Origin of the sequence: Glutamicibacter sp. 2E12 (genome assembly GCF_050030965.1) — a bacterium.
Classification (GTDB): domain Bacteria; phylum Actinomycetota; class Actinomycetes; order Actinomycetales; family Micrococcaceae; genus Glutamicibacter.
Genome location: NZ_CP188297.1, coordinates 2,839,605 through 2,897,275, shown reverse-complemented (window position 1 = coordinate 2,897,275; position 57,671 = coordinate 2,839,605). Strand labels below are relative to the sequence as shown.

Annotated in this window: 48 protein-coding genes (1 of these 48 only partly in view); 13 read left to right on the top strand and 35 right to left on the bottom strand. The window is 60.8% G+C overall.

Features of this window, described 5'->3' with window-relative positions:
• Positions 1-46 precede the first annotated feature (46 nt).
• Both ACP3TE_RS13590 and ACP3TE_RS13585 read right to left on the bottom strand, forming a co-directional pair.
• Positions 47-1,138 carry a 4-hydroxy-3-methylbut-2-enyl diphosphate reductase gene (locus tag ACP3TE_RS13590; RefSeq protein ID WP_105657584.1) on the bottom strand — a complete coding sequence of 364 codons (1,092 nt, stop codon included), beginning with the start codon at positions 1,136-1,138 and terminating at the stop codon, positions 47-49.
• Between the two features lie 100 nt (positions 1,139-1,238).
• Positions 1,239-2,432 (bottom strand): SH3 domain-containing protein, encoded by a 1,194-nt coding sequence (locus tag ACP3TE_RS13585; protein WP_166650720.1) that lies wholly within the window; start codon positions 2,430-2,432, stop codon positions 1,239-1,241.
• A 276-nt stretch (positions 2,433-2,708) separates the two neighbouring features.
• Between ACP3TE_RS13585 and xseA the strand changes: the two genes are divergently transcribed.
• Both xseA and ACP3TE_RS13575 read left to right on the top strand, forming a co-directional pair.
• Entirely contained in the window at positions 2,709-3,971 is a 1,263-nt protein-coding gene (xseA, locus tag ACP3TE_RS13580) for an exodeoxyribonuclease VII large subunit (RefSeq protein ID WP_105657586.1), read from the top strand.
• A gap of 28 nt (positions 3,972-3,999) precedes the next feature.
• On the top strand, positions 4,000-4,230 hold the full coding sequence (locus ACP3TE_RS13575; RefSeq protein WP_402695926.1) for an exodeoxyribonuclease VII small subunit: 231 nt from the start codon (positions 4,000-4,002) through the stop codon (positions 4,228-4,230).
• A 17-nt stretch (positions 4,231-4,247) separates the two neighbouring features.
• On the opposite strand, the gene ACP3TE_RS13570 is transcribed toward ACP3TE_RS13575, so the two are convergent.
• The 4 genes from ACP3TE_RS13570 to ACP3TE_RS13555 form a co-directional block, all read right to left on the bottom strand.
• Complete coding sequence (locus ACP3TE_RS13570) at positions 4,248-5,111, bottom strand: PPK2 family polyphosphate kinase (RefSeq protein WP_105657588.1); 864 nt, start codon at positions 5,109-5,111, stop codon at positions 4,248-4,250.
• Between the two features lie 317 nt (positions 5,112-5,428).
• Positions 5,429-6,649: a pyridoxal phosphate-dependent aminotransferase gene (locus ACP3TE_RS13565; protein WP_105657589.1), complete on the bottom strand. Its 1,221-nt coding sequence runs from the start codon at positions 6,647-6,649 to the stop codon at positions 5,429-5,431.
• A 92-nt stretch (positions 6,650-6,741) separates the two neighbouring features.
• A complete protein-coding gene (locus ACP3TE_RS13560; RefSeq protein ID WP_426733897.1) occupies positions 6,742-7,647 on the bottom strand; it encodes a glycine betaine ABC transporter substrate-binding protein in 906 nt (301 codons plus the stop codon).
• Between the two features lie 40 nt (positions 7,648-7,687).
• Positions 7,688-8,158: an NUDIX hydrolase gene (locus ACP3TE_RS13555; RefSeq protein WP_402470595.1), complete on the bottom strand. Its 471-nt coding sequence runs from the start codon at positions 8,156-8,158 to the stop codon at positions 7,688-7,690.
• Positions 8,159-8,270: 112 nt separating this feature from the next.
• Here ACP3TE_RS13555 and ACP3TE_RS13550 point away from each other — a divergent pair, with 112 nt between their 5' ends.
• Positions 8,271-8,777 (top strand): Lrp/AsnC family transcriptional regulator, encoded by a 507-nt coding sequence (locus ACP3TE_RS13550; RefSeq protein WP_105657592.1) that lies wholly within the window; start codon positions 8,271-8,273, stop codon positions 8,775-8,777.
• 68 nt (positions 8,778-8,845) lie between these two features.
• On the opposite strand, the gene ACP3TE_RS13545 is transcribed toward ACP3TE_RS13550, so the two are convergent.
• Together ACP3TE_RS13545 and ACP3TE_RS13540 are read right to left on the bottom strand one after the other, a co-directional pair.
• Positions 8,846-9,679 carry a hypothetical protein gene (locus tag ACP3TE_RS13545; RefSeq protein ID WP_426733893.1) on the bottom strand — a complete coding sequence of 278 codons (834 nt, stop codon included), beginning with the start codon at positions 9,677-9,679 and terminating at the stop codon, positions 8,846-8,848.
• Between the two features lie 180 nt (positions 9,680-9,859).
• Positions 9,860-10,480 (bottom strand): GNAT family N-acetyltransferase, encoded by a 621-nt coding sequence (locus tag ACP3TE_RS13540; protein WP_105657594.1) that lies wholly within the window; start codon positions 10,478-10,480, stop codon positions 9,860-9,862.
• A gap of 85 nt (positions 10,481-10,565) precedes the next feature.
• Between ACP3TE_RS13540 and ACP3TE_RS13535 the strand changes: the two genes are divergently transcribed.
• Both ACP3TE_RS13535 and ACP3TE_RS13530 read left to right on the top strand, forming a co-directional pair.
• Positions 10,566-11,180 (top strand): 5-formyltetrahydrofolate cyclo-ligase, encoded by a 615-nt coding sequence (locus ACP3TE_RS13535; protein ID WP_105657595.1) that lies wholly within the window; start codon positions 10,566-10,568, stop codon positions 11,178-11,180.
• Positions 11,181-11,241: 61 nt separating this feature from the next.
• Positions 11,242-11,952, top strand: a complete 711-nt coding sequence (locus ACP3TE_RS13530) for an RcpC/CpaB family pilus assembly protein (protein ID WP_105657596.1) — start codon at positions 11,242-11,244, stop codon at positions 11,950-11,952.
• A 4-nt stretch (positions 11,953-11,956) separates the two neighbouring features.
• Here the strand turns inward: ACP3TE_RS13530 and ACP3TE_RS13525 are convergent, their stop codons facing one another.
• From ACP3TE_RS13525 to ACP3TE_RS13475, 11 genes are all read right to left on the bottom strand, one after another.
• Positions 11,957-12,274: a hypothetical protein gene (locus ACP3TE_RS13525; RefSeq protein WP_332728456.1), complete on the bottom strand. Its 318-nt coding sequence runs from the start codon at positions 12,272-12,274 to the stop codon at positions 11,957-11,959.
• Positions 12,274-16,497, bottom strand: coding sequence for a DUF4011 domain-containing protein (locus ACP3TE_RS13520; RefSeq protein WP_332489168.1), 4,224 nt, complete (start codon positions 16,495-16,497; stop codon positions 12,274-12,276). Before ACP3TE_RS13520 ends, ACP3TE_RS13525 begins: the two co-directional genes overlap by 1 nt.
• A 185-nt stretch (positions 16,498-16,682) precedes the next feature.
• Positions 16,683-18,269 carry a glutamine-hydrolyzing GMP synthase gene (gene guaA, locus ACP3TE_RS13515; RefSeq protein WP_105657599.1) on the bottom strand — a complete coding sequence of 529 codons (1,587 nt, stop codon included), beginning with the start codon at positions 18,267-18,269 and terminating at the stop codon, positions 16,683-16,685.
• A gap of 146 nt (positions 18,270-18,415) precedes the next feature.
• Positions 18,416-18,880 carry a DUF3817 domain-containing protein gene (locus ACP3TE_RS13510; protein ID WP_105657600.1) on the bottom strand — a complete coding sequence of 155 codons (465 nt, stop codon included), beginning with the start codon at positions 18,878-18,880 and terminating at the stop codon, positions 18,416-18,418.
• Between the two features lie 50 nt (positions 18,881-18,930).
• Positions 18,931-19,740 (bottom strand): SURF1 family cytochrome oxidase biogenesis protein, encoded by an 810-nt coding sequence (locus ACP3TE_RS13505; RefSeq protein WP_426733886.1) that lies wholly within the window; start codon positions 19,738-19,740, stop codon positions 18,931-18,933.
• A gap of 174 nt (positions 19,741-19,914) precedes the next feature.
• A complete protein-coding gene (locus ACP3TE_RS13500) occupies positions 19,915-21,066 on the bottom strand; it encodes a GuaB3 family IMP dehydrogenase-related protein (protein ID WP_133833652.1) in 1,152 nt (383 codons plus the stop codon).
• A gap of 174 nt (positions 21,067-21,240) precedes the next feature.
• The gene (locus ACP3TE_RS13495) at positions 21,241-22,557 is read right to left on the bottom strand and encodes a BtrH N-terminal domain-containing protein (RefSeq protein ID WP_332731596.1); all 1,317 of its coding nucleotides are present in this window, start codon (positions 22,555-22,557) and stop codon (positions 21,241-21,243) included.
• Between the two features lie 271 nt (positions 22,558-22,828).
• Positions 22,829-23,761 (bottom strand): 3-keto-5-aminohexanoate cleavage protein, encoded by a 933-nt coding sequence (locus ACP3TE_RS13490; RefSeq protein ID WP_402695920.1) that lies wholly within the window; start codon positions 23,759-23,761, stop codon positions 22,829-22,831.
• 11 nt (positions 23,762-23,772) lie between these two features.
• Positions 23,773-24,558: an SDR family oxidoreductase gene (locus ACP3TE_RS13485; RefSeq protein WP_286134194.1), complete on the bottom strand. Its 786-nt coding sequence runs from the start codon at positions 24,556-24,558 to the stop codon at positions 23,773-23,775.
• Between the two features lie 28 nt (positions 24,559-24,586).
• Positions 24,587-25,909 carry an MFS transporter gene (locus tag ACP3TE_RS13480; protein WP_426733881.1) on the bottom strand — a complete coding sequence of 441 codons (1,323 nt, stop codon included), beginning with the start codon at positions 25,907-25,909 and terminating at the stop codon, positions 24,587-24,589.
• A gap of 76 nt (positions 25,910-25,985) precedes the next feature.
• Positions 25,986-27,047 (bottom strand): LacI family DNA-binding transcriptional regulator, encoded by a 1,062-nt coding sequence (locus ACP3TE_RS13475; RefSeq protein WP_402695916.1) that lies wholly within the window; start codon positions 27,045-27,047, stop codon positions 25,986-25,988.
• 277 nt (positions 27,048-27,324) lie between these two features.
• On the opposite strand from ACP3TE_RS13475, the gene ACP3TE_RS13470 reads away from it, so the two are divergent.
• On the top strand, positions 27,325-28,674 hold the full coding sequence (locus ACP3TE_RS13470) for a short-chain fatty acid transporter (protein ID WP_332727098.1): 1,350 nt from the start codon (positions 27,325-27,327) through the stop codon (positions 28,672-28,674).
• A 24-nt stretch (positions 28,675-28,698) separates the two neighbouring features.
• Positions 28,699-29,466 (top strand): SDR family NAD(P)-dependent oxidoreductase, encoded by a 768-nt coding sequence (locus ACP3TE_RS13465; RefSeq protein ID WP_402695914.1) that lies wholly within the window; start codon positions 28,699-28,701, stop codon positions 29,464-29,466.
• A gap of 81 nt (positions 29,467-29,547) precedes the next feature.
• Here the strand turns inward: ACP3TE_RS13465 and guaB are convergent, their stop codons facing one another.
• The gene (gene guaB, locus ACP3TE_RS13460) at positions 29,548-31,053 is read right to left on the bottom strand and encodes an IMP dehydrogenase (protein ID WP_105657608.1); all 1,506 of its coding nucleotides are present in this window, start codon (positions 31,051-31,053) and stop codon (positions 29,548-29,550) included.
• Between the two features lie 121 nt (positions 31,054-31,174).
• Entirely contained in the window at positions 31,175-33,328 is a 2,154-nt protein-coding gene (locus ACP3TE_RS13455; protein WP_402695912.1) for an acyltransferase family protein, read from the bottom strand.
• Positions 33,329-33,626: 298 nt separating this feature from the next.
• Between ACP3TE_RS13455 and ACP3TE_RS13450 the strand changes: the two genes are divergently transcribed.
• On the top strand, positions 33,627-34,229 hold the full coding sequence (locus ACP3TE_RS13450; protein ID WP_286134197.1) for a TetR/AcrR family transcriptional regulator: 603 nt from the start codon (positions 33,627-33,629) through the stop codon (positions 34,227-34,229).
• 40 nt (positions 34,230-34,269) lie between these two features.
• Here ACP3TE_RS13450 and ACP3TE_RS13445 read toward each other — a convergent pair whose 3' ends face one another.
• From ACP3TE_RS13445 to ACP3TE_RS13430, 4 genes are all read right to left on the bottom strand, one after another.
• Positions 34,270-35,271 (bottom strand): NADP-dependent oxidoreductase, encoded by a 1,002-nt coding sequence (locus ACP3TE_RS13445; RefSeq protein WP_133833648.1) that lies wholly within the window; start codon positions 35,269-35,271, stop codon positions 34,270-34,272.
• A gap of 207 nt (positions 35,272-35,478) precedes the next feature.
• Positions 35,479-37,080, bottom strand: coding sequence for a chaperonin GroEL (groL, locus tag ACP3TE_RS13440; protein ID WP_105657612.1), 1,602 nt, complete (start codon positions 37,078-37,080; stop codon positions 35,479-35,481).
• 33 nt (positions 37,081-37,113) lie between these two features.
• Positions 37,114-37,410, bottom strand: a complete 297-nt coding sequence (gene groES / locus ACP3TE_RS13435) for a co-chaperone GroES (protein WP_133833647.1) — start codon at positions 37,408-37,410, stop codon at positions 37,114-37,116.
• A gap of 204 nt (positions 37,411-37,614) precedes the next feature.
• Positions 37,615-39,156 carry an amino acid permease gene (locus tag ACP3TE_RS13430; RefSeq protein ID WP_388022673.1) on the bottom strand — a complete coding sequence of 514 codons (1,542 nt, stop codon included), beginning with the start codon at positions 39,154-39,156 and terminating at the stop codon, positions 37,615-37,617.
• A 455-nt stretch (positions 39,157-39,611) separates the two neighbouring features.
• Between ACP3TE_RS13430 and ACP3TE_RS13425 the strand changes: the two genes are divergently transcribed.
• Both ACP3TE_RS13425 and ACP3TE_RS13420 read left to right on the top strand, forming a co-directional pair.
• Positions 39,612-40,853, top strand: a complete 1,242-nt coding sequence (locus ACP3TE_RS13425; RefSeq protein ID WP_133833646.1) for a class I SAM-dependent methyltransferase — start codon at positions 39,612-39,614, stop codon at positions 40,851-40,853.
• A gap of 155 nt (positions 40,854-41,008) precedes the next feature.
• The gene (locus tag ACP3TE_RS13420) at positions 41,009-42,151 is read left to right on the top strand and encodes a glutamate--cysteine ligase (protein ID WP_105657616.1); all 1,143 of its coding nucleotides are present in this window, start codon (positions 41,009-41,011) and stop codon (positions 42,149-42,151) included.
• A 27-nt stretch (positions 42,152-42,178) separates the two neighbouring features.
• Here the strand turns inward: ACP3TE_RS13420 and ACP3TE_RS13415 are convergent, their stop codons facing one another.
• The 10 genes from ACP3TE_RS13415 to ACP3TE_RS13370 all read right to left on the bottom strand — a co-directional run bounded on the left by ACP3TE_RS13415 (position 42,179) and on the right by ACP3TE_RS13370 (position 53,960).
• Complete coding sequence (locus tag ACP3TE_RS13415) at positions 42,179-42,853, bottom strand: FadR/GntR family transcriptional regulator (RefSeq protein WP_133833645.1); 675 nt, start codon at positions 42,851-42,853, stop codon at positions 42,179-42,181.
• Positions 42,850-44,121 carry a CynX/NimT family MFS transporter gene (locus ACP3TE_RS13410; protein ID WP_105657618.1) on the bottom strand — a complete coding sequence of 424 codons (1,272 nt, stop codon included), beginning with the start codon at positions 44,119-44,121 and terminating at the stop codon, positions 42,850-42,852. Before ACP3TE_RS13410 ends, ACP3TE_RS13415 begins: the two co-directional genes overlap by 4 nt.
• Positions 44,122-44,335: 214 nt before the next feature.
• Positions 44,336-45,916, bottom strand: coding sequence for a glycoside hydrolase family 32 protein (locus ACP3TE_RS13405; protein ID WP_332487211.1), 1,581 nt, complete (start codon positions 45,914-45,916; stop codon positions 44,336-44,338).
• An 8-nt stretch (positions 45,917-45,924) separates the two neighbouring features.
• Positions 45,925-46,872 carry an ABC transporter ATP-binding protein gene (locus ACP3TE_RS13400; protein ID WP_332487209.1) on the bottom strand — a complete coding sequence of 316 codons (948 nt, stop codon included), beginning with the start codon at positions 46,870-46,872 and terminating at the stop codon, positions 45,925-45,927.
• Positions 46,869-47,786, bottom strand: a complete 918-nt coding sequence (locus tag ACP3TE_RS13395) for an ABC transporter ATP-binding protein (protein ID WP_105657620.1) — start codon at positions 47,784-47,786, stop codon at positions 46,869-46,871. Before ACP3TE_RS13395 ends, ACP3TE_RS13400 begins: the two co-directional genes overlap by 4 nt.
• On the bottom strand, positions 47,783-48,757 hold the full coding sequence (locus ACP3TE_RS13390) for an ABC transporter permease (RefSeq protein WP_105657621.1): 975 nt from the start codon (positions 48,755-48,757) through the stop codon (positions 47,783-47,785). Before ACP3TE_RS13390 ends, ACP3TE_RS13395 begins: the two co-directional genes overlap by 4 nt.
• Before the next feature lie 5 nt (positions 48,758-48,762).
• Positions 48,763-49,740, bottom strand: a complete 978-nt coding sequence (locus ACP3TE_RS13385; protein ID WP_134779750.1) for an ABC transporter permease — start codon at positions 49,738-49,740, stop codon at positions 48,763-48,765.
• A gap of 73 nt (positions 49,741-49,813) precedes the next feature.
• Positions 49,814-51,490, bottom strand: coding sequence for an ABC transporter substrate-binding protein (locus ACP3TE_RS13380; RefSeq protein WP_332487202.1), 1,677 nt, complete (start codon positions 51,488-51,490; stop codon positions 49,814-49,816).
• 44 nt (positions 51,491-51,534) lie between these two features.
• Positions 51,535-52,560 carry a LacI family DNA-binding transcriptional regulator gene (locus tag ACP3TE_RS13375; RefSeq protein ID WP_105657624.1) on the bottom strand — a complete coding sequence of 342 codons (1,026 nt, stop codon included), beginning with the start codon at positions 52,558-52,560 and terminating at the stop codon, positions 51,535-51,537.
• Between the two features lie 371 nt (positions 52,561-52,931).
• Positions 52,932-53,960: a LacI family DNA-binding transcriptional regulator gene (locus ACP3TE_RS13370; RefSeq protein WP_286134199.1), complete on the bottom strand. Its 1,029-nt coding sequence runs from the start codon at positions 53,958-53,960 to the stop codon at positions 52,932-52,934.
• 122 nt (positions 53,961-54,082) lie between these two features.
• Between ACP3TE_RS13370 and ACP3TE_RS13365 the strand changes: the two genes are divergently transcribed.
• The 3 genes in view from ACP3TE_RS13365 to ACP3TE_RS13355 are tightly spaced (at most 39 nt apart) and all read left to right on the top strand, a layout consistent with a single transcriptional unit that may run on beyond the window.
• Complete coding sequence (locus tag ACP3TE_RS13365; RefSeq protein WP_388022687.1) at positions 54,083-55,555, top strand: GH32 C-terminal domain-containing protein; 1,473 nt, start codon at positions 54,083-54,085, stop codon at positions 55,553-55,555.
• Entirely contained in the window at positions 55,552-56,457 is a 906-nt protein-coding gene (locus tag ACP3TE_RS13360; protein ID WP_426733864.1) for a carbohydrate kinase family protein, read from the top strand. Before ACP3TE_RS13365 ends, ACP3TE_RS13360 begins: the two co-directional genes overlap by 4 nt.
• A 39-nt stretch (positions 56,458-56,496) precedes the next feature.
• Positions 56,497-57,671 carry the 5' portion of an MFS transporter gene (locus tag ACP3TE_RS13355; protein WP_332487194.1) on the top strand. 124 nt of this gene lie beyond the right edge of the window, so the window shows 1,175 of its 1,299 coding nt (coding positions 1-1,175); it begins with the start codon at positions 56,497-56,499; its stop codon lies beyond the right edge, outside the window.

The window sequence follows — 57,671 nt, the reverse complement described above, 5'->3', positions numbered from 1 at the left end:
GATGAGCGCGCAATGGTGTACTGGCGCTTGAATTCTTATGGAGAAATCAGGCCTGCGGGCGGGCGTGTCCGCCCAGGGCACGCTCCTCGTCCCCGGCTTCCTTGAGCTTTCCGCGGATTTCCTTGGGCAGCGAGAAGATGATGTCTTCCTGCGCGGTGGTGACCTCGGAAACGTCGGTGAAGCCGTACTCTGCCAGCAGCGCCACGACTTCGCGGACCAGCACCTCTGGCACCGAGGCACCGGAGGTCACGCCGACGGTGGAGACGCCCTCGAACCAGGCCTCGTCCACTTCGTTGGCGAAGTCCACGCGGTAGGAAGCCTTTGCCCCGTGGTCCAGTGCGACCTCGACCAGGCGGACCGAGTTCGAGGAGTTCGCCGAACCGACCACGATCACCAGATCCGACTGCGGCGCAATGTTCTTGATCGCGGCCTGGCGGTTGGTGGTTGCGTAGCAGATGTCGTCGCTGGGCGGATCCTGCAGGTTCGGGAAGCGCTCGCGCAGCCGGCGCACGGTTTCCATGGTCTCGTCCACGCTCAGGGTGGTCTGCGAGAGCCAGATCAGCTTGTCCGGGTTCTTCACCTGGACGGTGTCGGCTTCCTCGGGGTTGTTCACGATGGTGGTGACTTCCGGAGCCTCGCCGTAGGTGCCCTCGACCTCTTCATGGCCTTCGTGGCCGATCAGCAGGATCTCGTAGTCGTTCTTGGCGAAGCGCACGGCTTCGCGGTGCACCTTGGTGACCAGCGGGCAGGTGGCATCGATGGTCTGCAGGTTGCGGTCCGCCGCGGACTGCACCACGGCCGGGGAGACGCCGTGGGCGGAGAAGACCACCAGGGCGCCCTCGGGCACTTCCTCGTTCTCCTCGACGAAAATCGCGCCGCGGGATTCCAGCTCGGAGACCACGTGCAGGTTGTGCACGATCTGCTTGCGCACGTACACCGGCGGGCCGTAGTGCTCCAGCGCCTTTTCAACGGCAACCACTGCCCGGTCCACGCCTGCGCAGTAGCCGCGAGGAGCGGCCAGCAGGACCTTGCGCTCGGTGACCGTTGGGGAGGCAGCTGCAATCTCGGCCGGGGTGCGGCGCACCCGCGGGATCCGAGGCATTGACAGCGAGACCGTAGTGGAAGTGGAAGTAGCCATACCTCTAGTCTACGAAGTGCATGCAAGTTAGCCCATGCTCATATGATGCGCGCCACCCTCCGGGGACTGTGAGATCTGCCTCCGAAGGGTGCATGCCGGTTCAGCAGGGCAGCGAACTGGGCAGCAGCACCGGGGTGCGCACCACCGCGCCGGTGCCATCGGACCCGCGGTAGGCCCGGCACACGCCCACCGAGCGGGCGCCGAGGTTCGCCTTGATCTGGCGCAGCGCATCGGGCGAGAAGCCATACCACTGCATGTGCATCAGCACGGTGTCCCCGGGCACCGCGGCCGAGGCCCGCGAGATGGTGATCGACTTGGATTTCACGTCCCAGTCGCGGGTGTCGCGGGACCAGGTCCAGATGGCCATCCCGCGGCTGTCGTAGCCGCAACGCACCGAAGCGTCGATGGCTCCGAAAGGCGGGCGCCCGAAATTCGTGTGCACTCCGGAGCCGCCCAGTTGCGCACCGGCCTGCTGGCAGGACAGCGGGCGCAGATCCGGGTGGCTGATCGAATGGTTGATCACCCATTGGCCCTTGGCCCGGGCCAGCGCGGCCAGGTCCACGCCGTAGCGCGACTTGAACGAGCCGAGGCAATCGCCGGTGGGAGCGATCACCAGGCCGATGTTGCTGCTGGCGGCGTAATCCATCACCGAGGTGAAGGCGCTCAGCGTGCGCGGGCAGTCATCGAAGGTGAGCACCACCCTCGATGTCCGGTTGGGACCGGTGGACTGCGGTGCGGAGGGCGGCTTCGGATAGGTGGTCACGTAGCTGCCGCTGACCCAGCCGGTGTACCCTCCGTAACTGGCCTTGTACCATCCGTTGGAGGCGCGGGCGTAGGCGGGCACCGTCTTCCCTTTCGGGATGCTCAGCAGGACCCGGTAGCTGGTGGATGTGCCGGTGCGCAGATTCAGGTCATCGAGCGTGCGCACCGAAGCGGCGACCACGTAGTAGCCGCTGACGTACCCGGTGTACCCGTTGTAGCTGACCTTGTACCAGCCGTTGGAGGCACGCCCGGATACCGGAACCGAGGTCCCCGTGGGTATCTGCACCAGGATCCGGTAACTGGTCGAGGCGCCGGTGCGCATATTCAGATCCGCCGTGGTGCGCACCCGGACCGGCAAGTCGATGGATATGGCACTGGCAACGTGCACCGTTGCGGCCGGCACTGCCGCAGCCGCCAGCGCGGGCATCGAGGCCGCGGCGGAGAGCGGAATGGAACCGGCCAGCAAGCTGAGCGCTGCCACCCAAGTCCACCCCGAACGCGCAATATTCTTATTCCCCAATGCCCCACGCATGGCCCTGCATCCTTCTCGAGTGCTTCCCCAATGCTCAATAGTGTCCACCCGCACATTGCCCCTCGCAATGCCCGCAGGCAGGCTTGTCCCAATCGTTGGAAAACCCCGTTTCCCCGGGTCTTGCGGGGCCAATCGGGTATGAAAATCGCCCATTGCGATACCTGCGCTCCACCTGCCGCGGCCTAGCCCCAGCCCCCGGGGATCCGGCCAGCCGTCGGTGCCATGCGGTAGTCTCACAGATGCACCAGAGATTCGACTTTCCAAGGAGCGGCACCGATGGATCCCCAAGCCCCCGCCAGTTTGCCGGCGACCGCCGGGCAGACCACCGCGGACAATCCTTGGCCGCTGCGGCTGCTCTCGGAGAAGCTGAAAATCCATATCGAGAACTCTCCGGTGGTTTGGGTTGAAGGCCAGTTGCTGGAAGCCAATGTGCGCAACGGCCACGCCTACCTCACCCTGCGCGATGTCGATGCGGACTTCTCTTTCTCGGTGACCATTTGGGCCTCGACGATGCGCAAGCTGGATGCCACCCCGCAGGTGGGCTCCCGCGTGGTGGCCCAGGTGAAACCGAGCTTCTACGCCAAGACCGGCCGGCTTTCCTTGAATGCCACGGACCTGCGCCCAGTTGGCTTGGGCGAGCTGCTGGTGCGCCTGGAACGATTGCGCCAGGCGCTGGGAGCAGAAGGCCTCTTCTCCCCTGAGCACAAGCGCCCGCTGCCGGTTCTTCCCCACCGCATCGGCCTGATTACCGGGCGTGATTCGGATGCGGAGAAGGACGTGCTGCGCAATGCCAGCCTGCGCTGGCCATCGGTGCAGTTCAAGGTCATCAATACCGCCGTGCAGGGAATGGATGCCGCCAACCAGGTCATCGCAGCCCTGCAGCAGCTGGATGCGGACCCGGACATCGATGTCATCGTCATCGCCCGTGGCGGCGGGGCCCTGGAAGACCTCTTGCCCTTCTCCAATGAGGATCTGGTGCGTGCGGTCTTCGCCGCCCAGACGCCGGTGGTTTCGGCCATCGGCCACGAAGCGGACCGCCCGATCCTGGACGATGTGGCCGATCTTCGCGCGTCGACCCCCACCGATGCAGCCAAGCGCATTGTCCCGGATCTGCAAGAAGAATTCGCCGGCTTGGAAATCGCCCGCAATCGCTTGGACCGTTCCATCAACAATCTTCTCCAGCGCGAAGCCCAGCTGCTGGCCTCGGTGCGCGAACGCCCGGTGCTGGCCAACCCGCAGGTGATGGTCACCTCCCGTGCCGAAGACCTGGAGCGCTGGAAGCAGCGCTCGACGGATCTGCTGCGCCACCGCGTGATGCGCGCCAACGACGAGATCAACCATCTGAAGAACCAGATGCGTGCCCTGTCCCCGCAGCAGACCCTGGACCGCGGTTATTCGGTCACCCAGCTGGAGGACGGAAGCATCGTGCGCGAGGCAGCCCAGGCGCCAGCAGACAGCAAGGTGCTCATCCGGGTGGCTTCCGGGCAGCTGGTTGCACGAACCCTTGAATCCCTCCCTGCCGGCGACAACGCAAGCTAATCACCACGAATACCAATTTGGAGTAATCATGACTGCACAAATCCCTGAAGACATTGCCAAGCTTTCCTACGAGCAGGCTCGCGAAGAACTGCTGACCGTGGTCAACCAGCTCGAGACCGGCGGAGTTGCGCTGGAAGCCTCGCTGGCATTGTGGGAGCGTGGCGAAGCACTGGCAGCCCACTGCGAGAACTGGCTCAACGGTGTCTCTCAGCGTCTGGAGCAGGCTCGCGCCAAGCACGAGCAGGCCGCCGGCGAATAGCCTGTCCTCACCCGGACCTACTTCGCGGCCGCCAGCCGGGCCTTCTCCTGCTCCACATCGAAGGTGGCAACGGGCCAGTCCGGAGCGACACGCTCCAGGGTAGCCAGCAGCAGCTCAGCGACGCACAAGCGGGCCTTCCACTTCTGGTCAGCGGGAACGATATGCCATGGTGCGCCCTGGTTATCGGTGCGGTTAATCGCCACCTCGTAGGCGGACTGGAAGTCATCCCACAGCAGGCGATCATCGACATCGCCCGGCGAATACTTCCAATGCTTGTCGGCACGTTCCAGGCGTGCCGAGAGGCGCTCGAATTGTTCTTCTCGGCTGATATGCAGCATCACCTTGATCGGGTGGATGCCCTGCTCGATCAGCTGCTTCTCGAAGTCGACTATTTTCCCGTAGCGGGACTCGACCGCATCCGGGGTGGCGAAGCCCTTCACTTTGGCCACCAGAACGTCTTCATAGTGGGAACGGTCAAAGACTCCCACTAGTCCCCCGGCGGGCAATTGCCTGGTGATGCGCCAGAGGAAGTCATGGGCTGCTTCTTCCTCGGTTGGCGCCTTGAAGGCATGGTGCTTGACGCCCTGCGGATCCAGCATGCCAAGGACGTGGCGAACAGTCCCTCCCTTGCCGGACGTATCCATTCCCTGCAAAATGAGCAGGACTGCTGGGCCTTGTCCGCCAGCTACCGAGGCGGCGAAGAGCCTCTCTTGCAGATCCGAGAGCAGTTCAGCCAGCTGCACCATGCGCTTCTCGGCGGCCTTCTTATCCTGCGGGGCGTCCCCGGGCCACCAATCAGCATCCTTGGTTGCGCGCTCTGAAAGCTTCACGCCCGGTTCTGCACGTAGCGCTTCTAACAGGTTGGCAGGATAGGCGCTCATCATTAAGTCCTCACGCGTGTGTCGAAGTGATGCGATTCGTTGTTGCCAGCCTACTGCCACTGCAGGCGCCGTGAGAAGCGGTATTCGTCAACGGCGAAGCACCCATCACGGCTCGATGCACAGGATCGCTAAGCCTCGCGAAAGCGCCGGCAACGGGCCGATACGCCAAATCCTCAGGACACCAAATTCTCCGGTCGCAGTCGCTGGCAGGCGATACCCCTGAAGTTCCCGGGACCGCATTCCCCGGTGGCCGCGTTAACGCACAACCGGCCCAGAATCACGTGGGTGATTCTGGGCCGGTTCCGCATCCGGGCAGCCTATGCGCGAGCGCGCCAGTCCTCCAGGAACTGTCCGATGCGTCCAACCGCATCAGTCAGGTCGCGCACGTTGGGCAAGGTGACCAAACGGAAGTGGTCCGGACGGATCCAGTTGAAGGCAGTGCCCTGGGAGATCAGGATCTTCTGCGCCTTGAGCAGCTCAAGGGCGAAGGTCTCATCGTTGTGGATCGGGTAGACCTCGGGATCCAGCTTCGGGAACATGTAGAGCGCGCCCTTGGCCTTCTGGACGCTCACGCCAGGAATCGCGCTGAGCAGGTTGTAGGCCGCATCGCGCTGTTCAAGCAGCCGTCCGCCAGGCAGGATCAAGTCATTGATCGACTGGTACCCGCCCAAGGCGGTCTGGATTGCGTGCTGCGCCGGCACATTGGCGCACAGGCGCATGTTGGTCAGCAGGTTGATGCCCTCGATGTAGTCGCCGGCCTGGTGCTTGGGACCGGAAATGGCCATCCACCCAGCACGGAAGCCGCACACGCGGTAGGCCTTGGACAGGCCGGAGAAGGTCAGTATCAGCACGTCATCTGCCAACGAAGCGGTGTTGATATGCACGGCGTCTTCGTAGAGGATCTTTTCGTAGATCTCGTCCGAGAACACAATCAGGTTGTGCTTGCGCGCCAGCTCGAGGATTCCCTCCAGGGTTTCCTTGGGGTACACCGCACCGGTCGGGTTATTGGGGTTGATGATCACGATGCCCTTGGTGCGATCGGTGATCTTCGCTTCCATGTCCTGAAGATCAGGAAGCCAGCCCTCTTCCTCGGTATTCATGTAATGCACCGGGGTGCCGCCAGCCAGCGAAACCGAAGCGGTCCACAGCGGGTAGTCAGGGGCGGGAATCAGGATCTCGTCGCCGTTATTCAGCAGCGCATTCAACGAGAGGGTAATCAGCTCGGAGACACCGTTGCCCAGGTAGACGTCATCCACGCCAATGGTCTGGATGCCACGGGTCTGGTAGTACTGCGAGACGGCGGTACGTGCCGAGAGAATGCCGCGGGAGTCGGAGTATCCTTGGGCGTTAGGCAGGTTGCGAATCATGTCAACGAGCACCGCGTCGGGCGCCTCGAAGCCGAACGGCGCGGGATTGCCGATGTTCAGCTTCAGGATGCGATGTCCTTCGGACTCCATGCGCGTGGCGTGCTCAAGCAGCGGGCCGCGGATGTCGTAGAGGACGTTGTGCAGTTTCGTTGATTGTTTGAATTCTGCCATGGTTACACTTTCTCACGTCAGGTGCGATCGACACACCTTGTTACTCGACCGCTATGGTCAGCGGTCGAAATCCTGGGAGAGCTGGCTGGGGCCTACTCTTCGATGATCCATTCCCAACGGGTGGCCGCTTGCTCTGGGCTCAGTCCGTCGGCCTGGCTGACCATCCGGTTCAGGTCCACGAGGGACTGCTGCGAGAATTCGCCGGTGATCTTGTCCAGTTCTGCCCGGGCCTTGTCATTCACGTCGCCGTTGGCCAGCACCATGTACTGTTCGGCGTTGAAGAAGGCGGCGCTTCCCGGAATGCTGTAGAAGCCTTCATCGGAGATGACTGCATCTCCCGACCCGAGCGCCACCGCGCTGTCCACCGAGGCACGCAGCTTGCTGGCCAGTTTCGCCGGCTCCTCAGCCACGACCTTCGGCTTCTCGCAGCCAGCGTCCTCCAATGATGCCTTCAAGGATGCGGCGTTGGCTTCATCGCTAATGATCGTCAGATCTGTGCAAGCCGCAATCAGGGTTTCCACCGAATCGACCTTGTGCAAGGTTGCCTGGGCCTGGCTCATGACCAAGACCTTTCCCGCATCAGCTGGGCTGAGTTCCAAGGCAGAAAGCTGCCCCTCAGCGTCATTGATGGCGCTGCGCAGGTTCTTGGATTCTTCGACGCTCAGCAATTGATCTTCACCAGTGATGGCCGCCGGGTCAGCAACCAGGGGCAGCGCCTTGGCCGCTTGGTCCACCGCCAAATCGGCTTTCCCGTCGACCACCTGCTGGTAAGGATCAGCACTGGGCTTGTTCAGCGACACCTTGTAGCCTTCGGCTTTCAGCGCATTGGCATAGACATGGGCCAAGGCCTGGTCTGCAGGCTGGGAACCGGCAGCAATCTGCAAGGTGATGGCCTTGCTTGGCTCGGCCGTCGGCGTTGCCTCTTCGGTGCAAGCAGACAGGGTTAGCAGCAGGGTTGCGCTGAGTGCGCCAACGGTGATGGTATTTCGCAAGTTCATGTCCCTATTGATTCTAGGGCAGGCCAGCGGCGATCCGCCGCTACTTGCCGGGTGCGGTCAGTCGCAAGATGCTCTCAACGCGTTCAATGCAGTTCAGCTTGGCGATCTCCTCGCGGGTAAACCAGGCGGCCTGGCTGGTAGAACCGTTGACTTCATGGCGCAGTTCTCCACCGGTCAGTTTGGCCCGATAGGTGACCGCCACCGTTTGCATGGCATGGCCTTCGCCCGAGTAGCGCTTGGAACCGGGAATAACTCCCGTGCTGACATCCAGGAGCGCCAGCTCGCCCACCGCGTAGCCGGTCTCTTCATAGACTTCACGGCGCGCGCCTTCTTCGATAGGCTCCCCCAAGTCGATGCCGCCGCCGGGAAGGGACCAGCGCGGGGTGAAGCGTGGATCGCGATGACGCATATCCCAGAGCGTAAGCAGTACCTTTCCTTCATGTTCCACCAAGCAATAGGCCGCCAGCCTGGTATCAAAGGATTCACCGGTGTGCTCAGAACGACGTGTCATATCCCCAATATATCCGTTTGTTCACCGATTATTTACTCGTACGCGGACGGCATACGCCGATTTTTCTGCCAAAGATCCCACTGATATCTCGCGAATATGATGAAATATTCTTATGGCCCAGCAATCAGAGCTTTCATCAAACGTCGATCTGGACGAAATCGATCGAATCATCATCGACGAATTGGTCGCTAATGCACGTATCTCCAATGCGACGCTCGCACAGCGTGCGGGCATCGCTCCATCCACCGCACTGCTGCGCACCCGTTCGCTGGTCGAGCGCGGCATCCTCACCGGCTACCACGCGGAAGTATCGCTGGGCGCTGTAGGCCGTACCGTGCAGGCACTGATCTCGGTCAAGCTGCGCGCCCACGACCGCGAGAAGATCGACGCTTTCGTGGCACGCATCCCGCAGCTGCCCGAGGTGCTGTCCATGTTCCATGTTTCCGGCGGCACCGATTACCTGCTGCATATCGCGGTCGGTTCCACCGATGCACTGCGTGACTGGGTGCTGGACAACCTCGCCACCGACGAGTCGGTGGGCCATACCGAAACCACCTTGGTCTTCGCGCACCACCGCGGCAACCGCGGCCCGCTGCCATTCGATGACATGATCAGCTAGCAGCGCTTAAGCGACTTGTGGCCCGGACCTCGCGAGGTCCGGGCCACAAGTCTTTGTGCTTGGAATGCTTATGCGCGGCGGCGCTGCATGACCGCGTCCAGGTTCAGGCGAGGCTTGGTACCTGCGCCAGCCACGGGTGCGGCTTCCGGTGCGGCAGATGGCGCTGCAACGGTTTCCTTGGCAGCTGGTGCGCTCTCGGTACGCTTGGCAACTACCGAAGCGACCGCTGCGCGCTCTTCAGCCGAAACTTCGGTGGCCAGGCGCTTTGCATCTTCCGATGCCTTCAGGCTGATCTGCTTGCTCGGACGCAGCGGTTCTTCCACCGGCAGTGCTGCCTTGTGGGTCCGCTTGGCACCCTGTTCAGCTGCCAACTCCGCGGTCTTGGCGATGCGCTCGCTGGCTTCCACGTACGTTGGCTTGGGCACGTGCGTTGGTTCCCAGGTCCCTGGCTGCTTTACGCCGCCATAGCCGTGGGCCACTCGCAGCGCTTCGGCGCGCAGCTCTTCAGCGGTAATCGCTGGAGCGCGGCGGGACGAACCCGGGCGAGCGTCGAAGACCTCGTTATCCTCATGCTTGCGCGAGATGACCTGGTTAGCCGCGTCGTCAAAAGCGGGAGTCCGCAGCGCCTGCTGCCGGGTGGCTTCGAGGTGCTCGAGCAGCTTGCGGTTGCGGTCGCGGACAGCCAGCCCGCGCAGGGTGGCGAAGGATGCTACAGCAATCAGCGCGAACAGGCCTACGGTGCCGAAGGTCAGAGCAGTGAAAGGAGCCAGGATGAGACCGAAGACGGTCGCGAGGACAGCCAAGGCACCGACGAGCGCGACGGACAACCGGCCATAGCGCACACGAATCTTGAGTTTGGTCGCAGCACTTTCCTGCGAAGCGCTCTGTGACGTGCCAGCCATGTGGGTCCTCCATCACCGATTGAGTCGGTCAAATCCTCGTGGAACTAAATATGGTTCCTCCGAATCAACACTATGCAACCTTGGGTGCGCGCTCATGCACATCCCTTGGCGTGTCTGCATGTTTTCAATCCAGTTCTCTCATATCAGAGCTCGATTGAACGAAATAGCACGAAATCCGCCTCAGTATTCGTAGATGCGTTCGAGCAGCGTCGTTTCCACCTCTTCACGGGTCAACGCAAAGGTGCGGTGATCCCGCCACTGCCCATCGATGTGCAGATAGCCTTTGCGCAGCCCTTCATCGCGGAACCCGAGCTTGTCCACCACCCGCAGGCTGGCCGAATTCTCCGGACGGATGTTGATTTCCAGGCGGTGCAGCTGCAGTTGCTCGAAGCAATGGTCTATGACCAAGGCGCAGGCTTCGGGCATCAGGCCGAAGCCGGCATGGTTGCGATCCAGCCAGTAGCCGATGGACGCTGTGCGCGCGGCACCATATTGCACCGACGCCACGGAAACCTGCCCGATTAATGGCGGGCGCCCCTTGTGCAGCTGGGGAAGAGCCAAGGCCCAGGTGAATCCGCTGCCGTCAACTGCTGATTCATCCTTGGCCCTGAGCATCTCGCGAAAAGTCATGGCTTCTGGCGGGCCCAAGGGACTGGTGGGATCCCATGGCTTGAGCCATTTGGAATTGGCGTAGCGCAGATTGATCCACTCGGCTTCGTCACTGGCAGTCAGTTGGCGCAACAACAGCCGTTCCGAGGCCAGATCCGGAACCAGGCGCTTTGCTCGACGAGAGAAGAACATGTGCACATCGTATTACTTCGTCATGCTTGCAGCTGGCAACAGCGCTAGCAGGCAGCGTTTCGTTTCTTGCACGTAAGCTGTAGGCATGAATCCCACCGCTGATCTGAATTCTGGCGCCGGCAAGAAGGCCGCGCGTGCCGCTGTGCGCACTTGGCGCAGGGCACTTGATCCGAGCAAGCGTGAGCAGTTCGGACTGGATCTGGCGCACACGGTGATTGGCTATCTGAGCCAGAGCACCGGTGTCGTCCAGAAGGTCGCGGCCTATTGCTCGGGTCCGGATGAACCGTCCACCGAGGCGCTCTTGGATGCTTTGGCCAAGGAAGGCATTGAAGTCTACCTGCCGGTGTGCGAACCGGAGTACGCGCTCTCGTGGGTTGAGTACTCCCCCGGCATGGAATTCCAGCCAAGTACCTTGGCCCCGGTGATGGAGCCGGTGGGCAAGCGGATGGGCACAGAGCTCTTTGACGAGATCAATACGCTGATCATGCCTGCGCTGTCCATCGATTCGAACGGGCTGCGTTTAGGCCAAGGCGGTGGCTACTACGATCGCTTCCTGCCCTTGATCGACGATGCGCCGGTCCGTGTGGCGGCCGTGGTTTATGAGCACGAGTATGTTCCGGCCGGTTCCTTCCAGATCGATGAGCATGACCAACCCGTGGACTTGGTGTTCACTCCGCAGCAGGTGCATCAGATCATCTGATTTACACACAGCTCGCGGGCAGCTCGCAGTGTGCCGCTGGACCTGAAGGTTGCATGGGGTTATGAGCTTCTTCTCCAGACCGCATGCTGCCTCCCGGCCCCCGGTGATTCCCAAGCCGAAGATCCGTCCCGTGCGCAACCGCAATGAGTTGTTGCGCCGCTACCGGAAGCCTTTGGCCATCGCCTGCGCGCTGCTGGCCTTGGCGGGCGTGCTCAATGTGTTTTCCTCCGGGCAATTAGCGCAGCGCGAGGTCGTGGTGGCGCTGAGCGACATTCCTGCCGGGTCCCGCATATCCGCCAACCAGCTGACGGTGCAAACGGTGCGGCTTGCCCCGGAAGATGCCGAAGTCTTTGAAAGCATCGATGCTATCTCGGGGCAACGGGCAGCCGTGGCACTGACTGCCGGAACGGTGCTGCGCAACTATTCCTTGGTGGGGCCACAACTTTTGACCGGTTCGCCGGAAGGCACCGTGGCCGTTCCCTTGCGCTTGAGCGATCCTGCCACCGTGACGCTGCTCCATCCAGGGCAACTGGTGGATATCGTATTGACCACCGGAGATGGCTTTGAAAAGGACATCAGCTCGCAGACCATCGCCAAGGCGGTGCCGGTGCTCTGGGTTCCGGATAATGCCAGCAGCTCCGAATTCGGCATGCTCAGCGGCGCGGCTCCGACCGGTGAAGGAATTGTGGTGGTCGCGGCTGCCAGCAGCCTCTCGGATGATCTGGCCGGGGCAGTATCGCGCGGCAAGGTTTCAGCCGTCTTGGTGAATTAGGAGATCAGCCCCAGTGCGGCGGCTTCTCGCGCTTCATCATTTCAGCCAGGTCTTCCTTGGCGTCGCCCCAGTTTCTCGGGTCCTGGTCTTTGGCCAGCAACTCGGACAGCGGATCGGCGGCCGGCTGTTTGGCGCGGGACGCCATCGCCGCAGCAGAAGTCTCGGCGGGCTGGTGGCCGGCTAGTGCCCGGTTCACGGAGTCTGAATGCGGCACTGGCGCGTAGCTGCCGGTGAGTTCAACGCGAGCAGTCAGATGCTGCGGGGGTGCGACAACGCGCGGCCGCTTGCGGCGGCCGCGCGTTGGTTCTTGCTCAGAAGTCATTACTTCTTTGGCTCCGGATCCTCGTTCTTGCTGGTAGCCGGAACAGGGGCTGGAGTCAGCGGCTTATCCGCGCTGTCCTTTGCAGGTGCGTCGCCAGCTTCAGCTTTGGCACCGCTTTCAGCAGCTGGCGCTTCCTGCTTGGTCTCGGCCTTTGGTTCCAGTCGCGCCTTGGCGGACTTGAGCAGATTGGACTTTTCCTTCGGCGTTTCCGCCTCGGTAGTGACTTCACGGGCAGACACCGGCCGAGCGGCGGCCACACCGGTACGGGTCGAAGCCTGGGCTGGGGCCGCAGGCTTTTTCAACCCCAGTGCATGGGCCAAGCGATCGGTGACAGCACCCGGATCGGTGAAGACGTCAATGGTCCACAGCGGAACATAGCGCCAGCCGTGCTTCTCGAAGAATTCCGGGCGCAGTCGGCTGCGTTCACGCACGGTCAGTCCGGCATAGTGCTCGGTGCCGTCGTAGACCACAGCCAATGGGCGGATGCCGCTGTGCGCAGAGTCGTAGGCGTGAGCCGACAGGTCCAGCACACCGCGGTAGTCCTCGGAAACGATGGCACCGCTTTCGCGCAGGCGGCGGGCCAGATCGGAGACCAATGGATCGAAGCGCGGATTGCGCATCGAGCTGACTCCGGAATCCCCTGCCTGCACGCGTCCGAACAGTTCGAAGAACTGTCGGGCACCACGGTAGACGCGGTTCAGGTCCACGTCTTCGGGCAACAGGCTGGACACCAAGGTCATGCGGGTCCGCGATCGGGTCATGGCGGCGACGAACAGCTGTTCGCCGCCCTCGCGGGACAGTGCACCGAATTCGTGCAGGGTCTTGCCGTGCGGAGTACGTCCGTAGCCCCAGGCGAAGATGACCGAGTCCCGGCGCAGGCCGATCAGCCGGTCCATGGTGGTCACCACGAATGGTTCGCGCTTGGAGCGCAGGTGCTCCATCGCGTACTTGTGGTTTGGCAGCTGGACACGGATCGCTTCGGCGATGGCCGAGGCATGGCTGCGGTTCGAGGCAATGACTGCCAGCGATTCGCCCCCGTGGTTCTTGAAGTGGCCGAAGACCAGATCCACCACGCGCGCCACTTCTGCTGCGGTGGTCTGCACACCGTCTTCGCTGCTGGACAGTGAGCCGGTGGCATCTGGCACGTATTCGCCGCGCAGCAGCGAGGAGTCGCCGGTGAGGTTCACCGCCATTGGCAGGCGCGAGAGCGCCGAATCGTAGTAGGTGGCGGACAGCTGTTCCACCAGGCCTTCGTCAATGCCGCGGTACACGGTGGACAGCGAACCGGTCACCAGGACCTTGTTCAGGGCTTCCAGCGCGGAACGGTCCACGCTCTGCTCGCGAACTCGTGCGGTCGGGTCTACGGAGACCTCGAAGCGCTTCGGACCGCCCAGCATTTCATCGCCAATGGCAATGACCTGGCCGGAGCGGCGGATCGCATCCAGGACTTCACGCAGGGTGAGGTAGTTGGCTTCCAGCAGGATGACCGCATCGAACTTCGTGTCCTCCGGCAGGGCGCTGCCCAGCAGCAGCGGAGCCGAGACGATGACCGGGGTCAGCGAATTGGCCAGCGGTGCTCCAAGATCCAGCAGCCCGGCAATGCTCGGGGTTCCGCCCTTGAGCATCTCGCGCAGCGCGCGGGAACCGGCTCGGTGGTCAGCCAGCGCTGCCTTCCAGTTGCGAGTCAGCGCCCAGCGGATGCGCTGCGGGCCGGCAGCGATGTGCGCGCCGTCAGCCAGTCGGTAGTCAGCCTCGATCTTCTCCAGCTTGGAGCCGTCATTCATGGCCAGGAAGTCGTCACCGGAGATCATGGCATCCAGCACGGACTGCCACCAGGCAAGCTCCAATTCGCTGTCTACCTGGTCGGCGTCGATCTCGCGTTCGGCGAAGTCATCGAGCAGGTCGCCCAGCCCGGCTTCAGCCAGCTGCTCGGAGATCAACGTGCGCTCGGGCAGCTCGCCCAGGTCCTCGCGGCGCTCGACCAGCGCTGCAATCACCGAGAGCAGCTCCTTGATGGGCATTTCGCGCAGGCGCGAGCCCAGGGAGGACGGCAGCATTTCGGCCAGCTTGTCGATGCGGGCACCGGCGTCGTGGTATCCGGCTTCAACATCCAGCAGGCCGCCTGGGACCTGCGGGTTGCGCTGGCTGGTGGCAATGGCTCGCCAGGCATCGCGCTGGACCGCCACCGCCTGCAGAGCGGACTGCAGGTCAGCTACGTGCATGCCCGGGCGGACGTATTCCTTGGCAATCTTGCGCAGCCGGGAACGGACAATGGAGCCCATCTCCACGCCGTGCTCGCGGCGCCATGCGCTGGTTGCGGTAGCGGCGATCAAATCATCGATGTCGCCCTCGAAGATGTCGGCCTCGAACTTGTCCAGCGATCCGCGGACGGCGACCAGCAACTGCAGCTGGTCTCCCCACTTGTCGTAGCTTTCTTCCAGGCGGATCTGCGAACGCTCGGCGATCTGCAGCATGTGCTCATGCAGGATGGGCAGGTCGCGGCCCAGCCCGCTGGCCAGGTTCAAGGCCTTTTCGGTGGCTTCGGTGTTGCGCAGCGGTGCACCATGCCATGGGCTGGTGGTGTGCATCTTGGAGAAGGCGCCAAGCTGCGCTGCGCGCTTGAGCTGTGCGGCAACATGTCCGCGCTGGCCCATGGAATCCAGCACCGAACGCTTCAGGCGCACGGTGGTGGATGGCGCTGGTTCCAGTGCGGAGAGACGTGCCAGTTCCTGCATTGCCTGGTATGGCGAGCAACCCCAACGGCTGCGCACCGAGTGCAGCGACTTCACGTGCTCGTGCAGTGCGTGGCGGGATTCGCGCAGGCGCTTGAACATGGAGCCCAGCTGCGGCTCGGCAGCGCGTTCGTTGCGCAGAATTGCCTTGGTCATCATCGCGCGCAGCGCTTCTGGATCCTCGTTGGGTTCCAGCAGCATGCTGCCTGCATCCAGGTGCTCGTTGAAGCGGGTCACGAATTCTTCGGCGGCAGAACGCTGTTCCGCAACCACCAGTACTCGCTTGCCCTGGGCGGCCAGCAGCGCGGCTGCGTTCAGCGCGGTCTGGGTAGCACCGGTACCGGCAGCGGCGTTGATGGCCACCGATTCACCGGCAGCGATGTAGTCAAGCATCTTGGACTGGGACTCATCCGCGTCCAGCAAGAACAGTTCATCTTCCGGATCACGGTCATCAGAAGACTTGGCAATGGTGGTGGTTCCGGTGTGGACCTTGCGGGCAGAAGATCCTTCGGAGGCAAGGCTCTGCTTACGCGAGCGCGCGGTTTCCTTGAGAATGTTCTTCACGCGGCTCAGGCGGGAGCCGGCAGCTTCATGGCCCTTGGCATCGGCGGCCTGCGCTTCAGGCTGCTCTTCGTCCTGCTTCTTTTCAGCGGCAGACTCGTCCTTGGCTTCTTCAGGCTTTGAGCCCTCGGTTTTGGAAGCGCCCGGCTTGGAAGCGACCAGGTTGGCCAGCGCTTCGGAGGTCTTGCTGCTTTGGCTGTTCCCAGCCTGCTTTTCCGCGGAGTCGTGACGAATTAGCGCCTCGATGACCGGGTGGGACCCATTGAGCTTGGCCGGGTCAGCTGGGTCCATCAGCTCGGAGAAGGTGGAGAGCAGCAGGCGGTGGCCCACCACTACGCCGGGAACCTCGGACATCTGGTGGCGCAGGGCATCCATTCCGCGGACCGGGTCGAAACGGGCGATGGAGTACGCTTCGGCGTCCACCGCGGCGACATCGACCTTGGCGTTGTGGTCGGCTTCGAATTGGCGCACGAAGGCCGGGGATACGGTGGCGCGGCCGACCAGCTGCAGGTCGTAGTCGTCAGCATCAACGTGCTTGGTCAGTGTGATGCGGCCGAGCATGATGGGAGCCGAGACAGGCTCGCTCTTGCCATCGTGGACCGCGCGCCAGTTGGCGACACCGGCGGCCAGGTAGCCGACGTCGATGCCGCGTTCTTCCCACAGTTCATTGATCTTGGCCGAGAGCGCACGGGCAGTGCGGCGCGCGGTAGCGTACTGGTCCGCATCGTGCAGCAGCGTGGACAGGCGGGTACGCCGTCCGGCAAGGAACTGGGCCAATCCCGATGGATTGGCATGGGTTATGTCGATGCTATTGGAGGTCGACGGAGCAAATCGCAGGGTGGTATCCGCCCCGGCACTCTGTCCCAGGGATTTCACCCAGGCAGCTACACGCTCGGCGGCAGCATTCTGTCCACTAGTCACGACAGTCATTCCCTTCACTGAACCGACCACATTCGGGCGCACCACAGGTGCAGATACGCCTCTTTCTAACGTAGTGCACGCACCGTGCAGAACCGGTGCGCGAAACACGTTTTAACTGCGGGAAGCGGAACCGGCGTACCGGATCCGCTTCCCATTCACCCGCCAAAGCGCAGTGAATTAGCAGTCTTGGGGATTTACTCCCACTCGATGGTTCCAGGTGGCTTGGAAGTAACGTCCAGCACCACGCGGTTCACCCCATCTACCTCGTTGGTGATGCGGTTGGAGATCTTCGAGAGCAGATCGTATGGCAGGTGCGACCAGTCAGCGGTCATGGCATCCTCGGAGGAAACCGGACGCAGCACGATTGGGTGGCCGTAGGTGCGGTGATCGCCCTGTACGCCTACCGAGCGTACGTCAGCGAGCAGCACTACTGGCATCTGCCAAACTTCGTCATCCAGTCCTGCAGCAGTCAGCTCGGCGCGAGCGATCGCGTCAGCCTTGCGCAGGATGGACAGGCGCTCTTCGTTGACGGCACCGATGATGCGGATGCCCAGGCCTGGGCCAGGGAATGGCTGGCGGCCAACGATTTCCTCAGGCAAGCCGAGCTCGCGGCCCACTGCACGGACCTCGTCCTTGAACAGGGTGCGCAGTGGTTCAACCAGCTCGAAGTCCAGGTCCTCTGGCAAGCCGCCCACGTTGTGGTGGCTCTTGATGTTCGAGGTGCCTTCGCCACCGCCGGATTCGACGATGTCCGGGTACAAGGTGCCCTGGACCAGGAACTTCACTGGCTCGCCCTCGGAAGCGGCCTCGGCGATGATCGCCGCTTCCGCTGCTTCGAAGGCGCGAATGAATTCGCGGCCAATGATCTTGCGCTTGGTCTCCGGGTCGGTGACACCGTCCAAAGCAGTCAGGAAGCGCTCGCGCTCGTCGGCAATGTACAGCTTGGCGCCGGTGGAAGCTACGAAGTCCTTCTCAACCTGCTCGGCTTCGCCTTCGCGCAGCAGGCCGTGGTTGACGAACACGCAGGTGAGCTGGTCGCCAATAGCGCGCTGCACCAGGGCAGCTGCAACAGCGGAGTCCACGCCGCCGGACAGGCCGCAGATGGCCTTGCCGGTGCCGACCTGGGCGCGGATGCGCTCGATCTGCTCGTCAGCGATGTTGTCAGCGGTCCAGTCGCCCTTCAGGCCAGCACCGTTGTACAGGAAATTCTCCAGGACATCCTGGCCGAACTCGCAGTGCTTCACCTCTGGGTGCCACTGCACGCCGTACAGTCGCTTTGCTTCATTTGCGAAAGCGGCAACCGGAGCACCAGCGGTGGTGGCCAGCACTTCGAAGCCTTCTGGGGCCTTGGAGACGGAGTCGCCGTGGCTCATCCAGACGGTAGGGGCCTGAGCGGCGCCTGCCAGGATGGAGCGGGCATCGCCCTCAAAGTTGGTTGCGGTGCGGCCGTACTCGCGCAGGCCGGTTTCGGCCACGGTACCGCCCAAGGCGTTAGCCATGGCCTGGAAGCCGTAGCAGATGCCCAAGACCGGCACGCCGGCTTCAAACAGGTCAGCCCCGACGGAAGGGGCGCCATCGGCGTAAACGCTGGAAGGACCACCGGAGAGGATGATCGCTGCAGGGTTCTTGGCCAGGATGGCTTCGGTGGACAGGGTGTGCGGAACGATCTCCGAGTACACACGGGCCTCACGTACGCGGCGAGCGATAAGCTGCGCGTATTGGGCCCCGTAGTCGACGACCAGAACCGGCTTATGTTCTGGATTGAGGGGAGCAGTAGTCACCGTTACAGTCTACGCGGTTCACTGCGCGCGAAACAGCCAAGGTGATGTCATCAGCGTCACCTAGTGGATTTTTGGCAAAGGCAAAGGGCAGATCTGTTCATTTTCGATGAACGGATCTGCCCTTTGGCAATGAATGCGGCCACGTGTCAGTAGCGCTTGGCGGCCTTTGGATGCGCGGCCAGCTCGCGGTCTACTTCTGCGTGCACCTTGGCTTCGGTCCAGAAGGAAAGGAACGGAACGACGCCGCCGAGCGCGATCGTAATGAAGCGCATGAATGGCCAGCGCATCAAGGTCCACAGGCGGAAGTCGGCAAAGAGGTACACCACGTATAGCCAGCCGTGGGCGATCAGGATGCCCAGCGAGAGGTTCAGTCCCCCGGCCACCTCGGCGCGGTTGTACATGCCGACGGCGTTGGAGGTGCCATCTACCAAGGTGCCACCCACGAAGAGTTCCAGGGACCAGAAGTACTTGAAAATCATTTCCAGCACGAGCAGCAGCAGCATCACGCCGGTGATGTAGGCGAAGACCTTGTAGAAGGTTGCGGCTGCACGGATCTGCTTAGGGGTGCCGCCGAATTTCCGCGGCTTCGGTGCCGGGGTGGTGCTGGACATCGTTAGTGATTCCTTCCGATTTCGGTAAGAAGTGCGGTGTGCGTGAAATGCTATTCGTTGCTGTTTCCAGCTTGGGTGGCGTTGCCGCCCTTGATATGTTTTTCGGCAGCGAGCTCAGCAATCTCGTCAAGATCCCGCTGGTAATCATCGCGCACCATGCGGTACCAGAGGAAGATGGCGAACCCTGCGAAGAGGACCCATTCCAAGCCGTAGAAAACGTTCAGCCAGTTGATCTGCGCTTCCTGGGGCTGCGGACCGACGTCGACAATTTCCAGGCCCGGCTGCGCTACGGTCTCGCCCTTGGCAGTGGTGATTTCGTGGGCCGTGACGAATCCTTCAAAGAGGACCGAATCCCAGATGTTCGCCAGCTGTGCCGAGGCGAGAGTTGGCAGCGTTGCGCTGCGCAGGTCTTCGCGGAATTCCGGGCCTTCGCTAGGCAGCAGGCGCCCGGTGATCTCCAGTTCGCCTTCAGGTGCCGGAGCTGGCTTGGTTGCTTCAGGCTGCCAGCCGCGTACCACCGCAATACCGGCGTCCTGGGCCGCGCCCTCGACCTTGAATTGGGTGATGACCCAGACACCGCGCTGATCGCCATTAAGCCGAGGCGCAATCAGCTGATCGGTGCCGGGGACGAATTCGCCCTCCATGGTGACGATCTGGTCTGCCTTGATGCCCAGCAGTTCCTTGCCGACTTCCTGATGCTCGATCAGCGCGACCGGCTTCTCGGTCTTGTCGATCTTGACCGGCGGCTCGGTTTCGGAGGCGCCGAACTGCCATCCGGACAAGAGAACGAATCCGGTGGCGAGAGCTAGCGCGGCAAAGAGGGCGCCGATCCATTTGGGCTTCAGAGCGGTTTTAAGCACACTCTAACGGTACTTCTATTTGGCGTAGAACTCGAAATGCGATGGCGTGAGATTAGCCCTGTTGCCTTATTTTCCGCTGGTGGAACCAACTTGCTTATTCATTCGTTGAGACCAAGCGCTTAAACGACACTGGCCCCACCCTTCGAAAGAAGAGCAGGGCCAGATCAGGATCCGCTAGAAGCGATCGGATTCGTACGGGGACAGCACGACGTCGACGCGCTGGAATTCCTTGAGGGTCGAGTAGCCGGTGGTGGCCATCGAGCGGCGCAGTGCGCCAACCAGGTTCGAGGTGCCGTTGGTCTCGTGCGATGGGCCGTGCAGGACCTTCTCCAGCGAGCCGACGGTGCCGACCTTGGCGCGGTCGCCACGTGGGCTGGCCTCGTGAACTGCTTCCATGCCCCAGTGGTAGCCGGCGCCTGGTGCTTCATCGGCGCGGGCCAGTGCGGTACCGAGCATCACTGCGTCGGCGCCCATGGCGATGGCCTTGACGATGTCGCCGGAGTTCCCCATGCCGCCATCGGCGATGACGTGGACATAGCGTCCGCCGGACTCTTCGATGTAGTCGCGGCGTGCGGCTGCAACGTCGGCAATGGCGGTAGCCATCGGCGCGTGGATACCCAGAGTGCGGCGGGTGGTGGAGGATGCGCCGCCACCGAAGCCAACGAGCACGCCGGCTGCACCGGTGCGCATCAGGTGCATGGCCGGGGTGTATCCGGCTGCGCCGCCCACGATCACTGGGACATCGAGTTCGTAGATGAACTGCTTGAGGTTCAGCGGTTCGGTGGTCTTCGAGACGTGCTCGGCCGAAACAGTGGTGCCGCGGATGACGAAGATGTCCACGCCGGCAGCGACAACGGTCTTGTAGTGCTCCTGGGTGCGCTGCGGGGTCAGCGAGCCGGCAACGACAACTCCGGAGTCGCGGATCTCGGAGATGCGCGAGGTGATCAGCTCAGGCTGGATGGGAGCCGAGTACAGTTCCTGCAGCTTTGCGGTGGTCTTCGGGTCGTTGCGGGTTGCCGCCTCGGACTTCAGGCCGGCAATTTCGGCCAGCACTGCTTCCGGGTCCTCGTAGCGGGTCCACAGGCCCTCGAGGTTCAGCACGCCTAGGCCGCCGAGCTTGCCCAAGGCGATTGCGGTAGACGGGGAGGTCACCGAATCCATTGGTGCGCCCAGGATAGGGGTGTCGAACTGGAAGGCGTCGATCTGCCAGGACACCGATACGTCCTTCGGATCACGGGTACGGCGATTCGGTACGATCGCTACGTCGTCCAGGGAATATGCCTTAGTTGCCCGCTTGCCGCGGCCGATCTCAATCTCGTTACTCACCTAACTAGGTTATCAAGATTCCCGGATAATCCCGCTTTTGATAGCGCATTGGCTTTAGGCGATGTTTCTGCGCTGGCTCTGGTGCATGGGGCCGCAAGTGGCACACCGGGACAACAATGCCCTGCCGGCCGGTGAGTAAGATCACCGGATGGCAGGGCCTATGTTGAGCCAGGTTTACCTGGCTGCCTTGGATGCAAGCTTCTTGGCGGTCACGGCCAAGGAGGTGGCGGCTTGCTCTTCAGAATCGGCAATGCGCTCAATCGCGTCAGCCAATACGGCGAAGTGCTCAGCACGCTTGGCGAACTCGGTCTCTGGATCAATCAGGTCCGCGAACGCATCCCACTGCGTGGAGAGCTGCCGGTAAGCATCTACGTGAGCTGCCAGCGGCGCCAGGCCTGGAAGTTCCGCCGCTTCCGAAAGGAACTCCGCGTACAGGCCGCGCAACGCGCCCTCGCCGCTGAAACGCGTGTCGGAGAAGAAACCTGCGAGCTGGTCCAAGCCGTTGGCCAGCGCTTGCTGGCTTGCGAAGATCTGGGACCAACCGGTCTTGGACTCGTTATCGCGCAGTCGCGTGGCCAAGGTGCGCATGCCGGTAATGCCGAAGTTCTTGGCAAAGTGCACTGGAACCCCGGAAAGCTCGCTGGTGCCCAGCAGGCGAGCGGTGGTTTCCCCAATCGCCTCGACGGCATTGGCGGCCAAAGTCTCGGCATTCGGCGAGCGCGAGGACGGGATCCATGCCTGCCAGTGCTTTTCCTTCTTGCGCATCGCACGGGCGATGGCCAGTTCCTTGGGGCTGATGAGGTTCAACGCACCTGAACCGTCATCTACCATCAGGTCCTTCTTGTGCTCGCCAACGACGACGAGATCCAGGGTCTCGGCCTCATCAACCGTGTTGCCGTCAATCCATGGCAGCGCGCTGATTGCCACGCGAACCACCACAGTGCGGCCTGCGTCCAGGGCTGCGTCCATGTATTCGACGGCGCGTTCGGCTGAGCCGGTGGTACGTTCGGTCACCGTAGCACCGCAACGGGCCAGCAGGTTCTGGGTATAGGGTTCCGGGTTGTGGCGGGTCACCAGCGTTACTGCAGTCTCTTCGCCTCCTTCATGGGTGAAAGCCATGAAGCCGATACCGCCGGCAAGGCCAGCGAGCAATGCCTGGCTCAGCGGTTCGCCGGTGTGCTTGTTGGTGACGCCAGCTTGGACTAGGACTCGGTGCCAGAGCGCAGCATCGTACTGGATGACATCTTTTGGCGCTGGGTACTCAGGCAGTTCGTCAGCTGGCGAAGCAGCCGGAGCGTTCTTGCCTTTCTGCTCCTGCGCCTTGGCCTTTTCGCGTGCTTCCTTGGCGTAGTCGCGGGCGGCGGCAGCGCGAGCGGCCCGAGGACTTTCAGGCTTGCCGGCCAAGATGTTCTTGCGCGCGGTGGTGTAGCTCTCCCCCGTGCGCTCCATACGCTGGCGGGTTTGCTTCTTCAGGTTGGCTGGCTGGCCCATGTACTGATTGTCCTTCCGTCACCGGCGCATTGGCGCGAGGTTTCCCGCACGCGCAGGGAAGCGCCGCCATCGAACAAGTCTACGTGTCCGCGGCGAGCGAGTCCCGCGATGTTCTAGTGGGATTGGATACGCCACGGCGCGCGCCAATGCGCGGCGTCAAACTGGGACTAGGACAAAACAAGGCTCCATCTATGCCTGCATGGGGCAGGACAGATGGAGCCTCGAGTCTGTTTGATTTTGTGCTGCTATTCAGGCCGAAGGCATTTGGCGCCTAGAAACCGACTTTGTCGCGCCCCTTGAGCGCCAGCATCTCCCGGGCTTCCTCGGGAGTCGCGACCTCGAAATTCAGTGCTTCCAGTATGGTCCGGATACGGGTCACTTGCTCGGCATTGGAAGCGGCGAGCTGCCCCGGTCCGATCCACAAGGAATCTTCCAGCCCAACACGTACATGCGATCCCATGGCCGCTCCAATGGTAGCTAACGGCATCTGGTTCTTGCCTGCACCGAGGATGGACCATTCGTAGTTCTCTCCCAGCAGGCGGTCAGCCGTGCGGCGCATATGCATCAAGTCTTCCGGATGCGCCCCGATGCCGCCGAGCAGACCGAAAACCGACTGCACGAAAAGCGGGCCACGGGCCAGGCCGCGCTGGTGGAAGTGACTCAGGTTATTTAGGTGGGAAATGTCGTAGCATTCGAATTCGAACCGGGTGTCATTGGCGTTACCGATTTCCAGGATCCTCTGGATATCGGCAAAGGTGTTCTTGAAGACCAGATCCCGTGAATTTTCCAGGCCTTCTCGTTCCCAATCGTGTTCGAACTCCGTGAACCGGTCCAGCATGGGATACAGTCCGAAATTCATTGATCCCATATTGAGCGAAGCGAGTTCAGGTTCGAAGGTTGCCACCGGAAGCATGCGTTCTTCGACGGTCATATGCGGGGAGCCACCGGTGGTGATGTTGACGATGGCGTCGGTGCCGTTCTTGAGCTTCTCCAAGATCGGTTCGAAATGCTTGGGATCCTGAGATGGGCGGCCGTCCTTGGGATCACGCGCGTGCATGTGGACTATGGCCGCGCCAGCCTTGGCGGCGCCAAGCGCAGCTTCGGCAATCTCATCGGCGCTCACCGGCAGGTGCGGCGACATGCTGGGGGTATGGATAGCGCCGGTGACAGCGCTGGTAATGATGACTTTTCGCTTGTTTTTCACAATACGCCTTCCTAGTACAGTTTCTCGGTGTTGCCATCGACTGCCATGGCCTGGCCGTTGATCCGAAGTGCCATCGGGCTGGCCAGGAACACCGCCATATTGGCGATGTCCTCGGCCTCGACCAGCTTGTTGAGCGATGACTGCGCGTGGTACAGATCGGAGACTTCGTCCACCGGACGCTGGAGCATTCGCGCCTTCGCCTCGATTACGGATTGGATGCGCGGGCCATTGACTGCCCCCGGGCAGATGGCATTGACCCTGATTCCTTCACCGCCGAGCTCGATGGCAAGCGTCTTGGTCAGCCCGATCACTGCCCATTTCGATGCCGAGTACGGACTGCGACCTGCCATGCCCAGACGGCCAGCGGCCGAGGACAAGTTGATGATGGATCCCCGGGTGGACTGGCGCAGCAACGGGAGCAAGTGCTTGATGCAGAAGAATTGTCCGTGGACATTAATATCGAAAGTCGTCATCCAATCTTCGGATTCAAGAGTCTCGATAGGCCCGGTAGGACCGGCGATTCCGGCATTGTTCACCAGGACGTCCAGTCCCCCTAGAGACTGCTGGATCTGATCGGGCAATCCACGTACCTGATCTTCATCCGACACGTCGCTCACGGAGGCGGCAAAACCCGCCGACGCGGCGGCACGCACTGCTTCAGGATTGATATCCGTAACGAAGACTTGTGCGCCATGGTTCCTGAACTCTTGAGCGATCGCCAGGCCGATGCCCGCAGCTCCAGCCGTGACGAGAACCCGGAGTCCGTCAAAGTCCATTTTCATGTTATGGGTATTCATTAGAGTTCGTTGCTCCTTAGTTAGATGCCTAGTGGCCGGACACAGCGGCTTTAGCGGGATCCTCGGTGCCTTGCTTGAGCTTGAGAGTGAGCAGTGCGCCAACGGCGCAGATCGCGACAATGAACCAGAGGCCCGACATCTTGCTTCCAGTAGCTTCTTCCATCAGCCCCATGATGTAGGGACCAAGGAATCCGCCGAACAGCCCGACGGTGTTCACGAAAGCAATGCCGCCAGCCAGAGTCGCACCGGAAAGGCGGGTTGCCGGGTAGGTGAACAGGATCGGCTGCAACGCGAAGAAGTTGAACGCGGCTAGCGAGAAGCCGATCAGTCCGAGCACCGGTCCGCCAAGCGCACCGAGGGTGAACCCGGCAACGATGCCGGTCATGGTTGCGCTGGCAACGATCCGCGATCGCGAGCCATTGGTGGCCAGCTTGGGGATCAGCAAGGCGCCTGCGGCAGAGAAGACCCACGGTATCGAGGTGAGCAAGCCGATCTGGATGGTGGATAGCTCTCCGTATGTACCGATGATCGAAGGCAAGAAGAAGCTCAATGCGTAGACTGCGATCTGGTGGGAGAAGTAGATCGCAACGACCAACAGGATCTGCTTGTCCTTGAGAACATGGAGCAGCTTGGAATTTCCAGCAGCCTGCGCGCCAGCGATTTCCTCAGCCGCGATTCGCGCTTCCAAGTCCTCGGCCTCGGCCTGGGTGAGGAATTTAGCTTCGGTGGGCTTGTTGGGCAGGATTTTCCAAACTGCGATAGCCAAGAAGCACGCTGGCAACCCCTCGATGATGAACATCCACTGCCATCCGTGCAACCCGCCAACGCCGTCCATAGTCAGCAGCAGGCCGCTCAGCGGCGCCCCGATGACGTTCGCCAGGGCTACGCCGAGCAAGAAGAGTCCGTTGGCCCGGGCGCGGTCTTTGACGACAAACCACTGGGTGATGAAGTAGATGACTCCCGGGAATAGGCCCGCCTCAGCGATGCCCAGCAGCATGCGCAGGATATAGAAGGACCATTCCCCCTGGACCAGTGCCATGCAGGCAGACAGGATTCCCCAAGTGATCATGATCCTCATGATCCAGAACCGTGCGCCGACCTTGTGCATGATCAGGTTTGAGGGAATCTCCGAAAGCGCGTAGGTCAAGAAGAACAGCCCGGCACCCACGCCGTACGCTGTAGCCGAGATACCCAGATCGATTTCCAACCGGTCTTTGGCCATGCCGATATTCGTGCGATCAATGAAAGCCATGACATAGGCTGCGATCAGCAGCGGCATGATGCGCCGGAAAATCAGCTTGTTGAGTATTTCCGGTGAGCGCATCCAACGTGTCGCGTTGGTAGTTTGCACGGTCAGTTCCTTCCGCATGCAGGCATGACGAGTAGAGGGCACCAGGCCCTTGGCTTTGAGAATGTCTAGTGGTGAGCTAGAGGGCAGGCATTCGCCCTGTAGCAGGGCACCCGCAAGTCCTACCGATATGGAGGCTGTGCTCGCAGATCGTGTGCTTGTAGGTGTTCCGCGGCTCGACGATCTGTTCCAGGAGTAGCTCGAAGGACCTTTCCGCCATGTCTTTCACCGGCTGGACAATTGTTGTCAGCCCGATGATTTTCGAGCGGCTGTGCCTGAGTCCGTCACAGCCGACGATCGCGACATCCTGTGGAATGCGCAGGCCCAGCGACAGCGCATGCTCCATGACACCAATGGCAATTTCATCCGATCCGCAGACCACAGCCCGTGGCGGATGCGCCGAGCTGAACAATCTTTTGGCGGCCAGCTGCCCGCCTTCCGAACTGAGCTTGGTACTGATCAGGCGTTCTCCCGCAACCCGGATACCCCTTTGCTGGGCAACCCGGACAAAAGCCTGTTCGCGCAACAAAGACGCAGTAGAGGAACGCGGCCCGATGACAGTGGCCACCTCCGAATAGCCGTGATCCAGAACGTGGGACATGAGTTCCCCCGCAGCCGCGTCGTCATCGATCCCGACGAAATCACCAGGCAGATGCTCGGAATTGCGCGACAGGCAGACATAGGGAATTCGTTTCTGGCGAAAGGTCCTCAGAGAACGCGAATCTTCCTTGATTGCAGCGGCGATAATGACGCCATCAACATTCCGGGCAGCCAGGGTACGAGCAACTTGATCCAGCGCCTCGGGGTCGTCCCCCGTTGTTGCGACAAAGACATCGAACCCGGCCGCGGCGGTGGCATTGATGATGTGCTGTGCCCAGATCGTATACATCTGGTTCACGATGTTCGGCAGCACTAGGCCGACCACGCGGGTCAGAAGCGGGTCCTGCTGCTGCCCATGGTTGGCGGGACGGTAGCCAAGTTCGTTCGCCACCTTCAGCACATGGCGCCGGGTCTCAGGCGAGGCACCGGGTCGACCGTTCATGATGTAGCTGACCGTTGCAGAAGAGACCCCTGCAGCTCGGGCAACAGCAGCAGCGGAGACACGCGCTGGTCGAAGCGATAAATGCGACTGCGTGGTCAACGCGCACCTCCATTGGTGAAATCGGATAAGAACCTGCGAATGCTTGTGATCACCATTACATGGCATGGAAATACGTTAAGCAACATTAAGCTTCAAAAGCTAAATCTTCTGAATCACCTTATTCATGCACCTGAAGCACCGGGTGCAACCGGAGATAGGACGCCTAGCCACTTACGATTGCTTAATGCCGAACCGCACTAGTAGCGTCCTCGAAAGGATGTGACGGCAGTCATATTCCTCTCCAGCAAATTGATCGGCCTACTCTTGGAGGTGCACGATGCTCACAACCGCAATGAAGCCTGTGACTCGTCTTGTCGAACGATGGATGCCCTCAGCAATGGTATTCGCCGTCCTGCTGACGTTGATCGTGATGCTCATGGCCTTGACGATGACCGACTCGTCTCCGGTCGCCGTGGTGAATGCTTGGGGCGAAGGATTGACAGGGCTACTGGCCTTCATCACGCAGATGTGCCTGGCCCTGCTCTTCGGGCATGCACTGGCCCATACCCGCCAGGTCCAGGGGGTGCTGTCGAAAGTATCAAGCATTCCAAAGAACGCGGTGCAGGCCTACGCCTGGGTCACCCTGCTGACCTGCTTGGTGTCCTGGGCCCAGTGGAGCCTGGGACTAATCGTCGGAGCGATTCTGGCCAAGGGTATCGCCACCAGCTGCCGCGAACGCGGCATCAAAGTCCACTTCCCTTTGTTGGTCGCTGCTGCCTACACCGGCTTTATTCCCTACCATATGGGATATTCAGGGGCAGCCCCGCTGACTTCGGCCACTCCTGGCAGCTTCATCGAGGAATTCCTGGGTGCTCCGGTCCCGGTCACGGAAACGGTCTTCAGCTGGTGGAATATGACTGGCCTGCTCATCATGATTCCCGCGCTGGTCATCGGCATGGTGATGTCCCGGCCTAAGACCGACGAGGAGATCCTGGAGATCCCGCTCAGCAACCCGGATTCCCAGACGGAGGCCCGTCAAGCTGGGAAACCGGAAAGCCCGGCAGATTGGATTGAATCCAAGCGCTACGTCACGACCGGACTGGGACTACTGCTCAGCGTCTTCATCGTCGGGCACTTCATGCGCCTGGGCTTCGTTTTGACCTTCGACATCGTGAACTGGTCGATGCTCGCGATCATCCTCTTGCTGGTTGACTCCCCTGTAGCGTTGGCCGGGCTGATCAAGAACGCTTCGACAGTCACCGGCGAAGTGCTGCTGCAGTATCCGCTGTACGCCGGCATCCTGGGGATCGTGACAACGACGGGACTGATCACCGTGCTCAGCGATGCGTTCATCTCGATGTCCAACGCGAACTCATTGCCGATTGTCGCCTTCCTCGCCGCCGGCTTGGTAAACATCTTCGTGCCCAGTGGTGGCGGCCAATTCGCCATTCAGGGACCGATTTTCATCGAAGCGGCCAACGCCTTGGGCACGGATCCCGCCTTGATCATCATGGCAATCGGTTACGGCGACACCTGGACCAACATGATCCAGCCGTTCTTCGCATTGCCGATCTTGGCGATCGCGGGGCTCGGAGTGAGATCCATCTTGAAGTACACCTTTGTTTCATTGGTCATCAGCGGTGCGGTATTCCTCTTCATCTTGCTGTTGCCCACCTACATTTTCTAACGAGCACGCAAACAAGGAATTCCCATGAGTCTTGAACAGTTTTCACTGGCCAACCGTCACGTTTTGGTGACCGGAGCTGGCCGCGGCATCGGGCAGGCTATGGCACTGGCAGCCGTCAAAGCCGGCGCACGTGTCAGCGCAGTGTCCCGCACGGAGTCCCAGCTGGAGCAAACACGGCAGCTTGCCGGACTCGATGGGCAACGCCTGCACACCTATACCTGGGATGTAGCGCAAACCGGCAAAGCCAATGAACTTGTAGACCTTGCCGAAGGCAACGGTCTGGTTGATTCCGTGATCCATGCTGCGGGTGTGCAGCTGCGCAAGCAGGCCATCGATTTGGATCCTGAGGAATGGCGATGGGTACAGAAGGTCAATGCCGAAGCCCCTCTGTTCCTCAGCACCGAGATCGCGCGGCGGGAGATCTCCCGCGGCAGCGCGGTCGGAAGCCACGTCTTCCTCTGCTCCCTGGCAAGCACCATTGGGCTGCCCAATGTCGCACCATACGTCATGTCGAAGTCAGCCGTACTCGGAGCTGTCCGCGCGCTGTCCCGGGAATGGTCGCAACAAGGCATCCGCGTGAACGGCATTGCTCCCGGATACGTCCAAACGCAGCTCACTTCAGATCTCCTGGCCAAACCGGCAGACAGAGAACGAATCCTCTCACGGATCCCGATGAATAGGCTGGGGCACACTGATGACTTTGCCGGACCGGTGGTTTTCTTGCTTTCGGAAGCATCCCGGTACATCACTGGACAGATGCTCAACGTCGACGGTGGCTGGCTGGCCTCCTGAATCGGCTAGCAGAGATGCGAAAAACCCCATCGCCTCTGGCAATGCGCCAGTGGTGATGGGGTTTTCCGCATCAGATGAGCCTTAGCGCGAACGGTAGTTCGGTGCCTCAACGGTCATCATGATGTCGTGCGGGTGCGATTCCTTCAGGCCTGCTGCGGTGATGCGGACGAACTTGCCGCGTGCCTTCAGCTCGGGAACGGTGCGTCCGCCCACGTAGAACATGGTCTGGCGCAGGCCGCCCACGAGCTGGTGGGTGACAGCCGACAGCGGGCCGCGGTAAGGGACCTGGCCTTCGATGCCTTCAGGGATCAGCTTCTCGTTCGATGGCGCGTCAGCCTGGAAGTAGCGGTCCTTGGAGTACGAGGTGTTCTTGCCACGGGTTTCCATTGCGCCCAGCGAGCCCATGCCGCGGTAGGCCTTGAACTGCTTGCCGCCCATGAAGACCAGATCGCCTGGGGACTCAGCGGTACCTGCCAGCAGGGAGCCGAGCATGACCGAGTCGGCGCCGGCCACCAGGGCCTTGCCGATATCGCCCGAGTGCTGCAGGCCGCCGTCAGCGATCAATGGAACGCCAGCTGGAATAGCGGCCTTGGCTGCTTCGTAGATAGCGGTAACCTGGGGAACGCCCACGCCGGCAACGATGCGGGTGGTGCAGATGGAGCCCGGGCCAACGCCGACCTTGATGGCGTCAGCGCCAGCATCGATCAGTGCCTTGGCACCGTCATAGGTGGCTGCCTGGCCGCCGATGATGTCCACGTGCGCGGCCGCTGGATCCTTCTTCAGGCGTGCAATCATCTCCAGCACGCCCTGCGAGTGGCCATTGGCGGTGTCGACAACCAGTGCGTCAACTCCGGCGTCGATCAGGGTCATGGCACGCTCGTAGCCTTCGCCGAAGAAGCCAACAGCAGCTGCAACACGCAGACGGCCTTCGTCGTCCTTGGTCGCCAGCGGGTACTGCTCGGCCTTGTCGAAGTCCTTGACGGTGATCAAGCCGGTGAGCTTGCCGTCGTTATCGATGAGTGGAAGCTTCTCGATGCGGTTCTTGGACAGGAGCTCGATTACCTTCTCTGGAGCTACACCGTCATGAGCGGTCACCAGCGGCATGCCGGTCATCACTTCGTAGACCTTGGTGGTCATGTAGCGTTCGCGAGGAACAAAGCGGGTGTCGCGGTTGGTGATGATGCCCAACAGCTTGCGGTTCTCATCTACCACTGGCAGACCGGAGACGCGGTACTGAGCGCACAGCTCATCCCATTCAGCCAAGGTGGCACCCGGGTGCACAGTGACTGGGTCGGTGATCATGCCCGACTCGCTGCGCTTAACCTGGTCAACCTGCTTGGCCTGGGACTCAATGGAAAGGTTGCGGTGGATCACGCCGATACCGCCCTGGCGTGCCAGCGCGATTGCCATGGGTGCTTCGGTCACCGTGTCCATTGCAGCGGAGCTGATGGGCACCTGGATGTTGATGCGCTTGGTGAAGCGGGTGGTGGTGTCCGCCTCCGAAGGAATCACATCCGTCGGGCCGGGCAACAGCAGAACGTCGTCGTAGGTGAGTCCTTCAAAGGCAAAGGGGTTGAACTCAGTCACGGGGGAACCTTTCGGGGCGACAGCGGAGGTTGATTAAATGGTAGAGCTCTTTTGGCGTTCCGGTTATTCCTTCGTGGCGCACTGTGTTCAACCTCATGCCCCATCCCGCATCAGGGGTGACTTATTCCCAGTTTGTTGCTTCCTTGAAAGAAGAAGCGAACTGGCGCTTGGCACTGAGCACGAAGGTCTTGGACAGGTGCGAATCATCCAGGTACGTCAAGACGTTGCCAATGACAGCTTTGCAGACCCCCTCGGGGCAGAGCAACCCCGTCATGTCCAGGGAAACAACCTGGTCGCCATAATCATTGGAATCCAGGAATTGCTCCACTGGATTCACGCTGTTCAATGCGTAGCCGGCCGAACCATCGCAGTTGGCAGGAAGTCCCTTGTTCGAATCCACGCATTCCGGAATGGAGTAGGTATAGCGCGGGGTATCGCGCATCGCGATGACCCGGCTTCCGGCATCGAGCAGCGGCTGGATCATCTCGGCGTAGTTGTCCACCAGGATCTCCTGCTCCCCCGGGCTGCGAAGCATGTCATCAGGGTCCGCTACGGTCTTGCTGGCCGTGGTCAGCACCATCTGCGGAGCCAGGTCCGCTACATATTCCTGCGCCGCGTCCTGGAAGCCGGAGCAGGCTTCTTCCACGCGGTCCGCATCGGAGCCGTAGCGGCAACCCGGTTCGTACACCAGGATCCAGCTGCCGCCAGCTTCCTCGATCATTGCCGAAGCCGCCGCGGACCAGTGCTGCATGTGCGAATCGCCCAGCAGTACCAGGTCCGGCGCTCCCCCGTCGAAAGTGCCGCCCTGCTCGCAGAAGTGGATGCGCTCGTCGTCTGGAGCGTTCGCCCCTTCGCAGACATCGCCGGGAGTCTGCCATTCGCTATCCAGTTCGGTCGCCAGCGGCAGGGTCAAAGCCGCAGGTGACGGATCCCAGTCATCTTCGGCGTTGGCCCCGGGGTTGTCGGTGGCGGTCTGCGCCGCGGCCATGGCCCTGCGGTGCTCGACGTTGTTCTCCCAGGCCATCACCGGAAGGCTGGCTACGCCAAGCCCCACAGCGACCACGGCAAACTGGGCAATGAGCTTGAACCCGGTTTGCGGAATCAGGCGCGAGAAGCTGGCACTGGCTTGCCAGGCGATGGCCGGTTTCTCGACGAACTTGGTGGTGGCCCATGAAGCGAGGATCGAGGCAAGAATCAAGACACTGCCGGCAGCGAAGGAGGCCTTCTCGTTCCCGGAGACCTCAAGGTAGAAGACCAGCAACGGCCAGTGCCACAGGTACATGCCGTAGGACAGGTCGCCCAGCTTTACCAGCGGGGGCAAGGAAAGCAGGCCCGACGGGTTGGCCCAGCTGCGCGGTGCCGGAGCCGAGATCACCAAGGCGGCGGCGACCGTGGGCACCAAAGCCATGAAGCCCGGGAACTGCCCCTGCACATCCAGTACGGCGCCACTGCCTATGACGGTAGCCAGGCCGGCCCAGCCTCCGATGCGGCGGATCTTCTCGGGCAGGCTGGAGAGCCACGGCAATGCCAAGGCGAGCAGCGAACCGAGGGCGAATTCCCATAGGCGCGCGCCCGTGTGGAAGTAGGCCACCTGCTGGTTGGTGGCGGTGATGTGAATGGAATACGCGAGCGAGCCGAGGAAGATGGCTCCGAAGGCGCCGCCTGCTACGGCGGCGAAGCTGTGCCGGGAGAAGAGCTTCTTCCAGAGCAGTGCGCTGCCGGCAAGAACCAGCGGCCAGATGATGAAGATCTGTCCCTGGACAGACAGGGACCAGAAGTGCTGCAGCGGCGAGGCGGCGGCTGTGTTGAAGGCGTAGTAGTCCACCTGGTGATCCGAGAGGTACCAGTTCTGCCAGTAGAACAGCGCGGCATTGGACTGGTCGATCAGCTCCAGCCAGCGCGTACTAGGCAGGATGATCCATGCCGCGATGACCACGCCAATGATGACTACCGCCGCTTGCGGTATCAGGCGCGAGAATCGATGCAGCCAGCCGTCGAGCAGAGGCGGGCGCTGCCCGCGGGCGATGCGCCGTGCGGTGGAAGAAGTGAGGAAGAAGGCGGAGAGCATCAAGAAGATGTCCACACCGCCGGAGACCCGGGAGAACCAGATGTGATAGCACATCACCAGCAGGACTGCGAGGGCGCGAAGTCCCTGCAAATCAACTCGGAAACCGGCACGCTGGGTGCTTGTCCGAGACTGATCCAAGGTATGGCTCACTGGCTGCGCTTTCTTCGGGGACAGGTAATTGTCCTCGGCGTTTTCTACTTGATTCACGTCAGACAACCAACCATCTTATCAATTCGCCATGGCCACACCGTGCGAGTTGACGCTGCTGCCGCTGTAAAGCAGCGTATATAGATTGACCGTATTGGCCTGACCTGCTCAGGATTAGCTGTCGAAATTCGAGAACTGGCGCAAAGTTCCACGGCGGTTTGCCGCCCAGCCATCGTCGGCACGGCGGCAAATTGTTGCTTGGCCAGGTGAGCGAAGTCAATCCGCGCATTCTGAAACAACAGCTTTCTTGATTAGACTCATGAATAACTCTGATCAGTTCTAGCCGAGGGGCTCCCGGGTGACGTCTTCAACTCCTATGCCAGGACGACGCGAACGCAACAAGCAGGCGAAGCTTGAACGGATCATCTCCGCGGCCAGCGAACTCTTCGCGGCACACGGTGTCGATGAGGTCACCACGCAGCAGATCGCCGACGCGGCGGATATCGGAACCGGAACCCTTTTCCTCTACGCCAAGTCCAAATCCGAGCTGCTGCTCATGGTGCAGAACCACCGCTACGAACGCTCCTTGGAGCAAGGCATCGAGGCCTCTAAATCAGCAAAGACCGCGCTGGAGGCAACCATGGCCCTTTTGGTACCGATCATCGACTGCAATCGGAAGCATGTCGACAACGGGCGCTTTTATCTGCGCGAAATGGTTTTTGGCGATTCGGCGGAACCGCATCATGCCGAAGCCCTGCGCATAGCGGCGTTGACCGAACAGGCGATTGCCGAGCTCCTGGGCACGCATAGGAATCTGGAGGCGCCGGAGGCAGCCACGATTGCGCGGGCCATCACTTCCATCCAGTTCCTGGCGATGGCTACTGCTGCGGACCCGGCACTGGCCACAGCTGAAGTCGCCCGGGGCATCCGCGCTCAGATTGCTGCAATCCTCCCCCACTGACGAGCAAAGCGCGCCCACCGCCCAGGCGAACGCGCTCGCTTTACTTCTGCTGCATGGTGATGACGGTCTTGCCGCGCCGGCCACCAGCCTCCATCGATTCAAGGGCCTCTGCAGTTTGCGCAAAACCGAAGACCTGGCCCACCACGGGCGTCAGGACCCCGGAGTCCACCAGTTCGGCAATGCCTCGCAGCTGCTGGCCGCTGGGCTTCATGAAGAGGAACTCGTACCCGACACCCAGCTTCTTGGCCTTCTTGAGAACTGACCGGCTTAGCGCGCGGACCGCCAAGCCCATCACCGGATTCAGCCCTGCTTCCTTGGCGAATGCCGGAGTCGGCGGACCCGAGATGCCGATGACCTTCCCTCCAGGGCGCAGAACTCCCAGCGACTTGGCAAGCGTTTCGCCGCCCAGGCTGTCAAGCACCAGGTCATAGCCCGAGATACTTACCTGGAAATCCTCGGTCTTGTAGTCGATGACTTCATCGGCTCCGAGATCCTGCAAGAATTCGGCGTTCGTCGCCGACGCTGTTGTCGCGACGTAAGCGCCCAGGTGCTTGGCCAGCTGGATGGCGATGGTTCCGACGCCGCCAGCGCCAGCGTGGATGAGTACTCGCTGCCCCGGCTGCAGATTTCCCCGCTCAACTAGTGCCTGCCACGCAGTCAGTGCAACCAGGGGCAGCGAGGCCGCTTGCACCAGGTCGATGGAGACAGGTGCCTTCGCAATATCCATTTCATTCACGGCCATGCGCTGGGCGAAAGCTCCGATCCGATGATCTCGAGGGCGGGCAAAAATCTGGTCCCCTACCGTAAAGCCGCGGACTCCTGAGCCGAGCCCGATCACGGTCCCTGCGACGTCGTGGCCGAGAACCAGCGGCATCTTGTAGGGCAGGATTGCCTTGAATTCGCCTGCGCGGATCTTCTCGTCAAGCTGGTTGACGCCAGCGGCCGCAATCTCGATGAGTACCTCCCGCTCCCCCAACTCAGGTTCAGCGACCTCGGCCTGCACCAGGGCACCCTTGTAGTTTTCGAGAACGAACGCGTGCATGGAAGATCTCCTGTACGGATATGAAATGGGCATCAATCTTTGACTGAGTTCAATTATGAGCGCACTCATTTATCGTGTCAATGAGCTGGGTCACCCCGGGTGGATCGTTTTCTGAGAACAAAAAGCCGCCGCTGGATCCAGGAGATAAATCCTGGATCCAACGGCGGCTTTCGCTCACGAAGCAATGCTTCGGTGACGGGCTAAACCCTAGTGGCCGTGCGCCTCTTCAGCTTCTTCAGCCTTCTCTGCCACCAAGGTCTCGGTGGTCAGAACCAAGGCCGCGATCGATGCTGCGTTGCGCAGTGCCGAGCGGGTTACCTTGACTGGGTCGATGACGCCTGCGTGCAGCAGGTTCTCGTAGACACCGGTCTTGGCGTTGAAGCCTTCGTTGGCTGGGGACTCTGCCACCTTGGAAGCAACTACCGCACCGTCGAAGCCGGCGTTGGTAGCGATCCAGAAGAGCGGCTGCACCAGCGCGCGGCGGACAATCGCAACGCCTGCTGCTACGTCGCCTTCGGTGGCTGCGATGCGGGCATCGGTATCCAGCGAAGCCAGCGCGTCGACCAGGGCGGTACCGCCGCCGGCAACGATGCCCTCTTCCAGGGCAGCACGGGTGGAGGACACAGCATCCTCGATGCGGTGCTTGCGTTCCTTCAGCTCGACCTCGGTGGAAGCGCCCACCTTGATCACGCCGATGCCGCCGGACAGCTTGGCCAGGCGCTCGGACAGCTTCTCGCGGTCCCACTCCGAATCGGTGCGGTTCAGCTCAGCCTTCAGCTGGGCTACGCGCTCTGCGACATCCTCCTCGGTGCCAGCGCCATCAACGATGGTGGTGGAATCCTTGGTGATGGTCACGCGGCGTGCCGAGCCGAGTACCTCGGTGCCAACCTGGTCCAGGGACAGGCCCAGTTCCGGGGAGACAACCTGGGCACCGGTGAGGATAGCCAGATCCTGCATCATTGCCTTGCGGCGGTCGCCGAAGCCTGGAGCCTTGACGGCTACCACGTTCAGCAGGCCTCGCAGCTTGTTGACCACCAGAGTGGAAAGGGCTTCGCCCTCGACATCCTCGGCGATGATCAGCAGCGGCTTCTTCGCTTCCAGGACCTTTTCCAGCAGTGGCAGGAATTCTGCCACGGTGGAGATCTTGGCTGGGTTGATCAGGATCAGTGCGTCTTCCAGGACAACTTCCTGGCGCTCCTGGTCGGTGATGAACTGTGGCGAGAGGTAGCCCTTGTCGAACTGCATGCCTTCGGTCAGGACCAGCTCGGTAGCGGTAGTCGAGGACTCCTCGATGGTGATCACGCCATCGGTGCCCACGGTCTTGAAGGCCTTGGCCAGCAATTCGCCGATTTCATCCGACTGCGCGGAGATCGCGGCTACGTTAGCAACCTTGTCCTCTACGGCAACGGCGTTAGCGGCCAATGCGTCCGAAACGATCTCCACAGCCAGTTCAATGCCCTTGCGGACATCGCCCGGAGCGGCGCCTGCGGCGACGTTCTTCAGGCCTTCCTTGACCAGGGCCTGAGCGAGCACGGTGGCGGTGGTGGTGCCGTCGCCTGCTACGTCATTGGTCTTGGTGGCTACTTCCTTGGCCAGCTGCGCGCCAAGGTTCTCGTATGGATCTTCCAGATCGATCTCACGCGCAATGGTGACACCGTCATTGGTGATGGTCGGGGCGCCCCAGGTCTTGGCAAGCACCACATTGCGGCCGAGTGGGCCGAGGGTGACCTTCACCGTGTTTGCGAGCTTATCAATGCCCGCTTCGAGGGCGCGTCGCGCTTCCTCGTTGAATGCTAGCTGCTTAGCCATGCATTTTCTCCTGAAACTTTAGAGAGGTTGGCGTTACTTTACGACGACTGCCAGTACGTCGCGAGCCGAGAGCACCAGGTACTCTTCGTTGCCGACCTTGACCTCGGTTCCGCCGTACTTCGAGTACAGGACTACGTCGCCTTCTGCAACGTCCAGGGGAATGCGGTTGCCGTTGTCATCGATGCGGCCTGGGCCTACGGCGACTACGGCGCCTTCCTGTGGTTTTTCCTTAGCGGAGTCTGGGATGACCAGGCCCGAAGCGGTGGTGGTTACGGCTTCGACCTGCTTGATGACAATGCGGTCTTCGAGCGGCTTGATGGAGACAGACATGGTCTCTCCTTTTCGTGTATGAACCAATGGTTGTAGGGGTGCGCCCTATGGCATTGGACCAACCGTCGTCGCGGTGCCAGTTGGTGGTATCCAGTCAGGCGGTGTGTAACGCTGCAAGCTGCAGATGCAACTTCCATCGTGACACCCACACATGACTTTAGGACGAGCTTTAGCACTCGGTCAAGGCGAGTGCTAATCATTGCCCTACTTCTTCACACCGGTTCGCGCAGAGCGCACAGCCGCGGACTCTTCGATATCCTCCGGAGCGTCCAGATCCATCTCGGTGAGCTTGACCATCTTGGACTTGGTCACCATGCGGTGCACCAGCCACAGTCCGAGGAACAGCGGCAGCCCGATATAGGCCGAGAGCACTTCCAGCCCGTGGCCGGCCAGCACCGCTTGGTAGTTCTGACCGACGATCACGGCAATCAGCATCAGGAAGGCCACGATGGGTCCTAGCGGGAAGAGCGGGGCCAAGTAGGGCAGGTCCTTCACGCTGTAGCCCTGGGCGAGATAACCGCGGCGGAAGCGGTAGTGGGATACGGCAATACCCACCCAGACGATGAACCCGCACAGCCCCGAGACATTCAGCAGCCAGGTATAGGCCGCACCCTGGCCCACCAGGGCGGTGAGGAACCCGAAGAGGCCTACCGCAGCGGTGGCCAGCAGAGCCATGATCGGCACGCCGCTGGAGTTGGTGCGCCCGAAGATCTTCGGAGCCTTGCCATCGTGGGCCATGGAGTAGAGCATGCGGGTTGAGGCGTAGAGCCCCGAGTTGCCAGCCGAGAGGATGGCGGTGAGAATGACCGCGTTCATGGCAGCAGCGGCAAAAGCGATGCCGGCCCGCTCGAAGACCAGGGTGAAGGGCGAGGAAGCCACGTCGGCTTCGCCGCTGGCCAGCAGGCTCGGGTCGGTGAACGGAATCAGGCAGCCGATGATGAAGATGGCACCGATGTAGAAGAGCATGATGCGCCAGAACACCCGGCGGATGGCCTTGGGCACTTCGCGGCGCGGATCCTTGGCTTCGCCTGCGGCGACACCCACCAGCTCGGTGCCCTGGAAGGAGAATCCGGCAATCATGAAGACCGAGACGATGGACAGCCAGCCGCCATGGAAGACATCCTTGCCTTCGCGCCAGTTGGCCAGCGGATCGGTGTGCGCGCCGAGCACCCCGAAGATCATCAGAACGCCGGCGGCCAGGAAGGCGATGACGGTGACCACCTTGATCATGGCCAGCCAGAACTCGCCTTCGCCGAAGGCCTTGGCGGACAAAGCATTCAAGGCGGTCAAGGCCACCAGGAAAGAGCCGGCCCAGACCCAACCGGGGACATCAGGCAACCAGAAGCTCATCACGATGCCAGCGGCCACCAGTTCCGCTGCAACAGTGATGGCCCAGTTGAACCAGTAGTTCCAGCCGATGGCGAAGCCGAAGGAGGGGGAAACGAAGCGGGTAGCGAAGGTCTGGAAGGATCCGGCCACCGGGATCTTCGCGGTCATCTCGCCCAGGGACTGCATGAGCAGGTACACCATGAGACCCACCGCGGCGTAGGCCAGCAGCGCGCCGCCGGGACCCGCCTGGGCAATAGTGCCGCCGGAGGCCACGAACAGCCCGGTGCCGATGGAACCGCCAATGGCGATCATCTGCAGGTGGCGGCTGCTCATGCCGCGCTTGAGCTGGTTCTGCACCAGGGGTGCGGGATCCACGGCCTTTGGACCGGTTGTCGACGTCACTGTCGTTCGCTGCATAGGTTTCATCACAGGTGCCATACAACACCAGTTCCACAGGGGAATGCGACGTGGATCACTTCAGGTCTTGCGGAGGACATGCAGCCGCTCGCAGCAAGCGGGGCGACTTGGTCCAGCGAACCGCTTCCTAGTGGCGGAGAACTGTAAAACAGCGATAGGGCTACTCGTTAGCCAGATGATCCAATTAGCAACAAGCATTACTCTCTCTAACGAAATCAATGCCTATGAGATAGCGATACTTAGTCTTTTCGTTTCAGGGCTTCACATCTCCCGGCTTCGAACTGCTCTTGGCGCAACTGCTGGGCGGCCGGATCCCGGAGCTTGGCGAAGCCCGCTTGGCGATTCTGTGAATTCTGAATGTGACGCGTTTTTGTCACATAGATCACTGGCCCTGCGGGCTGGGCACACCGAGAGGGCCAGTCTGTTCCAAGACGCATCAACGATAGTCTTGGATCATGGCCCAGGCTTCAAATGACTCTACGCTCAATGAACAATTCGCCGCCCTGCTTTCGGAAGACGGCTGGAAGCTGCTTTCCACCATCGACCCGTCCATGGTGGCCACCAAGGATGCTGCTTGGTCGCTGAATGAGAAGCTGCGCAAGGAAGGCCACGACGCCCAGGTGGTTCGCGCCGTCATGGCGCAGGCCGAGCTGCGTTTCCGGGCGAGGGTGAAATTCGGCCCCTTTGCAGACTCGTTGATCTTGACCCCGGCCGGACTGGAGCAGGCCACGCGCCTGACCATCGCCGGGCTGCATGCCCGCCGCTACACCAATGCCGGTTCCACCCACGTCGCAGACCTCGGATGCGGCATCGGCACCGACTCCATTGCGCTGGCCAGCGCTGGCCTGCAGGTCACCGCAGTAGAGCTGGATGAAACCACCGCGGCAGCCACAACCTTGAACCTGATGCCCTTCGACAATGCCACCGTGATCCACGGCAGCGCCGAGGACACCGATCTGACCGGGATTGACGGCGTCTGGCTGGATCCAGCCCGGCGTACCGACGTGAAGGGAAGCACCCGCCGACTCTTCGACCCCGAGGCGTTTTCCCCGCCCCTGTCTTTCGTGGAGAAGCTGGTGGACTCCGGGCTGGACGTCGGAGTGAAACTCGGTCCGGGCCTGCCCCATGAAGCGATTCCGGCGAACGCCGAGGCTGTCTGGATTTCGGACCACGGCTCGGTCATCGAGGCCTGCCTCTGGTTCGGCAAGCTCAAGCGCAAGGACATCGCCCGTGCCGCGCTGGTCATCGACAAGGACGGCGCCCACGAGTTGGCCAGTGCAGCTGCCGCGGCAAATGATCAGCCAGCCCCGGTAGGCGAATTGGAAGCGCACATCTACGAACCCGATGGCGCAGTGATCCGTTCCCACCTGATCTCGACCTTGCTGGAGCGCACTGGCGGCCACCTGCTCGATGAGCACATCGCCTACTTCACCCATAACCAGCAGATTTCCACGCCGTTTGCCCGCGGATACAAAGTCATGGCAGTGCATGACTACAACGTGAAGAAGCTGCGCAGCTGGGTGAAATCCAACGGCATCGGCACATTGGATATCAAGAAGCGCGGAGTCGACGTCACGCCCGAAGAATTGCGCCGCATTTTGCTGGCAGGCTCCCCCAAGAGCGCCAAGAACAAGGCAACGCTGATCCTGGCTCGCCTCGGCGACAAACGCGTAGCTTTCGAGGTCATCCCGCACTAGTCTGGGGTGACGCAGGTCCCACCGGAGCATTGTCCCGGCAGGAGCGGCGCAATACATACAATGAGTATGGAGAAACATCGAGGAATCGGTGGACGCTCCATCCACTTTGTTCGGCTCCGGAGCATTCCGTCCGAGACGTCATCAATAGGAGCGCCGTGCAGAAAATCGAGTTCGCCCACTCTTCCCAATCCACTATCGGTGTCGAATGGGAAATCGCCTTGGTCAATCGCGAAAGTGCGGACTTGTGCTCGGTTGCCGAGAGTATCCTTGACCAGCTCAAGGATGAGGCCGGTCTTGACCGCGAAGATGAGCATCCGACAGTGAAGCCGGAATTGTTGATGAATACCGTGGAGGTGGTCACCGGTGTCCATACCAACGTGGCAGACGCGGCTGAGGAACTGCGCACCAACGTGCGCATGCTCAACGAGGTCGCCGGAAACCACGGCGTGGACCTGTATTCCGCGGGCTCCCATCCTTTTGCCGCGCCGACCTTGCAGCCGGTGACGGACAAGGACCGCTATGCCAAGCTGATTGACCGCACCCAGTGGTGGGGCCGCCAGATGGTGATCTACGGCGTGCACGTGCACGTGGGCTTGGACGATCGCGAAAAAGCGCTTCCAATCACTGACGGTTTGATCAACTACCAGCCGCATTTCCAAGCACTCAGCGCCTCCTCCCCGTACTGGGGCGGGGAAGACACCGGCTACGCTTCGCAGCGTTCGCTGATGTTCCAGCAGCTGCCAGCTGCCGGGATCCCCTTCCACTTCGATTCATGGTCCGAATACGAATCCCACGTTGCAGACATGCTGCATACCGGGGTTATTGATGATGTCTCCGAGATCCGCTGGGATGTGCGTCCGGTACCTCGTTTGGGCACCGTGGAAATGCGCATCTGCGATGGCGTGAGCTCTCTGGATGACATTGCCGCTTTTACCGCACTGACCCAGTGCCTGGTGCACGACATGTCGCTATCCATCGAAGCCGGCTACAAGATTCCTGTTATGCCGGCCTGGTTCCGAGTGGAGAACAAGTGGCGCGCCGCCCGCTACGGGCTGGATGCCATCATCATCCTCAACGCCCAAGGCGACGAGATGCTGGTGACCGACCACCTGCGCTCAGAGGTCAAGCGCCTGGCACCGATTGCCGAGCAGCTGGGATGCGCCGAGGAACTGCAGGGCATAATCCGTTTGATCGAACGCGGGGCGGAATACCAGTTGCAGCGCAATACCTTTGCGGCTTCGGGCGGGGACTTCAAGGCAGTGGTGCAGGAAAACGTCCGGCGCATGAAGGCTGTTTAGTCCGGGCAGCGCCCTCGAAGTCAGGAATTAAGGCATCCAGCTCATGCAGTAATCAAGATTCTTGATAACAGTTCGAGCTGCTGCTTCGGGATCGCCTGCTTCGATTGCGTCTACCAGTGATTCGTGGCCCTCGTGCAGGCAGCCATCGAATCCGTCGGAAAGCCTCTGGACCATCTTGGTTCCGTGGAAAACATCCCCGAAGCTCTCATAGATCTCATGCATCAGCGGAACACGGGAAGCCCGCGCCACTTCCAGATGGAATTTCCAGTCGGCTTTCGCCCACGCAGGATAATCCCGGTTTCCCCATGCTTCGCTTCGCTGGCCCAGCAACGCGCGCAACTGTTCGACTACTTTTGCATCAGCGGCTTTGGCAGCGAGCCGGGCCGACTGGGTATCCAGGGCGAATCGCACCTGGAGCACGTCCTGGTCGGAGTGGTCTCGGTACACCCGTTGGGCGGTGCCGCTGATCTCGCTGGTCGCGCGCACGTAGGTGCCATCTCCACGGCGGACCTCGAAGATCCCCGTGCTGGCCAGCGCCTTGATGGCTTCGCGCAAGGTCCCGCGGGAGACGCCCATTTCCGCCATCAGCTCGGGTTCAGCCGGAACGCGGTCCCCCACCTTCCAGCGGCCCTTCGCTACGGCGCTCTGCAGCTTCGCCACAACCTCTTCGGACAAGGGCGGACGCAATGGGGTCTTGCTCATGGCCGCTCCGCTTCAGCCGAGCCGTCCACTTCGATCAACGGATGCGAATCGGCTTCGGTACGCAGGCCGCCCAGCTTGTAGCAGAACAGAAGCTGCACCACAGCGAAGGCGAGGATGATCACCAAGCCAACCGTCCAAGATCCCAATGCGCCCTGCATGAGCCCCAGGGCGAAGGGTCCAATGGCTGCAATCAGGTAGCCGACAGATTGGGCCACCGTGGACATTGCTGTCGTTTCTTCTGCGCTGCCGCCACTGCGGCTGAGCATGAGCATCACCAGCGGGAACACCCCGAAGCCCAGGCCAATGAAGACCGAGCTGATCAAGGACAGTTCTACCGGCAAGAGCAGCAGAGCGATAAAACCGAGTACCGAGCAGCTGGTAGTCAGCACGAAGGCACTGCGCAGCAGGGCCGGCTTCGAAGCCATCCAGAGCATGATCATGACTGCCGGGATGCTGACTCCCTGCACGATGCCCAGCATCAAGCCGGCATCAACTGGCTCCAGCCCGCGCGAAATGAGGATATGCGGCAACCAGCTGACCACGGTATAGACCAGCAGCGACTGGATGCCGAAAACAGTGGTGAACAGCAAGCCCTTGCGCGTGGCCAGTAGCGGCCATGGAGAAACATGCGTGCCCTTCTGAACAGCGGAACGCTTCCCGGAGATGGACAGCGGCACAAAGACCAGCAAAGCCAGGCCGGCGGGAATCGCCCACAAAGCCAATGCCGTCGTCGGCGAACCCGCCTTCACCGCCAGCGGGACGCTGATTGCGGAGGCCAGCGTCGCGCCGATGGACATGGTGGTCGTGTAGGCCGCGGTCATCGACGCGGCGCGGTTCCCGTGGTGCTCTCGAATAAATGAGGGCATGGCCACATTGCAGATGGCCAAGCCGCACATGCCTACCACGGTGCCGGCCAGCAAGGCCCAAGTTGAATCGACAATGCGCAAGGCCAGCCCAGCGGTGAGCAGCAGCAAGGACAGGGCGATGCCCAGTTCCAGTCCGGTCCTGCCGATCACCAAGCTCGTTGCCGCGCCAGCCACGGCAAAGCACAAAACTGGGATCGTCGGCAGCAGCGAAGCGATGAACGTGCCGTACCCCATCATCTCCTGCAGGTCATGGAAGAGCGGAGATGCCGAGGCAATACCCATGCGCAGGTTCAGCCCGACGAGGATCACCGCCGCAACTGCCAGTGCGCTTGCCCGCCAGGGATGCTTGGCGGCTTTGCTGGCAGGAGGCGGGGCCGCGGATTCTGATGCGTTGTCGATCACGTTTAAACATTAGACGTTTGATGTTTCACGCGGCGAATCCTGTGATCCAGCGCACCAGAACCTCGCGGCGTGCCCGCTTCTGTCCGCCAAGTACTGCTGCTCGGGGCCGAACTCCGGCTACGTCGTGCACTTGGCAAGCACCGCAGGATGGCCCGCGACCCGATTTACCCCAAGCCACCCTCGGGCTTCCTGGATCCTGGCAGCAGCCAGCCTCCTATGCGAAGCCCAGCTCGCGCGCCGTGAGATTCTTGTATGACGCTTTCCCGCCGGAGACAAAGAGCTTGATCCCGGCATCAGTGGACAGCGGGAACACGCGATGAGAGTGGACGAGCCGCCCGTCGCCGAAGAACACCTCGACGCTAGAGCGATCCACCAGGATGCGCACGTCGAGTTTCCCGCTCGGTACCTCCAATGGGCTCTTGGATTCGCCCTTATCCCCCGGATGGAAGCCCGGCTTGCGATTCACATAGGCGAACCCGCCGGCCAAATAGAGCCCGGTTGCCACATGGCGCGTTCCGGATACGGCCCGGCACAGCTCGAAACCGATGTTTTCCGGCGGGTTGGCCGGGTCCCACTGCAATTCGCACTGCAGCACATAAGCACTGCTGGAGAACGGGAGAATCTTCTCCCCCGAAACCACAGGGCTGCCGAACTTGGTGGTTGCACGGGCTAGCCTGTCCAGCTGCGCCACCGGAACAGAAGCGAGGTAATTGCCATTCGGTCCGGCAACCATCCGCACCTCGCGCACAATCATGTCGTCTCCGTTGTAGCCATCGGTGGCCATGCTCGGAGCATTATGCGGATAATCCCAGAAGTTGTTCCAGCCAATGGCGCGGCGCATTCCGGGATTTTCGCTGCCATCGGCGTGGTGGTCCGGATAGGTCACCGCGCCGTAGAAGTCGAAGCCCCAATCCAGCCATTGCGGCTCGGCCTGAGAAGCAGTGAAGGCCTTTCCGTCGAAGTCGCCAATCCAGTAGGCGTAGGTAGCGGGCAAATCGCGGGGCTTGCCGTTAGCGCTGGTTCCCAGCACCCAATGCCTGGAACCATCCGAAGCCTGGATCTGGAAGAGATCTGGGCATTCAAGAATGCCCAGAGTGGTGCGCACGAATTCGCTGGTTCTCGTCCACTGCTTCAGATCCGCCGAAGCATAGATTCCGATGCGGTCTCCCTCGGCATTGAGCAGGACCCACTGAGAGCTCTGCTCATGCCAGATCACCTTCGGGTCTCGGAAGGCATCGGTGCCCGGGTTGGCCAGAACCGGTTCGGTCCCTCCGGGTTTGAAGCTGCGTCCCTTGTCGGTGGAGTACCAGAGGTACTGGGCCTGCACGCCATTGGGGGCTTGGGTGACCAAAGCAATCAGCGTGCCCTTCCCGTATCCTGCGGTGTTTTGCTGGTCGATGACAATTGATCCGGACCAGCAGTCCCCGTTGGGGCTCTCATGCTTGCTGATAGCTACGCCGCGGTCAGTGAAATTGACGTGGTCAGTGGTGCTCGCCATGCGCCAGCTGGTCCCATTGCCGCCGAGAATGTAGTCCTCGTTGTAGAGGTAGTAGTACAGGTATTCGCCATCAAGATACACCGGACGCTGCGGGTCGTTCTTCCAATTGTCGGGGACGCTGAAGTGGTAGGTGGGACGGTAGCTCATGGCCGGGGAAACGCCCCTCTTGGTCTTGGAGCTGCCTGCGGGAGCGGCATGGGCTGCATCTGGGCCAACCCCGGCCAGCCCCAAAGCGGTGGCTGCAGCCAGGGTTTTGACAACATTTCTCCGGGAGGCGCTGCCGTAGGCGGCATTCATATCCAGATTCAATTCATTTCGCTTTCGCCGGCCAGCACCCAGTGCTGGCGTGATTCATCGATCATGTGCTTTTTCAGGGTGGTGCTGGCCGACCAGCGGTGGATCTGTTCACGCAGGGCCGCGCGCTTCGACGCATCCTGGCTGCTGTCGCGGTCCGGGTCGGGTACCGCGCCCACCAGCAGCCGGGTGTATGGATGCCGGGGATTGTCCAGCAGCTGCACGGACTCGCCCGACTCGACTATTCGCCCCTCGTTAAGTACCGCGATCCGGTCCGAGAGATAGCGGGCGGATGCCAAGTCGTGGGTGACATAGAGGATGCAGATCCCATGCTCATCGCGCAGCTTGTGCAGCAGATTCAGCACGCCGATCCGCACCGAGACATCCAGCATGGAGGTCGGCTCATCGGCCAGGATGACTTTCGGCTTGGCTGCCAGCACGCGGGCGATTGCAATGCGCTGGCGCTGTCCGCCGGAGAGCTCGTGCGGGAATGAGGACAACACATCCGGGCTCAGCCCGACGGTGGACACCAGCTTGGCCATTTCTGCGCGCTTGGACTTGATGCTTGGCTGGTGCAGCGCCAAGGCGCGTTCCAGGATGTGCTCCACTCGGAAGGCCGGGTTCAACGAACCGAAAGGGTCTTGGAACACCATTTGCACTTCGCTGCGGTAGTTCCGGGCCGCTGATCCCTTGAGCCCGGATATGTCCTTTCCATTGACCAGCATTTCCCCGGAATCCGGTACCTCAAGCAATGCCAAGCAGCGGGCCAACGTCGATTTACCGGAACCTGATTCGCCCACCAGCGCCACGATTTCACCGCGGTGCAGCTCCAGGTCGATACCCCTCAGGGCCGGAACCTTCGTGCGACGGAACAGTGCGGTGCTGGTGAAAGATTTGCTCAGCGAACGGATACGCACCACTGGCACCATAGAGGCGTGCTTGGCAGCTGTCGAGGTCATGGCAGTTCTCCTTGAGTGAGGACCGGGGCTTGGGTCGGGGCGACCCAATGGCCTTCGCCTACCTGCCTAAGGTCCTTGATGTTGGTGAATCTGGTGCCTTCGGCCAAGCCGGTGAGCTTGACTTTCGGTCCGTGCAGGGGCGGGAACGCTCCGAGCAGCGCCTGCGTATAGGGGTGCTTCGAACCATGGCGCAACGACGGCGCCGGTGCCAGCTCCACGATGCGCCCGCCGTACATGATGCCAATGCGATCGGAGAGCTCAAGCATCAGCGACATGTCATGGGTGATGAACAGGATGGCGAATCCGAGTTCGCTTTGCAGTTCCCTGATCTGCTCCAGGATTTCTTGCTGAACCACTACGTCCAGCGCCGTGGTGGGCTCATCCAGGATCAGCAACCGCGGGTTCAGCGCACAGGCCATGGCAATGACAATGCGCTGGCGCTGTCCGCCTGAAAGCTGGTGCGGATAGGCCCGCAATCGCGCCGGATCGATGCGCACCATGGTGAGCAGCTCTTCGGCGCGCTGCACCGCGGCAGCACGGGTGCCGCCACGGTGCGTGCGGATCACGTCGACAAACTGCTCGCCAATTCGAGTGACCGGGTTCAATGAGTTCATCGCCGACTGGAATACCATGGCGACGTTGTTCCAGCGCCAGGCGCGCAGTTCCGCTTCGTCCATGCCCAGCACATCTTGGCCTTCAAAGAGGATCTTGCCGTGGGTGATCCGCGCAGGATCTTTCAGCAAGCGCATGATCGAGTTGGCAATGGTGGACTTGCCGCAGCCGGACTCCCCCGCCAAACCGAAGATTTCACCGGAGTGGATGGCGAAGCTGACCCGGTCAGCGCCGCGCACAGCTCTCTCGTCGCTGACGTACTCGACGGTCAGGTCCTGGACTTCCAATACCGGGACGCTCATTTTTCTTCCTTTCGCACCACGGTAGTCGCCGCGGTGCTTTTCGTTGCATGCTTCGGGCGGCGCAGGCGCGGATTGGTGATTTCATCCACCGCGTAGTTGCACAGGGCCAAGGCGAAGGCGACCAAGGCGATGGCCAGGCCCGATGGCACGAAAATCCACCATTGGCCCAGCATCAGCGATCCGTCGCTGGTCGCCCAGAACAGGTTGGTACCCCAGGAGATGGTGTTCACGTCGCCCAAGCCCAGGAATTCAAGCCCAGCCTGTGCGCCGATGGAGCCGATGATGCAGCCAAGCAGCGTGGTCATGACGACCGAGGCCATATTGGGGAGCATTTCGCGGACCATGATGCGCAGCGGGCGCTCGCCCGATACCAAAGCCGCGGCAACATAGTCTTTTCCGCGGATGGACATGGCCTGGGAACGCATGACGCGTGCGCTGCCTGCCCATCCGGTAATCATTAGCACCACGATCACCGTGCCAAGACCAGGCGGCATGAATGCCGCCAGGATCACCAGCAACGGCAGGCCGGGCACCAGCAGGAAGACGTTGGTAACCAGGGAGAGCACCTCGTCCAGGCCGCGGCCGAAGTAGGCCCCGCTCAACCCGACCAGCACGCCGACAATGGTGGAGAGGATGCCGGCGGCGAAGCCGACGAAGAGCGACGAGCGGGCACCCCACAGGGTCAGCCCCAAAACGTCTTGGCCCTTGCTGGTGGTACCCAGCCAATGCTCCATGCTTGGTGCGCTGGCACCGGCCGAGGTAATCCGCGACGGATCCCCGGGGAAGAGCGCCGGGGCAAGCAAGGCCAGGATGATAAAGGCAAGCAGGATGCTGAGCCCAGCCACGGCCTTGCCGTTGCGGAGCAAAGTCCGCAGCAACCGGGTAGCACTGACTCTGGCACGCGCGGAGCCGCTTTCCTCCGCTGGTTGCGAGGCAGCCAGAGTCTGTGGATCTGTAGCATTCTGGGTCATGGCGATCAGCCTTTCCGCACGCGAGGGTCGAGTCGGACGTAGACAAGGTCTACGAGGAAGTTGGCTATCAGCACCGCGGCAGTAATGGTCAGGAACATGCCCTGCATCAGCGGGTAGTCAAGGCCTTGGACAGCGCCGAGCAGCTGGTAGCCGACGCCTGGGTAGGCGAATACCACTTCGGTCAGCAGTGCGCCGCCGACGATGAAGCCGATGCTCATGCCCATGCTGGTGACCGATGGCAGCATCGCGTTGCGTGCCGCGTAGTTCAGCATGATGCGGTGCGGTCGCAGCCCCTTGGCCTCGGCCATCAAAATGTAGTCTTCGGAGTTGGTGGCAATCATGGTGTTGCGCATGCCCAGCATCCAGCCGCCCAGGGAAACCAGCACGATGGTCAGCGCGGGCAGGACCAGGTGCGCTGCAACGTCCAGGATGAATTCGAGATTGAATCCGGGAACCAGGCCTACGGAGAAGGCATGGCGCATCGGGGCGACGCCCATGTTGATGCCGAAGATGTACAAGGCCCCCATGGCTAGCCAGAAATACGGGAAAGAACCGATGAACACCAGCAGCGGTGGAGCAACCGAGTCCAAGAAGCCGCCACGGCGCCAGGCGGCAAGGATGCCCAGGAGGTTTCCGAGGATCACGGCGAAAATCAATGAAGTCAGTCCCAGCAGCAAGGTCCACGGCAGCTGCGAGGCGATGACCTCGGAGACTGGAGTGGGGAAACGGGAAATCGACATCCCAAAGTCGCCGGTCAAGACACGGCCAAGATAGCCAAAGTATTCGGGGATGATGGGGCCGCCGTCCACTCCCATCAGGGTTCGAAGTGCTTCGACTTGTTGTGGCTCAAGCCGTTGCTGCGAGCGGGACAGCATGCGGGTGACGGGATCGCCTGGCATCAGCCGCGGTAGAAGGAAATTCAGGGTGATTGACGCCCAGAAGGCTAGGAGATAAAAGCCCAAGCGCCGTAGGAGGAAACTCATGTTGTGTGTCCTTGGCTAAGGATCGCAACGCAGCGGGCGGACGGTATCCGCCCGCTGCGAAGGGAAAATGTTGCTAGTTCGCTGGTTCCAGGCTGGTGAGCACCAGAACGGTGGTCGGGGCCCGGTTGCTCAACGTGGCATACGGGTTATCTTCGGTTGGCCAACCCACGAAGTTCTCAGTGGTGTAGGCACCCCATTCCGGGCCGGCGAATAGCGGTACTACCGGTGCCAGTTCGCTGTAGCGAGCCTGCAGGTCGTTAACGATCTGCTTCTGTTCTCCCTCATCGCCGGCAGCCACGAACTTGTTCAACAGCTCATCTGCTTTTTTATCGCTGAACCGGTGGTAGTTGTCAAAGGTCTGCTTGCCCACGGGCTTGACGTTCTGGCTGCCCATGAGGTTGAGGTAGTACTGGTAAGGAGTCGGAGCGTTAGCGGTCCAAACGATTCCGGTGTCGAATTCACCGGTTTCGTAGCTTGCGGTCACCGCGGCCCAATCCGGCGAATCAACAGTGGCCTTGATGCCCACGTCCTGGAGGTTTTGGGCGATGATATTCGCTACCGAAAGCCAATCCGAGGAGGTTGAACCCACGGAGATATCGAAGGTGAATGGCTTGCCAGCGGCGGTGGTGCGCTGCCCCTGTGCATTCTCCTTGAAGCCTGCTTCATCAAGAAGCTTCTTTGCGCCTTCCACATCCCGCGTGGTCCAGTCGCACTGTTCGACGACCGCAGCGTCGCGCCACTTGTCATAGTTGCCGGACAGTCCGGTGCAGTCCGCTGGTTTGGCGTAGTCGGACATGCCGACCTTGACAACCTGTTCGCGGTCTACGGCCATGCTCAACGCCTTGCGTACGCGAACATCCGAGAATTCTTTCTTGGTAGTGTTCAGCTGCCAGTTGATTTCGGCGCCAGTGGTCGGGAACCAGAAATGACGGTGCTCCGGATCCTTGTCCACGTAGGTCGATTGGATATCCGGCATGTAGGTTTGCGTCCAGTCAACATCGCCGGAGATGGCGGCGAGGTTGGCTCCGTCGTTGCCGGCGAAAGCGAGCATGCGGATGCCGCCGATATTCTGCTTCTCGGGTTGCCAATAGTATGGGTTCTTGCCCAATTCGAAGGACTGCGCCTGGAAATTGGCTACTTCGGTGTATGGTCCGGTGCCTACCGGTTTCGGGTTCTCTTCATTTCCGGGCTTGTCGAACTTGGACCAGATGTGGGCCGGAACAATCACCTGCTGGCCCAGTTCGTAGAGGGCCGGGGTGAATGCCTGCTTGAAGTGGAACTCGATGGTCGAGTCATCGAGAGTCTTGATGGACTTCAGGTAGTCATAGCCGCCGAGCAGTTCCTTTTGCAGTTCAACTGAGAGCTTGACGTCCTTGGACGTCAGCGGGGTGCCATCGGAGAATTTAACGCCCGGACGCAGATTGAAGGCCAGCGACTTTCCGTCTTTGCCTGCACTCCACTCCGTGGCCAGCCAAGGCACGGTGTCGCCGCCTGCCGGGTTGTAGACCAGCATGGATTCGTAAATGGACTGCCCGGTCATTGGCGCAGCATTGGGCGAGAAGGGGTTGAAGTTTTTTGAGAAGGTTCCCATGTCCTCGCGCGGAATGGTCAGGAACGCGGCGTTGGCTGATCCGTCGCCCCCTTCAGTTCCGCCTGGATTCGATGCGACGCATCCGCTCAAGGCGAGGGTGCCGGCCACAGCGGTCGCGGCCACGGCAAGGTGCGCGCGACGTAAGTATTTGATTATCATTGAAGTTCCTCATCCATTCATGTGATGTGTAGCGGAGGGGAAGTTCATCTGCGGCCGTGCATGGCCACAGACGAACGAATGCGTGGGGGGCAGCCGATGGTAATTTGGCGATTCTCGATCGGCGAGCCCTCTACCATTTGATTCAATAGGGACACCCCCGCCATGCCCAGTTCTTCGAAGGGCAAGGCAATGGTTGTCAGCTTTGGCCGCATATGCGGTGCCAGAATTTCCTGATCATCGAATCCGACGATTGAAATGTCTTTTCCCACCTGCAATCCGCGTTCCTTGATTGCGTCATAGGCGCCCATGGCGATCCGGTCATTTCCGCAAAAAATTGCGGTAGGCGGATCCAGTTGGCTTAGCAGCGTTTGCGTACCGTGGTACCCGCTGTCGGCAGTTCCATCACCAGGCACGATCCGGGAATCATCGAATTCAATTCCGTGATCGCGCAGGGCCTGCTTCATACCGGCTTGGCGTCCGATTTGCGCAGGAATTCCTGTTTTGAGAGTGATGTGCCCGATGCTGGTGTGCCCGGCCTTGGCCAGGATTTCAGCGGCAGCGTATCCGCCTCCGAATTCATCCGGAACAATTGATGGCAATTGGCCGCCGGCATCGAAGCAGTTGACCAGTACGCAGGGAACTGATTTTGCATTTTCCGGCACCGTGATTTGGCGGTGCCAGGAAGTCGCGATGATCAATCCGCCAACCTGCTGTTCAAGCAACTTCTCAACGGCGAGGTTATCCATGCCTGGATCATCGTCGCTGGGTGCGATAAGGAGGAAGTTGCCGTCTTTCCATGCTGCCTGCTGCGCTCCCTTGATCACGTCAGTGGCAAAGGGCGAGGTGGCAATTTCGGTCACCAGCCCGAACCAGGAGCTGCGTTTGCTGGCCAAGGTTCGTGCGGCTGCGTTGGGGCGGTAGCCCAGTTCGCGCGCCGTTTGGTTGATTCGTTCTCTTGTGGTTTCGGGGATGCTTGATTCCATCCGGCCGTTGAGTACGAATGAGACGGTTGTTCGGCTCACCCCGGCTGCTTTGGCAACGTCGGCCATGGTCACTGACTGCTGAGACATGCCCCTCCTCCCCTTCGAGATCAGTGCGTTTCGCGTCGTGCCAAGGGTTTGCTAACACGATTCAGTAACGCGCGTTACTACGCTGTGAAATAAGGTAACCTACATCACTTACGGCTGTCAAGGAAGAAGTTTTGCGGCAGTGAAAATCATTGACAGGATCGACTCCTGACCGTCAAGGCCATGGATCCAAGACATGGGAATCCCTTGGCTTCATTCAGCTGAGTAGGGCAAATGGGACACGATGCCACAGGGCAGAGGCGTAATCAGCACCCCGAAGCATGGCAGCCATTCCCCGAAATGGCACTGGTGGACACAAAGGAAATCGTGGAAATCAGGTTCGCGGAACCGGCCAGCTCGGTTGTGCCCGCGAGTCAGCGGGATTTCATGGACTCGCGCTCGATGAGCGGCATGTCGATCTGATGCTCCCCGGGCTCCAGCTTTCCATCGAGCAGAAGCTCAACGGCCAGAGCACCCATCCCCTCATATGGAAGTCGAATAGAGGTCAATTGCGGGCGAAGGTAGCTGGCAATGATCTCGTCATCGAAAGACAGCACGGACAGGTCCGTTCCTGGCTTCAGGCCATTTTCGGCGAGCGCTTGGAAGACACCCATGGCCACGCGGTCATTGGCGCAAATGATGGCGTCAGGGTTGTACCCGTCGGCTAGCATCCGGATTGTTGCTTCATATCCGTCGGTGGGGTTCCAGTCGTCGAGCACCCAGTGGCCCAGTACTTCGAGGTTTGATTCCGCCAAGGCTCTGCGCAGGGAGCCGAAGCGGCGAGAGATACTTGGATAGGTTCGCGGATCCTTTTCGGCGTTTTCAAGTTCACCGATGACCGCAACACTCTTCGCCCCGGATTCGATAACCCTCTGCACGGCTTTAGCCCCCGAATCCATCTCATTGGGAAGCACTGCGACGCAAGGGCTGTCGTCAATGCCGTTGACCAGCACGGTGGGCAATCCAGTTTTCGGGATCTTCAAATCACGTTGGCGAGAATCCATGAACCCAAGAATCAGCCCGTCAACGTCCCGGTGGGTCATCTGCGTTATTGCTTCAGCCATTTGCTCTGGCTTGCCGAAGGTCTCAGCAATGAGCACCGTATGGTCTCGCTCTTCCGCTGCGCGCAGGATGCCGGTGATCATTTCGGAAGCAAAACGAGTCACGGTAACTTGATCAGAGATGAACCCCAGGGTGCGCGTCTTCCCGCTTCGCAAGGATTGGGCTGCCGCATTTGGCCGGTAACCCAGTTTCTTGGCGGCCGCGCGCACTCGTTCCGTGGCTTCGGCGGACAGTCGCGTGCCCGGCTTATTGTTCAGGATCATGCTGACGGCAGCCTTGGACATCCCCGAAGCTTCTGAAACGTCAGCAATTGTTATCCGCTTGGCTTTAGGCGATTCCACATTTCCCTCTTGAGACAGTTCGAATGCAATTATTCGACCCTAGCCTATTGCAGTGATTCGGCCACGCTGTTAGAGTCTTGTGCTAAATCCATTTAGCCAACTCATATCGAAGGATGGCAGCGTTGCCCGAAACTCAACAGGTCGCGGTGAAGCGACCACAGCTACATTTCACTGCGAAGAAAAACTGGATCAATGACCCCAATGGATTGTTCTTTGACGGAAAGCAATACCACCTGTACTTCCAGCACAATCCTCACGGCGTAGGCCACGGATTCATGTCTTGGGGCCACGCGGTCAGCACCGATCTGGTGAACTGGGAAGAACTTCCTATCGCGATTCTGCACGGCGACATGGCTGATATCTTCTCCGGCTCCATCGTGGTGGACCACGAAAATACCAGCGGCTTCGGCGACGGCACGGTTGCGCCGGTCGTTGCCATCTACACCGCGGCAGCCAAGGATGAGACCAACCAGTCCCAAGCCATCGCCTACTCGCTGGATGGTGGAATCACTTTCACCAAATACGGGCAGAATCCAGTTCTGGATCGAGGGTCCAAGGACTTCCGCGACCCAAAGGTCATCCGATACGAATCCGAGCAGGGTTCCTTCTGGGTCATGGTTGCTGTTGAAGCCATTGATCGCCGAGTGATGATCTACCGTTCTGAGAACCTCAAGGACTGGACCGAGCTCTCCAGCTTCGGACCCCAGGCTGCTGTTGCCGGAATCTGGGAATGCCCAGATCTATTCCAGCTACCAGTTGCCGGCACAGACCAGCTGAAGTGGGTTCTAATTGTTTCGCTGAACCCAGGCGGCGTGGCCGGCGGCTCAGGTACCCAGTACTTCATTGGTGAATTCAACGGCACCACCTTCACTCCTGATGAGACTCAGGAAACTTGGGATAGCTTCGGATACGAATCCTTGAAGCAGGGCGACTGGCTGGACTGGGGACGCGACTTCTATGCAGGTGTCAGCTTCCACGGCTTGCCACTAGACGAGCAAACTCTCATTGCCTGGATGAGCAACTGGGACTACGCCCGCGAGCTCCCCCACGACGGATGGCGCGGATCCATGAGCGCCGCACGCCGGCTGGATTTGGTGAAAGACTCCAACGGCAAGTTTGACATTCGCCAGCGCATTCTCGGATTGCCAAAAGCCGACGTTGCATCAAGCAAGGCCAACGCTGGCGAAAATCGTATTGAGCTGGGCTCCCCCGCTCTGGTTGAACTGACGTTTGCTACCAGCCCAACCGAACCAGCAGTCCTTTCCTTATTCCGCGCCGATGACACTCTTATCAGCGAACTCACCGTTGAATCCGAATTGATTCAGCACCGCCGCGAAGCAGGCAAGGTAGACCACGAGCTCTACGCCTCCAACCAGCGCATGCCTCTGCCCGCTGGTTCGGATGAACTAGATGTGAAAGTTCTCGTGGATCACGGATCTATCGAAATCCTAGCTGCTGGTGGTCGACGTTCCCTTACGGATCAGCTCACCGGTGAGGCAGCGCTGGCCTACGCGACCTTGCGCGTCGCAACTGGTGCGAATGCGTCTTTCAAAGTTCAAGAACTCTCTGATAACGCACTGGAGCCCAAGGCATGAGCCGCATTAGCGTAATGGGCGAATCCCTCGTCGACGTTGTTGAAGAAACTGCGCATCCTGGCGGATCACCGCTGAATGTCGCCGTCGGGCTTGCCCGGCTGGGACATGATGTTCAGTTCTATACGGAATTCGGTCAGGATTCCTACGGCATTCAAATTGCGGAGCACCTGGATCAGGCGGGAGTGCATGTTGCCGCCGGCTCAGTAACTGGGCATCCCACGTCCGTAGCCCAGGTAGTGATGGATGAGCACTTCAATGCTCGTTACACCTTCGACATCCACCAGCAGATTCCTGCTGTCCCCGCTGATGATTCCAGCGAATTGCTGCACACCGGTTCCATCGCTGCTTGGATTGAACCCTCGGGTCAAATCATTGTCGATGCTTTCAAGAATGCATCAGACGATTCACTTCGAAGCTATGACCCTAACCTCCGTCCGGATCTTCTCGAGGACCGGGACTCGGCTTTGCAACGCATTGAGCTGCTGATGGGCCTGAGCCACATCGTGAAGCTCAGCGACGTTGATGGTCAGTGGCTATACCCAGGCCTAGAGCCATGGGAGGTTCTGAAGCACGTAGCCAGCCTCGGCCCAGCCTTGGCGGTGATGACTCAGGGCGGCGATGGTTGCGTGGCGCTTTCCTCGGGACGGCAATTTGATGTCGCTGCCTCTCCCACCAATCTTGTGGACACCATAGGTGCCGGGGACGCCTTCATGTCCGGGCTGCTCTTTGGAGTGCTGGCTAATCCAGAATTCGCTCAAGCTCTTCGTCACGGCGCAACGGCTAAATCTCAAGATGTTGAAGAGGCACTTCGTCAGGCCTTAACGTCAGCTGCACTGACAGTGGCACAAGCCGGAGCCAATCCCCCGTGGATTAAAGACTTCTCCCTCGCAATCGCTCAGTAACTACGCTTCGCAGCGTTCACGAAAGAATCCAGGACAAAGATGGCTGGCATTACGACTACTTACAAAAATCCTATTTACCTCCAGAGTTCCTTCTCGATGCTCCTGTTCTTCGCATCGTGGGGCATCTGGTGGTCCTTCTTCCAGATCTGGCTCACCAGCGAATCAGCAGGTCTAGGACTCACCGGGGCACAGGTCGGCACGCTCTACTCGGTAAACTCCCTGGCAACGCTGATCCTGATGTTTGCCTACGGGGCCATTCAGGATCGGCTTGGCGACAGAAAGCATCTGGCCACCATTCTTGCCTCGGTGACCGCCCTGATCGGGCCATTCTGCACGTGGGTCTACCAGCCACTATTGCAGTCCCAGTTCATGGCCGGCGTGCTCATTGGCGCCATTGTCTTGTCAACTGGTTTCCTAGCCGGAGTTGGGCTATTTGAAGCCTTGACCGAACGCTACAGCCGCCGTTTCAACTTTGAATACGGGCAGGCCCGCATGTGGGGGTCCTTTGGCTACGCTCTGGTCGCATTGGCGGCCGGCTTCCTGTTCACTATCAACCCCATGCTGAACTTCTGGATCGGGTCCGTTCTGGGCCTGGCCCATCTCCTGCTGCTGGTGCTGGGCCGTACCAATAGTCAGCCAGTGATCGCCGCCGGTTCCGGCAGGAAAATTCTTTCCCCCGCAACTACACCGACAATTCGTGAGATGTTCAGGCTATTCCGTCTGCCGAGTCTCTGGCTGATCATCTTGTTCGTCATGCTCTCTTGGACGTTCTATACCGTCTTCGACCAGCAGATGTTCCCCGAGTTCTACACCGGCCTATTTGAATCACCCGAGACCGGACAGCGGGTATACGGAATCTTGAACTCAGTTCAGGTGTTCGTTGAAGCGGCCATGCTTGGCATCATCCCCCTGGTCATGCGCCGGATAGGCATTCGTTCAGCATTGCTACTGGGAGTGGCCATCATGTTTGTCCGCATCATCGGCTGCGCTCTGGTTGACGATCCGGTGCTGGTCTCGGCAATCAAGATGTTGCATGCCATTGAGACACCGCTATTCATCTTGCCGATCTTCCGTTACTTCACGCTGCACTTCAATCCGGCACTGTCGGCAACCCTATACATGGTTGGGTTCCAAGTATCGGCACAGATTGGCAACGTCATTCTGTCCACTCCCCTCGGTGCGCTCCATGACCGTATGGGCTACCAGCAGACCTT

Bases quoted from the DNA above. Each gene is read 5' to 3' on its own strand.
- ACP3TE_RS13590 (WP_105657584.1), bottom strand. From the start codon at position 1,138: ATGGCTACTTCCACTTCCACTACGGTCTCGCTGTCAATGCCTCGGATC.
- ACP3TE_RS13585 (WP_166650720.1), bottom strand. From the start codon at position 2,432: ATGCGTGGGGCATTGGGGAATAAGAATATTGCGCGTTCGGGGTGGACT.
- xseA (WP_105657586.1), top strand. From the start codon at position 2,709: ATGGATCCCCAAGCCCCCGCCAGTTTGCCGGCGACCGCCGGGCAGACC.
- ACP3TE_RS13575 (WP_402695926.1), top strand. From the start codon at position 4,000: ATGACTGCACAAATCCCTGAAGACATTGCCAAGCTTTCCTACGAGCAG.
- ACP3TE_RS13570 (WP_105657588.1), bottom strand. From the start codon at position 5,111: ATGAGCGCCTATCCTGCCAACCTGTTAGAAGCGCTACGTGCAGAACCG.
- ACP3TE_RS13565 (WP_105657589.1), bottom strand. From the start codon at position 6,649: ATGGCAGAATTCAAACAATCAACGAAACTGCACAACGTCCTCTACGAC.
- ACP3TE_RS13560 (WP_426733897.1), bottom strand. From the start codon at position 7,647: ATGAACTTGCGAAATACCATCACCGTTGGCGCACTCAGCGCAACCCTG.
- ACP3TE_RS13555 (WP_402470595.1), bottom strand. From the start codon at position 8,158: ATGACACGTCGTTCTGAGCACACCGGTGAATCCTTTGATACCAGGCTG.
- ACP3TE_RS13550 (WP_105657592.1), top strand. From the start codon at position 8,271: ATGGCCCAGCAATCAGAGCTTTCATCAAACGTCGATCTGGACGAAATC.
- ACP3TE_RS13545 (WP_426733893.1), bottom strand. From the start codon at position 9,679: ATGGCTGGCACGTCACAGAGCGCTTCGCAGGAAAGTGCTGCGACCAAA.
- ACP3TE_RS13540 (WP_105657594.1), bottom strand. From the start codon at position 10,480: ATGTTCTTCTCTCGTCGAGCAAAGCGCCTGGTTCCGGATCTGGCCTCG.
- ACP3TE_RS13535 (WP_105657595.1), top strand. From the start codon at position 10,566: ATGAATCCCACCGCTGATCTGAATTCTGGCGCCGGCAAGAAGGCCGCG.
- ACP3TE_RS13530 (WP_105657596.1), top strand. From the start codon at position 11,242: ATGAGCTTCTTCTCCAGACCGCATGCTGCCTCCCGGCCCCCGGTGATT.
- ACP3TE_RS13525 (WP_332728456.1), bottom strand. From the start codon at position 12,274: ATGACTTCTGAGCAAGAACCAACGCGCGGCCGCCGCAAGCGGCCGCGC.
- ACP3TE_RS13520 (WP_332489168.1), bottom strand. From the start codon at position 16,497: ATGACTGTCGTGACTAGTGGACAGAATGCTGCCGCCGAGCGTGTAGCT.
- ACP3TE_RS13510 (WP_105657600.1), bottom strand. From the start codon at position 18,880: ATGTCCAGCACCACCCCGGCACCGAAGCCGCGGAAATTCGGCGGCACC.
- ACP3TE_RS13495 (WP_332731596.1), bottom strand. From the start codon at position 22,557: ATGGGCCAGCCAGCCAACCTGAAGAAGCAAACCCGCCAGCGTATGGAG.
- ACP3TE_RS13485 (WP_286134194.1), bottom strand. From the start codon at position 24,558: ATGAATACCCATAACATGAAAATGGACTTTGACGGACTCCGGGTTCTC.
- ACP3TE_RS13470 (WP_332727098.1), top strand. From the start codon at position 27,325: ATGCTCACAACCGCAATGAAGCCTGTGACTCGTCTTGTCGAACGATGG.
- ACP3TE_RS13465 (WP_402695914.1), top strand. From the start codon at position 28,699: ATGAGTCTTGAACAGTTTTCACTGGCCAACCGTCACGTTTTGGTGACC.
- ACP3TE_RS13445 (WP_133833648.1), bottom strand. From the start codon at position 35,271: ATGCACGCGTTCGTTCTCGAAAACTACAAGGGTGCCCTGGTGCAGGCC.
- groL (WP_105657612.1), bottom strand. From the start codon at position 37,080: ATGGCTAAGCAGCTAGCATTCAACGAGGAAGCGCGACGCGCCCTCGAA.
- groES (WP_133833647.1), bottom strand. From the start codon at position 37,410: ATGTCTGTCTCCATCAAGCCGCTCGAAGACCGCATTGTCATCAAGCAG.
- ACP3TE_RS13430 (WP_388022673.1), bottom strand. From the start codon at position 39,156: ATGCAGCGAACGACAGTGACGTCGACAACCGGTCCAAAGGCCGTGGAT.
- ACP3TE_RS13425 (WP_133833646.1), top strand. From the start codon at position 39,612: ATGGCCCAGGCTTCAAATGACTCTACGCTCAATGAACAATTCGCCGCC.
- ACP3TE_RS13415 (WP_133833645.1), bottom strand. From the start codon at position 42,853: ATGAGCAAGACCCCATTGCGTCCGCCCTTGTCCGAAGAGGTTGTGGCG.
- ACP3TE_RS13405 (WP_332487211.1), bottom strand. From the start codon at position 45,916: ATGAATGCCGCCTACGGCAGCGCCTCCCGGAGAAATGTTGTCAAAACC.
- ACP3TE_RS13400 (WP_332487209.1), bottom strand. From the start codon at position 46,872: ATGACCTCGACAGCTGCCAAGCACGCCTCTATGGTGCCAGTGGTGCGT.
- ACP3TE_RS13395 (WP_105657620.1), bottom strand. From the start codon at position 47,786: ATGAGCGTCCCGGTATTGGAAGTCCAGGACCTGACCGTCGAGTACGTC.
- ACP3TE_RS13390 (WP_105657621.1), bottom strand. From the start codon at position 48,757: ATGACCCAGAATGCTACAGATCCACAGACTCTGGCTGCCTCGCAACCA.
- ACP3TE_RS13385 (WP_134779750.1), bottom strand. From the start codon at position 49,740: ATGAGTTTCCTCCTACGGCGCTTGGGCTTTTATCTCCTAGCCTTCTGG.
- ACP3TE_RS13380 (WP_332487202.1), bottom strand. From the start codon at position 51,490: ATGATAATCAAATACTTACGTCGCGCGCACCTTGCCGTGGCCGCGACC.
- ACP3TE_RS13375 (WP_105657624.1), bottom strand. From the start codon at position 52,560: ATGTCTCAGCAGTCAGTGACCATGGCCGACGTTGCCAAAGCAGCCGGG.
- ACP3TE_RS13360 (WP_426733864.1), top strand. From the start codon at position 55,552: ATGAGCCGCATTAGCGTAATGGGCGAATCCCTCGTCGACGTTGTTGAA.